The 42,659-nt window shown below is 35.9% G+C and carries 39 protein-coding genes and 1 riboswitch; of the genes, 7 read left to right on the top strand and 32 right to left on the bottom strand.

Annotation, left to right across the window (positions count from 1 at the left end; genetic code table 11):
- Positions 1-115: 115 nt before the first annotated feature.
- The 5 genes from murI to gmk all read right to left on the bottom strand — a co-directional run bounded on the left by murI (position 116) and on the right by gmk (position 6,194).
- On the bottom strand, positions 116-919 hold the full coding sequence (gene murI / locus HMPREF1052_RS02970; RefSeq protein WP_005759459.1) for a glutamate racemase: 804 nt from the start codon (positions 917-919) through the stop codon (positions 116-118).
- A gap of 41 nt (positions 920-960) precedes the next feature.
- Positions 961-3,042: an ATP-dependent DNA helicase RecG gene (gene recG / locus HMPREF1052_RS02965; protein WP_005759472.1), complete on the bottom strand. Its 2,082-nt coding sequence runs from the start codon at positions 3,040-3,042 to the stop codon at positions 961-963.
- Between the two features lie 6 nt (positions 3,043-3,048).
- Positions 3,049-5,172: a bifunctional GTP diphosphokinase/guanosine-3',5'-bis pyrophosphate 3'-pyrophosphohydrolase gene (gene spoT / locus HMPREF1052_RS02960; protein WP_005759440.1), complete on the bottom strand. Its 2,124-nt coding sequence runs from the start codon at positions 5,170-5,172 to the stop codon at positions 3,049-3,051.
- Between the two features lie 59 nt (positions 5,173-5,231).
- Positions 5,232-5,498, bottom strand: coding sequence for a DNA-directed RNA polymerase subunit omega (gene rpoZ, locus HMPREF1052_RS02955; RefSeq protein WP_005759417.1), 267 nt, complete (start codon positions 5,496-5,498; stop codon positions 5,232-5,234).
- A gap of 69 nt (positions 5,499-5,567) precedes the next feature.
- The gene (gmk, locus tag HMPREF1052_RS02950; protein WP_005759420.1) at positions 5,568-6,194 is read right to left on the bottom strand and encodes a guanylate kinase; all 627 of its coding nucleotides are present in this window, start codon (positions 6,192-6,194) and stop codon (positions 5,568-5,570) included.
- Between the two features lie 324 nt (positions 6,195-6,518).
- Here gmk and gap point away from each other — a divergent pair, with 324 nt between their 5' ends.
- Positions 6,519-7,538 carry a type I glyceraldehyde-3-phosphate dehydrogenase gene (gene gap / locus HMPREF1052_RS02945; RefSeq protein WP_005759405.1) on the top strand — a complete coding sequence of 340 codons (1,020 nt, stop codon included), beginning with the start codon at positions 6,519-6,521 and terminating at the stop codon, positions 7,536-7,538.
- A gap of 116 nt (positions 7,539-7,654) precedes the next feature.
- Here gap and HMPREF1052_RS02940 read toward each other — a convergent pair whose 3' ends face one another.
- The 12 genes from HMPREF1052_RS02940 to ccmA all read right to left on the bottom strand — a co-directional run bounded on the left by HMPREF1052_RS02940 (position 7,655) and on the right by ccmA (position 15,888).
- A complete protein-coding gene (locus HMPREF1052_RS02940) occupies positions 7,655-7,966 on the bottom strand; it encodes a YajG family lipoprotein (RefSeq protein ID WP_005759432.1) in 312 nt (103 codons plus the stop codon).
- Positions 7,967-7,985: 19 nt separating this feature from the next.
- A complete protein-coding gene (locus HMPREF1052_RS02935; protein WP_005759397.1) occupies positions 7,986-8,570 on the bottom strand; it encodes a hypothetical protein in 585 nt (194 codons plus the stop codon).
- Positions 8,558-8,986, bottom strand: coding sequence for an SMU1112c/YaeR family gloxylase I-like metalloprotein (gene gloA2, locus HMPREF1052_RS02930; protein ID WP_005759446.1), 429 nt, complete (start codon positions 8,984-8,986; stop codon positions 8,558-8,560). Before gloA2 ends, HMPREF1052_RS02935 begins: the two co-directional genes overlap by 13 nt.
- An 83-nt stretch (positions 8,987-9,069) precedes the next feature.
- Positions 9,070-9,993: a c-type cytochrome biogenesis protein CcmI gene (ccmI, locus tag HMPREF1052_RS02925; protein ID WP_005759430.1), complete on the bottom strand. Its 924-nt coding sequence runs from the start codon at positions 9,991-9,993 to the stop codon at positions 9,070-9,072.
- A gap of 3 nt (positions 9,994-9,996) precedes the next feature.
- On the bottom strand, positions 9,997-10,479 hold the full coding sequence (locus tag HMPREF1052_RS02920; protein WP_005759401.1) for a cytochrome c-type biogenesis protein: 483 nt from the start codon (positions 10,477-10,479) through the stop codon (positions 9,997-9,999).
- On the bottom strand, positions 10,479-11,027 hold the full coding sequence (locus HMPREF1052_RS02915; RefSeq protein ID WP_005759457.1) for a DsbE family thiol:disulfide interchange protein: 549 nt from the start codon (positions 11,025-11,027) through the stop codon (positions 10,479-10,481). Before HMPREF1052_RS02915 ends, HMPREF1052_RS02920 begins: the two co-directional genes overlap by 1 nt.
- A 55-nt stretch (positions 11,028-11,082) precedes the next feature.
- Positions 11,083-13,029 (bottom strand): heme lyase CcmF/NrfE family subunit, encoded by a 1,947-nt coding sequence (locus HMPREF1052_RS02910; protein ID WP_005759407.1) that lies wholly within the window; start codon positions 13,027-13,029, stop codon positions 11,083-11,085.
- Entirely contained in the window at positions 13,026-13,577 is a 552-nt protein-coding gene (ccmE, locus tag HMPREF1052_RS02905) for a cytochrome c maturation protein CcmE (RefSeq protein ID WP_005759451.1), read from the bottom strand. Before ccmE ends, HMPREF1052_RS02910 begins: the two co-directional genes overlap by 4 nt.
- Complete coding sequence (ccmD, locus tag HMPREF1052_RS02900) at positions 13,574-13,777, bottom strand: heme exporter protein CcmD (RefSeq protein WP_005759463.1); 204 nt, start codon at positions 13,775-13,777, stop codon at positions 13,574-13,576. Before ccmD ends, ccmE begins: the two co-directional genes overlap by 4 nt.
- A 63-nt stretch (positions 13,778-13,840) precedes the next feature.
- Entirely contained in the window at positions 13,841-14,572 is a 732-nt protein-coding gene (locus HMPREF1052_RS02895) for a heme ABC transporter permease (RefSeq protein WP_005759444.1), read from the bottom strand.
- Positions 14,573-14,587: 15 nt separating this feature from the next.
- A complete protein-coding gene (ccmB, locus tag HMPREF1052_RS02890) occupies positions 14,588-15,253 on the bottom strand; it encodes a heme exporter protein CcmB (RefSeq protein ID WP_005759475.1) in 666 nt (221 codons plus the stop codon).
- Positions 15,253-15,888, bottom strand: coding sequence for a cytochrome c biogenesis heme-transporting ATPase CcmA (gene ccmA, locus HMPREF1052_RS02885; RefSeq protein WP_005759434.1), 636 nt, complete (start codon positions 15,886-15,888; stop codon positions 15,253-15,255). Before ccmA ends, ccmB begins: the two co-directional genes overlap by 1 nt.
- A gap of 697 nt (positions 15,889-16,585) precedes the next feature.
- Here ccmA and leuA point away from each other — a divergent pair.
- From leuA to leuD, 4 genes are all read left to right on the top strand, one after another.
- A complete protein-coding gene (gene leuA, locus HMPREF1052_RS02880) occupies positions 16,586-18,136 on the top strand; it encodes a 2-isopropylmalate synthase (RefSeq protein WP_005759468.1) in 1,551 nt (516 codons plus the stop codon).
- 160 nt (positions 18,137-18,296) lie between these two features.
- Entirely contained in the window at positions 18,297-19,373 is a 1,077-nt protein-coding gene (gene leuB, locus HMPREF1052_RS02875; protein WP_005759409.1) for a 3-isopropylmalate dehydrogenase, read from the top strand.
- Positions 19,374-19,458: 85 nt separating this feature from the next.
- A complete protein-coding gene (leuC, locus tag HMPREF1052_RS02870; protein ID WP_005759442.1) occupies positions 19,459-20,868 on the top strand; it encodes a 3-isopropylmalate dehydratase large subunit in 1,410 nt (469 codons plus the stop codon).
- An 11-nt stretch (positions 20,869-20,879) separates the two neighbouring features.
- On the top strand, positions 20,880-21,482 hold the full coding sequence (gene leuD / locus HMPREF1052_RS02865; RefSeq protein ID WP_005759414.1) for a 3-isopropylmalate dehydratase small subunit: 603 nt from the start codon (positions 20,880-20,882) through the stop codon (positions 21,480-21,482).
- A 51-nt stretch (positions 21,483-21,533) separates the two neighbouring features.
- Here the strand turns inward: leuD and mreD are convergent, their stop codons facing one another.
- From mreD to uvrA, 6 genes are all read right to left on the bottom strand, one after another.
- Positions 21,534-22,022: a rod shape-determining protein MreD gene (mreD, locus tag HMPREF1052_RS02860; RefSeq protein WP_005759422.1), complete on the bottom strand. Its 489-nt coding sequence runs from the start codon at positions 22,020-22,022 to the stop codon at positions 21,534-21,536.
- Positions 22,022-23,077: a rod shape-determining protein MreC gene (mreC, locus tag HMPREF1052_RS02855; protein WP_005759460.1), complete on the bottom strand. Its 1,056-nt coding sequence runs from the start codon at positions 23,075-23,077 to the stop codon at positions 22,022-22,024. The genes mreD and mreC overlap by 1 nt, the downstream gene beginning before the upstream one ends.
- An 80-nt stretch (positions 23,078-23,157) precedes the next feature.
- Complete coding sequence (locus tag HMPREF1052_RS02850) at positions 23,158-24,210, bottom strand: rod shape-determining protein (protein WP_005759473.1); 1,053 nt, start codon at positions 24,208-24,210, stop codon at positions 23,158-23,160.
- Between the two features lie 208 nt (positions 24,211-24,418).
- On the bottom strand, positions 24,419-26,899 hold the full coding sequence (gene torA, locus HMPREF1052_RS02845; protein WP_005759391.1) for a trimethylamine-N-oxide reductase TorA: 2,481 nt from the start codon (positions 26,897-26,899) through the stop codon (positions 24,419-24,421).
- A 44-nt stretch (positions 26,900-26,943) separates the two neighbouring features.
- Positions 26,944-27,086: riboswitch (molybdenum cofactor riboswitch) on the bottom strand.
- A gap of 12 nt (positions 27,087-27,098) precedes the next feature.
- The gene (locus tag HMPREF1052_RS02840) at positions 27,099-28,214 is read right to left on the bottom strand and encodes a NapC/NirT family cytochrome c (protein ID WP_005759412.1); all 1,116 of its coding nucleotides are present in this window, start codon (positions 28,212-28,214) and stop codon (positions 27,099-27,101) included.
- 217 nt (positions 28,215-28,431) lie between these two features.
- On the bottom strand, positions 28,432-31,263 hold the full coding sequence (gene uvrA, locus HMPREF1052_RS02835; RefSeq protein ID WP_005759470.1) for an excinuclease ABC subunit UvrA: 2,832 nt from the start codon (positions 31,261-31,263) through the stop codon (positions 28,432-28,434).
- 170 nt (positions 31,264-31,433) lie between these two features.
- Here uvrA and HMPREF1052_RS02830 point away from each other — a divergent pair, with 170 nt between their 5' ends.
- A complete protein-coding gene (locus HMPREF1052_RS02830) occupies positions 31,434-31,922 on the top strand; it encodes a single-stranded DNA-binding protein (RefSeq protein ID WP_005759399.1) in 489 nt (162 codons plus the stop codon).
- Between the two features lie 251 nt (positions 31,923-32,173).
- Here HMPREF1052_RS02830 and qatD read toward each other — a convergent pair whose 3' ends face one another.
- The 9 genes from qatD to bioA form a co-directional block, all read right to left on the bottom strand.
- Entirely contained in the window at positions 32,174-32,905 is a 732-nt protein-coding gene (gene qatD, locus HMPREF1052_RS02825; protein WP_005759427.1) for a Qat anti-phage system TatD family nuclease QatD, read from the bottom strand.
- Positions 32,902-34,218, bottom strand: a complete 1,317-nt coding sequence (qatC, locus tag HMPREF1052_RS02820; RefSeq protein WP_005759466.1) for a Qat anti-phage system QueC-like protein QatC — start codon at positions 34,216-34,218, stop codon at positions 32,902-32,904. The genes qatD and qatC overlap by 4 nt, the downstream gene beginning before the upstream one ends.
- Positions 34,218-34,958 carry a hypothetical protein gene (locus HMPREF1052_RS02815; RefSeq protein WP_005759403.1) on the bottom strand — a complete coding sequence of 247 codons (741 nt, stop codon included), beginning with the start codon at positions 34,956-34,958 and terminating at the stop codon, positions 34,218-34,220. The genes qatC and HMPREF1052_RS02815 overlap by 1 nt, the downstream gene beginning before the upstream one ends.
- Positions 34,959-34,961: 3 nt before the next feature.
- The gene (locus HMPREF1052_RS02810) at positions 34,962-36,728 is read right to left on the bottom strand and encodes a KAP family P-loop NTPase fold protein (protein WP_005759395.1); all 1,767 of its coding nucleotides are present in this window, start codon (positions 36,726-36,728) and stop codon (positions 34,962-34,964) included.
- Positions 36,729-37,455: 727 nt separating this feature from the next.
- A complete protein-coding gene (gene bioD / locus HMPREF1052_RS02805) occupies positions 37,456-38,103 on the bottom strand; it encodes a dethiobiotin synthase (RefSeq protein ID WP_005759438.1) in 648 nt (215 codons plus the stop codon).
- Positions 38,100-38,840: a malonyl-ACP O-methyltransferase BioC gene (gene bioC / locus HMPREF1052_RS02800; protein ID WP_005759455.1), complete on the bottom strand. Its 741-nt coding sequence runs from the start codon at positions 38,838-38,840 to the stop codon at positions 38,100-38,102. Before bioC ends, bioD begins: the two co-directional genes overlap by 4 nt.
- Positions 38,834-39,472, bottom strand: coding sequence for a DUF452 family protein (locus HMPREF1052_RS02795; protein ID WP_005759423.1), 639 nt, complete (start codon positions 39,470-39,472; stop codon positions 38,834-38,836). The genes bioC and HMPREF1052_RS02795 overlap by 7 nt, the downstream gene beginning before the upstream one ends.
- Positions 39,469-40,641, bottom strand: a complete 1,173-nt coding sequence (gene bioF / locus HMPREF1052_RS02790; protein WP_005759449.1) for an 8-amino-7-oxononanoate synthase — start codon at positions 40,639-40,641, stop codon at positions 39,469-39,471. The genes HMPREF1052_RS02795 and bioF overlap by 4 nt, the downstream gene beginning before the upstream one ends.
- A complete protein-coding gene (bioA, locus tag HMPREF1052_RS02785; protein ID WP_005759419.1) occupies positions 40,641-41,933 on the bottom strand; it encodes an adenosylmethionine--8-amino-7-oxononanoate transaminase in 1,293 nt (430 codons plus the stop codon). The genes bioF and bioA overlap by 1 nt, the downstream gene beginning before the upstream one ends.
- Positions 41,934-42,150: 217 nt before the next feature.
- Between bioA and HMPREF1052_RS02780 the strand changes: the two genes are divergently transcribed.
- Positions 42,151-42,648 (top strand): hypothetical protein, encoded by a 498-nt coding sequence (locus HMPREF1052_RS02780; protein ID WP_005759393.1) that lies wholly within the window; start codon positions 42,151-42,153, stop codon positions 42,646-42,648.
- The last annotated feature ends 11 nt before the right edge of the window (positions 42,649-42,659 follow it).

Genomic DNA, 42,659 nt, shown 5'->3' with positions numbered 1-42,659 from the left:
GGGAACAAAAATTTCTTTGCAACCTTTTTTTTAGAAAAATTTCAAAATTGTTTTTAAATGCTGTTTTTTTACTCGACTTACTTAGACTATCTATTAATTTAACTTCATTTTCAACTTAAACGTTTAACACAATTAACTCTTTAAATCCCCATAAATTAATCATATATTCAAATGTTTTATCTAACTCAAAAAGCTTAGTACAAAATATAAGATTTTGGGTATTGGTAGGTTTTGCTTGAATATCAATTGTTGATAAAAGATATTTAACCCGTTTTGCGATAGCATAACCAGGATCTAAAAAATACTTTACTTGAGGCAAACATAATTGGATTTCTTCTTTAATTAGAGGAAAATGAGTACATCCTAAAATAACTGAATCTAATTTATCCAATGCTATCCATGGTTCAAGTTCTTTTTTCAATGTAATCAAATCCACAGAATGTCCATGCAATTTTTGTTCAGCAATTTCTGCTAACTTAGTTGAACCAATTTTCTCTACTTTACAATTAGTCGCATATTTTTTAATAAGCTCATCAACATAAGATCTTTGGATGGTGCCTTTTGTTGCTAATAATCCAATTTGTTTGGTTTGTGAAATTTCTGTTGCAGGTTTTATCGCAGGGACAGTTCCGACGATAGGGATTGAGAAAGTTTCTCTCAAAGCGGGTAAGACCACAGTACTTGCTGTATTACAAGCAATTACGATGAGATCTAGAGGATAGGTTCCGTTAATTTTCCCACAAACAGTTAATGTTCTTTGGATAATTAATTCTTCACTTTTCTCTGAAAATGGAAAAAATGCATTATCAAAACAATACAGATAGTGGCAATTGGGCAAAAGCTCTTTTACTTCTCTGTATACACTAAATCCGCCCACACCAGAATCAAAGAAGAGAATAGTTGGTTGATTTTCTACCATTATGGTTTACCTATAAAATTTTCCAAAATATCACCGCACTTTTATGCATTGCTATAAATCTCACGGTTATTTAACCATCGTTTAATTAACAATTCAGAAAGTTCAGGATATTGGATAATAAGCTGTTTAGCATAATATTGTACGCTAGGTATCATTTTGCGATCTCGCATGAGATTGGCTATTTTAAATTCTGCTATACCTGTTTGCTTTGTACCTAAAACTTCACCAGGACCTCGAATTTCTAAATCTTTTTCAGATATTACAAACCCATCTTGGCTATCACGCAAGACTTGTAAACGTTTTTGTGAAATTTTTCCTAATGGCGGTTTATACATTAGTACACAGAAAGATGCAGTGCTCCCTCGTCCAACTCGCCCTCTGAGCTGATGAAGTTGTGATAACCCCAAGCGTTCTGCATTTTCAATAATCATTAAACTAGCATTGGGCACATCGACACCGACTTCAATCACTGTAGTTGCAACTAATAAATCTAATTCAGCAGCTTTAAAACTTGCCATAATGTTTTGTTTTTCAGCTGGCTTCATCCGGCCATGTACTAATCCAATACGTAAGTGCGGTAATGCTTTTTGTAAATCTTCTGCTGTTGCCTCTGCCGCCTGCGCTTCCAGTACTTCACTTTCATCTATTAAAGTGCAAACCCAGTACACTTGTCGATTTTCATTAGTACAAGCATTATGCACTCGAGCCACAATTTCTGCACGCCGTTCCTCTGATACAACCACTGTTTTAATTGGGGTCCGCCCTGGTGGTAATTCATCAATTATTGAGGTATCTAGATCAGCATAAACAGTCATTGCTAGCGTTCGAGGAATAGGTGTGGCAGTCATAATTAATTGATGTGGATAATAACCCGCACTTTCACCTTTTTCACGTAACATTAAACGTTGATGGACACCAAAACGATGCTGTTCATCAATGATGACGAGAGCTAAATCTGGAAATTCCACTTCTTCTTGAAATAATGCATGTGTTCCAACTACCATTTGTACATCTGCATTTTTAATCCGTTCAAGTTCAGTTTGACGTGCTTTACCTTTTACTTTACCCGCTAACCATCCTACTTGAATACCTAAAGGCTCAAACCAGCGACGAAAATTCTCTGCATGTTGTTCTGCTAAGATCTCAGTGGGTGCCATTAAAGCAACTTGTTTACCATTATCAATTGCCATTAATGCGGCAAGGGCTGCAACTAAAGTTTTTCCAGAGCCAACATCCCCCTGGACTAAACGCATCATCGGATAATTTTTCGATAAATCCTTTTCAATATCTTGTGTCACTCTTGCCTGAGCATTCGTTGGATGAAAAGGTAAATTATCAAGAAAACGTTGCTTCAAATCTGTTTGATAATGTAGAGGTAAGGCTGTAAATTGCTGTGTACCCAACCGCACTTTTTGCATCGCCAAGTTATGTGCTAATAATTCTTCAAAAATCAACCGCACTTGTGCTGGATGTTGCCCTTTTTCTAAGGTCTCCAAGGAAACATCTGGTGGAGGGCGATGTAAAAACCGAATCGCTTCTTTTAGACTAAATGGATAGGGATTAAATTCATTAGGTAAAATTTCTGCTACTTGAATTTTATCAAGTAAAGCTAATGCTTGATCCGTCAATTTACGTAATGAAGTTTGTTTCAATCCTTCTGTTGTAGAATAGATAGGTGTTAAGTTTTCTTCTAATTTAATAGGCTGATTATCTAGAATAATTTGATATTCAGGATGATGAATTTCAGCCATAAAACGCCCACGTTTAATTTCCCCAAAGGCTTTAACTCTAGTACCAATTTGGAAACTATTACGCATTCCTGCATTAAAATTAAAAAAACGTAACATAATTTTTGATGAACCATCTGACAAGCTCACCGTTAATATCGGACGACGTCCAAATTGTACTTCACAAGTTTGCACTAAACCTTCAATTGTAGCATATTCATCGGGACGTAAATCTAAAATAGGAGTAATACGAGTTCTATCTTCATAGCGTATAGGAAGATGAAATAATAAGTCTTGAAGATTATTAATGCCAATACGACTTAATTTCGCTGAAACAGCTGTCCCTACACCTGAAAGTGCAGTGAGAGGAACTACATCAAGAAGTTGGTTGTTCATACTAATCTATTCATTAATGTTACGTTGAACAGACTGAACACCAGAAAGGCTTTGAATCTTACGGATAATATATGCTAAATGTTTAGTATCTTTAGCCGTTAACGTCAAGGTAACTAGATACTCGTGCTCCTCTCCATTTTCTGTCCAAATACTATAAATATTACTTTTAGCTGAGGAAATTGCCGCCATTAAATTTGCTAATGCTTTAGGTTCATTCATGATCCTAATATTTAATTCTGTTTCAAATTCCGTGTAATCATCACAAGGTTCCCATTCAACTTTAATTTGCGGATCTTTTTGTAAGTTACGACGTTTTAAATTTGAACACAACTCATGGTGAATTACTAATCCCTTACCAGGTATTGAATAACCAATGATAGGATCACCAGGAATAGGATGACAGCATTTAGCAAAATCAATTAATAATCCTTCAATACCTTTAATAGGCAAACAAGCTTGATTATGAAGTTCTTCAACATTTTTCTCAATTTCAATAGGTTGACCACATAGATGGCGAGCAATTGTAGAACTTAATTGATTACCTAAACCAATCTCTGCTAATAAATCATCAAAATTATTGAGATTAAGTTGATCTAATAATTGATCGACTAATTTTTGATCCAAATCTTCGAATTGTTTGCCCGCCAAAACATGCAATAATTGGCGTTTACCTAGATTGACTGCTTCTTCATAACGTAAAGTTTTTAACGTTTGGCGAATTTTATTTCTCGCTCGCCCCGTCACTACAAAATTTAACCAGCTCTCATTTGGTGTCGCTGTTGGTGAGGTTATTATTTCTACTGTTTGCCCTGAACGTAGTGGTTGTGATAATGAATAAACTTCACGATCGACTTTTGCCCCAATACAAGTACTGCCAATTGAAGTATGTACGGCATAAGCGAAATCTATTGGTGTTGCTCCAGCAGGCAACTCAATAATACGCCCTTTAGGTGTAAACACATAAATTTCATCAGAAAATAAATCGGATTTAACACTTTCAATAAATTCAAAAGAATTACCCGCACTTTGCTGTAGCTCAATAATACTTTGTAACCAATGCTGTGCTTTAATTTGTGCTGTAGTACTATCATTTTTACCATCAGGTTTATAAATCCAGTGTGCAGTCACACCCAATTCGGCAATTAAATTCATTTCTTCAGTCCGAATTTGGATCTCAACAACGACACCTCTAGGTCCAATTGTGGAAGTATGCAACGCTTGATAACCATTAGCTTTAGGTACTGCAATATAATCTTTAATCATACCTGAACGAGGTTTGAACAAATTATGCATCTGCCCTAAGACTCGATAACAATTATCAACTGAATCTACGATAATACGAAAATTAGAAATATCCATAATCGAACGAAATTGTTGATTTTTTGACCGCATATTTTGATAAATATAAAATAGTGGTTTTTCTTCGATAAATACACGTGCTGGAATACCAACTTCGGATAATCTATTCTGAATAGATTCAAGTAAAGGATGAACTAATTCCTGACGAGTATTGCGTGCGATTTCAATCACTTTATTTAATACAGCATAACGTTGAGGATGCATGGCTTGGAAACATAAATCCTCTAATTCATTCTTTACACGCTCAATACCAAGACGATGAGCCAAAGGGCTGTAAATTTCTAAGGTTTCTTTCGCTATTCGACGACGTTTCTCTGGACGTAAAGCCCCTAAAGTACGCATATTATGGGTGCGGTCGGCTAATTTGATTAATACCACACGAATATCTTTCGTCATGGCTAAAATCATTTTACGGAAACTTTCTGCTTGAGCTTCTTGACGTGTTCTAAATTTTAATTTATCGAGTTTAGAAACACCATTGACAATTTCGGCAACACTTTTGCCAAATTCTTTCGTTAGCTGTTCTTCAGTATAAGGCGTATCTTCAATAACATCATGTAATAATGCTGCCATGATAGCTTCATGGTCTAAACGCATATCAGCAATAATTGATGCTACCGCTACAGGATGGGTAATATATGGCTCGCCACTTGAACGAAACTGACCTTCATGGGCATCTCGTGCAACCACAAAGGCTCGTTTAATTAGCTCAATGTGCTCTGGAAGTAAATAGTCTTGGATAATTTTGTCTAATGGTTCAAAAAGATACACGAGATACCTACCTTATTACAAAATGTCAGACAACGAGCCAACGAATAATAAAAATTTAACTATTCAGATAATAGAGAAACAGCGTTTAATTCTACTTTCTCTTGTTCTAATGCTTCCTGACGTTCTTGAGCATTCATAATGTCATTATCAATTAAACCTTTTTCAATTTCACGTAATGCGATAACTGTCGGTTTATCATTATCTTCTGGCACTAAAGGTTCACGAGCATGTAATTGTAATTGTCTTGCACGACGAGCCGCAGTTAAGATTAAATCAAAACGGTTGCCAATTTTTTCAACAGCATCTTGTACTGTTACACGAGCCATATTCTACTCCGTTGGGTTTATTACTAAGGATGATAAATAATTGAATTGTTTATATTACTAAAATATAACCTATTTTGCTAGTAATTGATTAATTAAGCCTTTATTTTGCTCACTTTGATAACTAATCGTCAATTTTTCTGCTCTCAAAATATGCTGTAGGTCTGTCAGTGCTTGGTTAAATTCATCATTGATAATCACATAATCATATTCATGATAATGTGAAATTTCATCTATGGCTTTTGACATACGTTCGGCAATCACTTCTGAACTATCCTGCCCACGTCCAATTAAACGCTTTTCTAATTCTGCTAAAGAAGGCGGAAGAATAAAAATACTTTTTACACTAGGTAATTTTTTACGAATTTGTTGTGCACCTTGCCAATCAATATCGAGAAATACATCAATTCCTTGTGCTAAATTTTCCTTAATTGCAGGAAGAGATGTGCCATAATAATTTCCCCCAAATACTTTAGCATATTCAAGAAAAACGCCATCTTTAATTAGTGCTTCAAATTCTTCTACAGTAACAAAATGATAATGTACGCTATTCTGTTCACCAGGGCGAGGTTTTCTTGTGGTATGAGAGACAGAAACCATCATTTTATGTGTAGTATCTTGTGCTAATAATGCTGATATGAGCGATGACTTCCCGGCTCCACTTGGCGCTGAAATGATATATAAATTTCCTTGAAACATAAAATTGACCTCTATAAAAATAGAGATCATTATGCCTATAATTCATAAAAAATACAGCGATTAGTGCGGTTATTTTTATAAAATTTTTATTTTATCTTACATTTATAAAAAACTATTTTTGTCAATACTCATTTCGTAACAAATATTAATGAAGAATATTGACATAGATCACAAAAAAACTATCTGCTCTCGTTTAACTCATAGTCTCGTTTCGAATATAAAAAAAACCATGTTATACTTCAAGAATGACGGGAAATTAGGCTAGTTTCTATGTTTGATGAACCGTGATAATTTTGTTTAACTTACATTATAGGTGAAAATCTTATGGCAATTAAAATTGGTATCAATGGTTTCGGCCGTATTGGTCGTATCGTATTTCGTGCAGCACAACAACGTGATGACATTGAAGTTGTAGGTATTAACGACTTAATTGACGTTGAATATATGGCATATATGTTAAAATACGATTCAACTCATGGTCGTTTTGACGGTTCAGTAGAAGTTAAAGATGGCAACTTAGTTGTTAATGGTAAAACAATCCGCGTAACAGCTGAACGTGATCCTGCAAACCTAAATTGGGGAGCAATCGGTGTTGATATCGCCGTTGAAGCAACTGGTTTATTCTTAACTGATGAAACAGCTCGTAAACACATCACTGCGGGTGCTAAAAAAGTTGTTATGACTGGTCCTTCAAAAGATGCAACTCCAATGTTCGTACGTGGTGTTAACTTCTCTGCATATGCAGGTCAAGACATCGTTTCAAACGCTTCATGTACAACTAACTGCTTAGCACCTTTAGCACGTGTTATTCATGAAACTTTCGGTATTAAAGATGGTTTAATGACAACAGTTCATGCAACTACAGCTACGCAAAAAACCGTAGATGGTCCATCAGCTAAAGACTGGCGTGGTGGTCGTGGTGCATCACAAAACATTATCCCTTCATCAACTGGTGCTGCTAAAGCCGTAGGTAAAGTATTACCGGCATTAAACGGTAAATTAACTGGTATGGCATTCCGTGTTCCTACGCCAAATGTCTCTGTTGTTGACTTAACAGTTAACTTAGAAAAACCAGCAGCATATGACGTAATCAAAAAAGCGATCAAGGATGCAGCTGAAGGTAAAACATTCAATGGCGAATTAAAAGGTGTTTTAGGCTATACTGAAGATGCTGTAGTTTCTACAGACTTTAACGGTTGTGCATTAACATCTATCTTTGATGCTGATGCAGGTATCGCATTAACAGATACATTTGTAAAATTAGTATCTTGGTACGATAACGAAACAGGTTATTCAAACAAAGTATTAGACTTAGTTGCTCACATTCATAACTACAAAGGTTAATCCTTTACTCGTCAATAAAACCGCTCATAATGAGCGGTTTTTTATTTACAGAATTTTTAGAATTTAATCCATAAAAAAACCGCACAAAAGTGCGGTTTAATTTCAATTAATTTTTCTTACCAGTGACTATGATGATGGTAACCATAACCAATACTAGGCACTAATACCACATTGCCAGGGTGATAACTACGACGAGTATTAAAACGCTCATCAGCAGCCTGCTTATCACTCACATTCATTGGCGTCTCTACTTCAGGTTGTTCTTTTACTTTTTTACTCACAGGCACAGTATTACCACTATAAACTTTGTTTTGATAAGCTTGTACTGATTGCATATCTAAAGGTGCTTGAGGTTGATATTCTGGCTGTGAAGAACAAGCTGACATGCCTAAAACAGCACTCCCTAATAAGATTATTTTTGCTTTCATTGAGTTATTCCAATATTCATTATTGACATATGACTGAAGATAAAATCTTTGTTTTATCTTTAACATTTCTCGTTGCAAGCCCACGTCCATATTTAGCTTCATCATCTTGTACTTGCTTAGATAAATTTGGATCATTAATATTAAACACAGGAGCATATTGCATATTTTTAGCTCCATTTTTATCTGATACATTAGCTCCAATTATACTTGCATAATACTCATTAGATGAATTTCCCATATAATAGGTTGTGGAATCTGTTAGATCCACACCATGTTGAGATTTAAATCCTCTGCAAATACCCGCACCTGATTCATAAATGGTATGAGAATTATGATTCTCGCTTATTTCATAAAGCTCAAATTCAATACTATTTGCTAATAAATGGGCATCATTTGAATTATCAGGATTTAAAGACTCTGAATTTTCTCTACTGACATAAGTTTTTTCTACTTTTTCATGCCCTGAACCAAAAATATTTGCTGAAATATCTTTTGCTTTAATAGTAGTTGCATCTTCTGAAATATGCACAGAAACATCTTTAGCAACACTATAGGTAGATAAAATCAATAATATCAATGAGATAGAAAATGTTAAGTTTCGCATTTTGACTCTACTATTGGTAAACAATCAAATTCATATAATTCTAGTGGTAAATTATCTGGATCCCTAAAAAAAGTAAATTTTTTACCAGTTAATTCATCAATGCGAATATCTTCGCATTCCACCTGCTTACTTCTTAGATATCGTACTGCTTCATCAATATCATCTACTTTAAATGCCAAATGACGTAATCCACAAGCCTCTGGATGGCTAAGCCGTTTGGGTGGATTGGGAAAAGAAAACAGTTCAAGTTGACTGCTATCTGGAAAACAAAGATCTAATTTATAACTATCACGAGAAGAACGATATGTTTCTTCTATTATTCTAGCACCTAAGATCTCAGTATAAAATGCCTTTGACTTTTGATAATCAGATACAATAATGGCGATATGATGGAATCCATTAAGCAACAATGCCATATTTTATATCCTTAATATAGCTAAAATTTAGCCTTTTCCTCATAATAGCATAAATATACTTCGAAAATAAATAACAAAAAATATTATTTATTTTCAATTGTAGGCACTAAAGTTTTATGCTTTTCTATCTCTTGTTCCGCTAATGCATCACGGGCAGAACGAATGCTTTTTTCAATTAAATCGCGTTTGGGATCATCTTGAGGTAATAATTTTAACATCATCGCCCAAGTTACCGCTGCCATTTTATAATCTTCATTTTCAAAATAATTAAAAGCTAATAAGCTTAATACTTGAAGGTTGCTATGATCTTTACGAATGACTTCTTTTAATAACTCACTACCTTTAGCCTTATCTGATGCATCTACAGAAAACATTAATGTTCTTGCATAAGACAACTTATATTCTGTATTTTCAGGCTGCAATTCTGATGCTTTAGCATAACTTGTATGAGCCAACTCGCCATTATTTAATGCCGTACCAAGTTGACCTAACATCCACCAATCATCAGCATTATTAGGAGATTTCATTAATTTAATGCGTAATGCAGTGGCAAATTGTTGTAATTCTTTATCATCTAGAGGTTTAGTTTGTTCCTCTTTAAGACGCTCATAGAAATAAGGCAATTTTTCATAACTTCTTGCCATCATTTCTTCTGATTGCCAGCCACCCACTTTAAAATAAGTTATTCCAGCAATAATTCCAAGGAATAAGAAACCAGAAACGAACCACAATTTACTATAAGATTTTTTATCTTGTTTATCTTCCATGTTTTCTGGAATATCTTCTAATAAAGATTGTTGCAATTCTGTTTTTAATTGCTCTACATGATCTAATAAACCTTGTTTTTCATCGTTTTCAATTTCTTTTAAACGATCAAAATATAATGCTTTATTTAAAGTATCTCGCTTTGTGTCTTGGTCATTCTTAGATGTATTGCGTAATAATGGGTAAAAACAAATTAATGCAATAATTAATGTAAAAATGACCGCAGTTATTCCAAAAGTCATTATTTATTCCTTATCTTTTAATAAAGTGTCTAAACGTTTTTGTTCTTCTATTGATAATGTTTGTGAAGCTAAATTTGTTGATTCAGACGCTTTAATAGAAACTGATTTTGATTTTTTACGGAATACAAAGCCTAATCCTAGTAAAACCAATAAAACAGGCAATACCCATAACAAAATAGTCGCCGCAGTAATGGGAGGATTATAAGTCACAAAATTACCATAACGCTCTACCATATATTGCACAACGTCTTGTTTAGACTTACCTTCTTGCAATAATTCAAATACTTTTTCACGCATATCAATGGCAATTACTGCATTAGAATCTGCAATATTATTATTTTGGCATTGTGGGCAACGTAATTCTTGCGTTAATGTATGATAGTCATTTTCTTGTTTTTCTGAGCTAAAATTAAAAGCATCAATAGCGGCAAAACTAGGCAAGCTCACAGCACCAATCATCACTAAAAGTGCGGTTAATTTTTTCATTATTTTGTCCCTTCTAATAATTTATTATAGATAGGTGCTAATGTTTCTTTCCAGATTTTATCAGTCACATCACCTGTATGGCGATAATGAATAATACCTTGTCCATCAACAATAAACGTTTCAGGTGCACCATAAACACCTAAATCAAGCGCTAATGAGCCTTTTTCATCTTTAATCACAAGCTTATAAGGATTATTCAAATCTTTAAGCCATTTAATCGCTTTATCCGTTTGATCTTTATAATCCACACCTATCATATTAATGCCTTGTTTAGCTAATTCATTTAAGTATTGATGTTCAGCGTAACAAGTAGGACACCACGTTGCCCAAACATTAATTAAAACAGGTTTACCTTGACGGAAAATTTCAGAAGTATATTGTTTATCCTCTAATAACCCTTGCATTGTTTTTTCAGGCACAGGTTTGCCAATTAAAGCAGATTCTAAATTCTTAGGGTCATCCCCAGCTGCATTACGTTGTAGTTGCACTACAAAAGCAATAACTAATGCAAGAAAAATAATTAAAGGAAGATAAAGTTTTTTATTCATTCTTATACCTAATTGAAGAACATCAATACGTAATGCATACGTACCTAATAAATAGCTATTTTTTCAGTAAGTTAGAAAATCTGTAACGACGGTCAAACATACAGAGTAAACCACCTAATGCCATAAATAAGCCGCCAAACCAAATCCAGCGAACAAAAGGCTTATAATATAAACGTAATGCCCAAGAGTTATCATCTAACTTTTCACCAAGTGCCACATAAAGATCTCGTGTAAATCCCCAATCAATTGCAGCTTCGGTCATAGACATACGGCTTACTGTATAGAAGCGTTTTTCAGCGTATAAAGTATTTTCGAGTTTTCCATCTTTGCTAATGTCTACTTTAGCTTTACCACCTATATAGTTTGGACCATTTGATGTTTCAACACCTTGGAATTTATATTGATAACCTGCAATTTCTACGGCATCACCAGTTTTCATGCGAACATCACGTTCAATATTAAAGTTTTGGCTAAAAGCTATGCCCCATACGGTCATTGCTACACCGAGGTGAGCCAACAACATTCCCCAATGTGATCGAGAAAGTTTAGTCATGCCTTCAATCAAACCAGTACGGTGAGTCGCTCGTTGTTTTAATTCATAAAAACTAAGTAAAACAATGATCACAACCATCATGCTGCCCAATACAACGCTGACAGTCAATTTGTTACCAATAAAATAAGGTAATGCAAAGCCCAAAATCACCATTAAAACTAAACTAATAATGACCGGTGTGTGAATTGCTGAAAATTCATCTCGACGCCATTTAACCAATGGACCAATACCTAATAATACAGCAAAAGGTGTCATAATAATTAGGAACATTTTATCAAAGAATGGTGCACCAATAGAAATGGAACCCAAACCAATTTGTTTATGTACTAATGGTAATAGCGTACCTAATAACACCACTGCAAGTGCGGTCATTAATAAAATATTATTAAGTAACAGCATAGATTCTCGAGAATAACGTTCAGCATTATCTCTTGAACGAATTTGACTCCCCTTATAAGCATAAAGTGTTAAAGAGCCCCCAATCACCACAATTAAATAGGCCAAAATATATAAGCCACGAGTAGGATCTGAAGCAAAGGTATGTACGGATACCAAGACGCCTGAACGGACTAAGAAGGTTCCCAATAAACATAATGAGAATGCTAAAATAGCAAGTAATACTGTCCAAGCCTTAAATGAACTACGTTTTTCAGTTACCGCTAATGAATGTAATAAGGCTGTTCCAGCTAGCCATGGCATTAATGAAGAGTTTTCTACAGGATCCCAAAACCAGAAGCCACCCCAGCCTAATTCATAGTAAGCCCAAAATGACCCTAAAGTGATACCTAGGGTTAGAAATATCCAAGCCGCCATTGTCCAAGGGCGAGACCAATGAGCCCAAGCGCTATCTAAACGTCCAGTGATTAAAGATGCGATAGCAAAAGCAAAAGCGACTGAGAAACCCACATACCCCATATAAAGCAATGGCGGATGAAAAATTAACCCCACATCCTGCAACATTGGATTTAACTCTCTACCATCTACAGGTAAATCAGGAAAAGTACGAATAAATGGATTTGAAGTAAAAATGATAAATATTAAAAATCCAACACTCACTAACCCCATAATACCCAGTACACGAGCGACGGCTTCTTGTGGTAGCTGTTTACTGAAAATAGCTACCGCTACACTCCATAAACTTAATAGCCAGATCCATAATAATAATGAGCCTTCATGCGATCCCCAAACTGCGGAAAGACGATATTCAACAGGTAATCGACTATTGGAGTTATTAACTACATATTGGATTGAAAAATCATTCACAGCAAAGGCATAAAATAATGCACCAAATGCTAAACTCAAACAGATAAATAATGCATAAGTCATTGGACGAGCCAATGACATAAGTTGTTTATTTCCTTTTTCAGCACCCCATAAAGGAAAATAGGCTAATAAAATAGATATTGCTAAGCCAAGTGCTAAAGAAAAATTACCTAACTCAGGAATCATTTACTACCTTCTTTTTGAGTATTTGCTTCAGTATTTAACATTTTTGCTGCACGATCTCGCTCACTTTCTCCATGCATATCCTTTTGAGTCACCCCAGCGCCTTTATGCACACTTTCTAATTTTTCACTAAGATCAGGTGGAACATAATTTTCATCATGCTTGGCTAATACTTCACTTGCCACTAATAAGGTTGGTTCTTTTAATACCCCTTGAACTACGATACCTTGCCCTTCACGAAATAAATCAGGCAAGATGCCTTCATATTCAACAGTAATTTCAGGTCCGATATCATCCACATTAAAGGTGACTTTTAAACTTTTTGGATCACGATGAACAGACCCTTCTACCACCATGCCGCCAACACGAATACGTTGTCCAACTTGAGGTATTGCATTAGGATCATTATTCTTTCCATTCACCACTTCTGAAGGCGTATAAAATAAATCAATATTTTGACGTAATGCATATAACACTAAAGAAGAAGCGATAGTTACACCGATTAAAACAAATAGAATTATTGTTAATCTTGATTTACGTCTTGGATTCATAGCTTGCCTCGGGATTGTGTTGCTTGTAAGCGTTGTTCACGTAGCTCTTCACGTTTAATTTCACGGAATACAGCAGCTTTACCATGATAACTTTGTACTGCAAAAATCAAAATTGAGATTAGAGAAATGCCATAAGAAAGCCATACATAAAAGCCATAGCCCCCCATATTAAGAAAATCACTCCAAGATTCAAAAAACATATATCACTCCTAAAATAATCATAAAATTTTTTTATTTCTGACCGCACTTTTGAGTGCATTCCACTACTTTACTAAAGCTTTTACCCAAGGGCGTTTGCTATCTTCTTTTAATAGTTCTACTCGATAACGCACTAAGGTAAGCCAAATAGTTAATGCCATAAACCCAAAAATACTTAAAATCAATGGAATTAACATTGGTGTAGCAATTGAAGGTTTCTCAAACTTAGTGATGCTTGCACCCTGATGCAGGGTATTCCACCACTCTACTGAGAAATGAATAATAGGCAAATTAATCACCCCAACAATACATAAAATAGCTGCGGCTTTCATACCTGTTGCACGATCTTGGAAAGCCGAATATAACGCCATCACACCTAAATAGAGAAAAAATAAAATAAGTTCAGCCGTTAAGCGGGCATCCCATACCCACCATGTACCCCACATTGGTTTTCCCCAAATTGCGCCAGTGACTAATGCAAGAAAAGTAAATAATGCCCCAATAGGCGCCATTGCAATCACTGATAAATGAGCATTTTTAACTTGCCATACTAAACCAATAATGGCAGCCACCGCCATTGAACCATATACACACATTGACCAAATTGCGCTCGGTACATGCACATACATAATACGGAAACTATTACCTTGTTGATAATCTGCTGGTGCAAATGCTAAGCCCCAAACAAAAGCAATCGCTAATAAAGCAATAGCAATGAAGGCAAAAAATGGAATAAATTTTCCACATAAATAATATTGCGTTTCAGATTTTGCGTAAGGATGTAACCACTTCCACATGTTCTATTCCTTTCATTATTGGTCTAAACTAATTCTTAATGCAGAGGCAATAGCAAAAGGTGATAAAGTCATCGCTGCGGCGAGAATCGCACCTAAAATAGCTAAAGGGCCACTATAAGATAAATTTAAAGTTGCAGCATCTAATACAGAAGCTGAGAAAATTAATACTGGAATAAATAAAGGAATCACAAGCAAACTTAATAATACTCCACCTTTACGTAATCCAACGGTTAATGCGACCCCAATTGCTCCAATGCAACTAAGAATAGGGGTACCAACTAATAAGGTTAATACTAACGCCCACCAAATATTTATCTCTAAAGAAAGCAATAATGCTGCGATAGGTGATAATAAAATTAATGGTAATCCTGTTAACAACCAATGAGCTAACACTTTTGCTAATGCAGTTAAAGCCAAAGGCTGGGCTGTAAGCATTAATTGTTCTAATGAACCATCCATAAAATCATCACGAAATAATCTTTCAAAAGATAATAAGGCTGAAAGTAATGCTGCCACCCATGCGATTCCTGGGGCAATTTTCGCAAGTAAAATAGGATCAGGCCCAATTACTAATGGAAATAATGTAATTACAATTAAAAAGAACCATAGCGGATTAAGTATTTCCGCTTGTTTGCGCATGGCAATACGTAGTTCACGTTTAATTATTTCAAAAAAAATCATTAGTTCTCTAAATATTTATATTCAGCTAAGTTTAGGTTTTTTAATTTCGTACTTGGCACTTCTTGATGACTAGTTAAAACTACTATTCCGCCATCAGCCGCATGCTTTTCAAATAACTCAGTAAGCACTTTCACACCATTTTTATCAATTGCATTAAAGGGTTCATCTAGAATCCATAATGGTGCTTGAGAAGGCCATAAACGGGCTAAAGCAATACGCTTTTGTTGGCCTGCTGAAAGTTGACTTGCAACAATATCTTCACGCCCTAACAAACCAACCAGTGCTAAAATATCCCACAAAATCGTATCACCTTGAACGCAAGGTGTTATTTGTTGATAAAACTTTAAGTTTTCCCAAGCGGTCAATTCAGGTTTAATACCCGCATTATGACCTAAATAAAGTAAGTTATAATGATAGTCTTCCCGACACTTATAAATTTCTTGAGAATTCCACCGCACTTTTCCCGCATTTGGCTTAGCTAATCCTGCTAAAATGCGTAGTAAACTCGTTTTACCGATTCCGTTATGCCCTTCAATTTGAATAAAATCTCCTGATTGTAAGATTAGAGATAAATCAGTAAAAAGTAATTTATCACCGCGCTGACAAGATAACTGTTCAATTTCTAATTTATTCATAGATTAAACTACGTGGACTAAACGAAAAAATAGTTAAAGAATAATACCATAACCTTTTCTTTTGTCGTAACAATTAATCTAATAAGTAACTACCTATTTAGAGTTGAATTAAGGCATTTTTGATTTAGCTCAAAGCTTAGTTATGAATGATTATCATCTGTCTGAAGAATTGATCATATTTAGGGTTATTTTTAGTAATTTGAATAAAGAAAATTGCAATTTTTCAAAAATTCATAGAAAAAAATTATAAATAGCAATTAGAAAAAATACTGGCATAAAAAAACAAGCTTACAAAAACAACCAGTTTAAAACTCTAAAAAATTATCAATAAATAGTTTTTAACACTATTTAAGTTCTAAAAAAACGCCACAAAAACAAACAATTATCTAAAAAATAGTTTGACATCTAGTTTTAATAAAGTAAGATGAAATCGTTTTCAAATTAAGGCTGTATCGTTTTAGATGCAATAATTAGAATGAATCAAGGATTTTTTCTTTATGTTTAATAACTCTTCTTTATTACTCAGCTTATTACTCCTCTCACATTTTGTGTGCGGCTAATAAGTTGTGGAAAAAAGAAAGTAAATATAAAGATTCCATAAATATAAACCCGCACTCAACGTAGCGGGTTTTTTCATAAAAAAATCTTGAAAATCTACCGCACTTTAGAGCGTGAATTAATCAAGAGGATGATTATCATGGCGAATAATAATGGCATTATTTTTGACACCACATTGCGTGATGGTGAACAAGCATTAAAAGCAAGCTTGACCGTCAAGGAAAAACTACAAATTGCATTAGCTTTAGAACGCTTAGGTGTAGATGTGATGGAAGTGGGTTTTCCGGTATCCTCACAAGGTGATTTTGAATCTGTACAAACTATCGCAGCTAATATTAAAAACTCCGTAGTATGTGGCTTATCTCGTGCGATTTCAAAAGATATTGATGCAGCTTATGAGGCATTAAAAAATGCCGAAAGATATCGTATTCATACTTTCATTGCTAGTTCTGCATTACATGTTGAAGCTAAATTAAAGCGTTCATTTGATGATGTGGTTGAAATGGCTGTAAGTGCAGTAAAACGTGCTCGTGGTTATACCAATGATGTTGAGTTCTCATGCGAAGATGCTGGACGTACTGGGATTGATAATATCTGTCGTATTGTTGAAGCCGCTATTAATGCGGGTGCAACAACGGTAAATATTCCTGATACAGTGGGTTACTGCTTACCCACTGAATACGGAAATATTATAAACCAAGTAAGAAACCGTGTTCCTAATATTGATAAAGCAATTATTTCTGTGCACTGCCACAATGACTTAGGTATGGCAACGGCAAACTCATTAACTGCCATACAAAATGGTGCTCGTCAAATTGAATGTACCATTAATGGTATCGGTGAACGTGCAGGCAATACTGCATTAGAAGAAGTGGTGATGGCAATTAAAACTCGCCAAGAATTGTTTGGTGTTGATACAAAAATCAATACTCAAGAAATTCACCGAGTGAGCCAAATGGTAAGTCAATTATGCAACATGCCTATTCAACCCAATAAAGCGATTGTAGGTTCGAATGCCTTTGCTCATTCGTCTGGAATTCACCAAGATGGCATGTTGAAAAATAAAAATACTTACGAAATCATGTCACCTGAAACGATTGGCTTAAGAAAAGAGAAGTTAAACTTAACTGCTCGTTCTGGTCGTGCTGCGGTGAAAGGTCATATGGCAGACATGGGCTACTCAGAAAAAGATTATGATTTAGATAAATTGTACGAAGCTTTCTTAAAATTAGCAGATAAGAAAGGACAAGTATTTGATTATGACTTGGAAGCATTAGCATTTATTGATATGCAACAAGGCGATGAAGATCGTTTGACTTTAGATGTAATTACTTCACAAACCTTAAGTGGTTTGCCTGCATCAGCATTTGTGCAAGTTGAGTTAGATGGTAAACGAATAAATCAAGCATCAAATGGCGGAAATGGGCCTGTAGATGCGGTTTATAACGCCATTATGCAAATTGTTGGAATGAACTTACAAATGACCCATTATAACTTAACCGCTAAAGGTGATGGTGCTGAAGCACTTGGACAAGTGGATATTGTGGTGGAATATCAAGGTCGAAAATTTCACGGTGTAGGGTTAGCCACTGATATCGTTGAATCTTCTGCAAGAGCATTAATTCATGCTATCAATACAATTTATCGTTCGCAAAAAGTGGCTGATTTGACAAAGGATTTGAAACATTAATTTAAAATCTTTCTCAATCTCTCTTTATCAAAGAAGTGGAAGAAGGTGGGAAGATAAATTTATTTACGGAAATGTTCTTTCTTTTGTAACAGTAGTTAAATGAAATTTAAAAACTGCGGTCGAAATTTCAAGAATTTTAAATAAATAGGAAAAAAATAATATGCAAACATACAACATAGCAGTACTTCCAGGTGATGGAATCGGTCCTGAAGTAATGGCTGAAGCAATTAAAGTTTTAGAAAAAGTACAAAATAAATTTAACTTCAAATTAAGCTTCAGCCATTACCTTGTGGGCGGTGCGGCAATCGATGTAAAGGGCGAGCCATTACCCACGGAAACATTAAAAGGCTGTGATAATGCGGATGCCATTTTATTCGGCTCTGTAGGTGGCCCCAAATGGACACATTTACCACCAGCTCAACAGCCAGAACGTGGCGCATTATTACCCTTGCGTAAACATTTTAAATTGTTTTGCAATCTTCGCCCTGCCACACTTTACAAAGGCTTAGAAAAATTCTGCCCATTACGCTCAGACATTGCAGAGAAAGGCTTTGATATGGTTGTCGTGCGAGAATTAACGGGGGGGATCTACTTTGGTCAACCTAAAGGTCGTGAGGGTGAAGGTTCACAAACTAGAGCATTCGACACTGAAATATATTACAAATATGAAATTGAACGTATTGCCCGTGTCGCATTTGAAACTGCAATGAAACGCAAAAAACATGTCACTTCGGTAGATAAGGCAAACGTACTACAAAGCTCAATTTTATGGCGTGAAACTGTGGCTAATGTTGCTAAAGAATACCCTGAAGTGCTTGTTGAAAATATGTATATCGACAACGCCACGATGCAATTAATTAAAGCACCAGAAAGTTTCGATGTGTTACTTTGCTCAAATATCTTCGGCGATATTATATCTGATGAGGCAGCAATGATTACAGGTTCAATGGGGATGTTACCTTCAGCCAGTTTAAATGAAAAAGGCTTTGGCTTATATGAACCCGCAGGTGGTAGTGCACCCGATATTGCGGGTAAGGGAATTGCTAATCCCATCGCACAAATTCTTTCAGCTGCAATGATGTTACGTTACAGCTTTAACTTAAATGAAGCGGCTGATGCTATCGAAAATGCCGTACAAAAAGTATTAAATGCAGGTCATCGTACTGGAGATTTAGCCGATCACTCTGCTCCAATTTCAACTGCTGAAATGGGCACATTAATTGCAAATGCGATCTAAAGGAAAATTTTTTCAAATCCGACCGCACTTTTAGCATGATATTAAAGGCTAGCAAGCTCATTATACAATCTAACGAGATAAAAATATGGCAAAAACACTCTACCAAAAACTATTCGACTCACATGTCGTTTATGAAACAGAAGGTGAAACACCTATTATTTATATTAATCGGCATTTGATTCACGAAGTCACCTCACCACAAGCCTTTGATGGCTTACGTGTGGCAGGTCGTCAGGTACGCCAAGTGAGTAAAACGTTTGGTACCATGGACCATAGCATTTCTACTCAAGTGCGTGACGTGAATTTATTGGAAGGTCAAGCTAAAATTCAAGTTTTAGAGCTAGATAAAAATTGTAAAACCACAGGTATTTCATTGTTTGATATGAATACTAAACAACAAGGTATTGTACATGTAATGGGACCTGAACAAGGATTAACTTTACCAGGTATGACTATTGTTTGTGGTGACTCACATACAGCAACGCATGGCGCATTTGGTGCACTTGCATTTGGTATTGGTACTTCTGAAGTTGAACATGTTTTAGCGACTCAAACCTTAAAACAAGCTCGTGCAAAAAGTATGAAAATCGAAGTCCATGGTAAAGTCAAACCTGGTATTACAGCAAAAGATATTGTATTGGCGATCATTGGTAAAACCACTATGGCTGGGGGTACTGGGCATGTCGTGGAATTCTGCGGTGAAGCAATTCGAGATCTTTCCATGGAAGGTCGAATGACAGTATGCAATATGGCCATTGAATTTGGTGCCAAAGCAGGTTTAATTGCTCCCGATGAAACAACATTTGCCTATTTAAAAGATCGTCCATATGCTCCGAAAGGTAAAGATTGGAATGATGCAATTGAATATTGGAAAACCTTAAAGTCAGATGATGATGCGGTATTTGATTCTGTGGTAATTTTAGAAGCAAAAGATATTGCGCCTCAAGTCACCTGGGGAACCAATCCAGGTCAAGTAATAGGTATCGATCAATTAGTTCCCGATCCTGAAAATATGTCAGATTCAGTAACCAAAGCATCTGCCGAGAAAGCATTAGCTTATATTGGATTGGAACCCAATACAGATTTAAAAAATGTGCTAGTAGATCAAGTATTTATCGGTTCATGTACAAACTCTCGTATTGAAGACTTACGTGCAGCAGCGGCAGTGATGAAAGGACGTAAAAAAGCAGATAATGTTAAACGTGTTCTTGTTGTTCCTGGTTCGGGGTTAGTAAAAGAACAAGCAGAACAAGAAGGCTTAGATAAAATTTTTATTGAGGCAGGTGCAGAATGGCGTAATCCTGGTTGCTCAATGTGTTTAGGTATGAACGATGACCGTTTAGGTGAATGGGAACGTTGTGCATCTACCTCAAATCGTAACTTTGAAGGTCGCCAAGGTCGTAACGGTCGCACTCACTTAGTGAGCCCTGCGATGGCAGCCGCCGCTGCAATGTATGGTAAATTTGTTGACATTCGTAATATTGAATTAAATTAAGGAGCAAATAAATGGCAGCTATTCAACATCATTCCGGCATAGTGCTTCCTTTAGATATCGCCAATGTGGACACGGATGCAATCATTCCAAAACAATTTTTACAAGCAATTACAAGAGTGGGATTTGGCAAGCATTTATTTCACGAATGGCGTTATCTTGATGCAGAAGAAACGCAACCAAATCCAGAATTTGTATTAAATTTTCCACAATATCAAGGTGCAACCATTTTACTTGCTCGTAAAAACTTAGGCTGTGGTTCATCTCGAGAACACGCTCCATGGGCATTAGCAGACTATGGTTTCAAAGTGATGATCGCACCAAGCTTTGCGGATATTTTCTATAATAATAGCTTAAATAACCATATGCTTCCGATCAAATTAACAGAGGAAGAAGTGGAAGAAATCTTCCAATGGGTATGGGCAAACGAAGGCAAACAAATTCATGTGGATTTAGAAGCAATGACAGTAACCGTTGGTGAAAAAGTCTATCACTTTGAACTAGATGAATTCCGTCGTCATTGTTTATTAAATGGTTTGGATAACATCGGATTAACACTTCAACACGAAGATGCTATCACCCATTATGAGAAAAATATTCCAACATTTTTACGTTAACTAAATAGAAAACGGCTTGCATTTTGAATGTAAGCCGTTTTGTTATTAAGTTTAATCTAATCTGATCTGATGTTGAATTTTTCTTAATAAGAAAAATACCCAAGGCCATAATGCTGCACTAATTAATGCTCCAAATATTTCTTTCCAACTAAATACCGCACTATGAATAGATAATTCCAATAAGAAAATGCCAATTCTGACTAACAAGATAAAAATAATAATTAATAGACTTTGTTGCCACAAAGATAAATTACGTAAAATTTGATTGTAACGTGCCACTAAATAAGCCGCCAAAGATAAAACTAAAGCATGTACACCTAAAATAGTGCCAAGAACGACATCCCAAATAACTCCAGATAAAAATGCAGTACCAATATTAATACGTGTAGGTAAAGCTAAAATCCAATAGGTTAGAACCAAGACTAACCATGAAGGTTTAAAACTATGGAAACCTGATGGCCAAGGTGTAATTTCTAACACTAATGCCACCACAAAAGTGGCAAGGACAACAATTAATTGCACTAGAAAGTGACCTTTCATTAATCTTCCTCTCTATGTTCTTTTAATTCAGGTTCAACTGAGGTGTCATTATTATTCATCTCTGGAAGATTTTCAGGAGAAGGCATATTATCTTCAGCTGGAGGTTGAACAGCTTTATTACTATCATCTTCAGTTACTGGCATTTTCTTTGAATCAGTCGCACTGTTAGCAATCCGTTGTTGTACAACTTTGCGGACATCTTCAGGTGACGAAGCTTGTGCTTTATGAAACTCTTCTCCTGCTGGCCATAATAATAAGACATAGCGTAGACGTTCTAATGAGGCTAATGGTTTAACATTCACGGTTGCAAAATAATTAGATCCATCACGAGAAACACTTTCAACAATAGCCACAGGATAACCTTCAGGGAAACGTCCGCCTAACCCAGAAGTTACTAACAAATCGCCTTTGACAATATCTACGGAACGAGGCACATTGTCTAATGTTAATTCATCAGTACGTCCTACGCCACTCGCAATAACACGCACATCATTACGCAATACTTGTACAGGAATAGAATGGGTTACATCAGTTAAGAGTAATACTCGGCTAGCCATTTCTCCCACAGAAATAACTTGCCCAACCACACCTTTTTCATCAATAACAGGCTGTCCGACATAAGCACCATCTTTATTACCTTGATTAATCACTACTTGTTGACGGTAAACATCGGTTTCAGAAGTAAGTACTTCAGCAATTTTTTTATATTCATCTGTGCGTAATGGAGAATTGAGCAATAAACGTAATCGCTGATTTTCGACTTTTAATTGATCCAACAAGAGTAGATCAGCATTTTTTTCTCTTAGCTGTTCTTTTATAACTTTATTTTCAATTTGTAATTTATTAGTATCAACTAAATTATCTGAAACATTATCAAGCACAGTACGAGGAGTATTAGCAAGATAATACAAACCACCAACCGCAGTATCCATCGCACTACGAACTTTAATCATTGTATTTGTTTGACCATCAGAGAAAATCAAACCAATAGAACAAATAACCGCCAATATTATACGTAAGTTTAGAGAAGGGGCTTTACTAAAGATGGCTTTCATAAAATTCTTTATTATCCAGTTATTAAACTAAAAGTGCGGTCAATTTTACCGCACTTTTAAACTATTCTACATCTAGCAGATTAGTCTTCGCTAAATACATCACCACCATGTTTATCAATCATTTCAAGTGCTTCACCGCCACCACGAGCGACACAAGTTAATGGATCTTCAGCAACCACAACAGGAACACCCGATTGTTTAGAAAGCAACACATCAATATTGCGTAATAATGCTCCGCCCCCAGTTAATACCATGCCACGCTCATAAATATCAGCAGCATGTTCTGGTTTACATTCTTCAAGAGCTGTACGCATAGCAGTAATAATGCCATCTAATGGTTGTTGAATTGCTTCTAATACATCTCGTGAAGTTAAACGGAATGCACGAGGAGCACCTTCTGCTAAGTTGCTACCGTAAACTTCTAATTCTTTAATTTCATCATCTTCTTGAATATATGCTGTACCAATTTCTTGTTTAATATGCTCTGCAGTAGCTTCACCAATAATGGAACCAAATGTACGGCGAACATAAGCAATAATCGCTTCATCAAAGCGATCCCCACCAATACGAACAGAAGATGAATAAGCGACACCATTTAATGCAATCACGGCAATTTCAGTGGTACCACCACCAATATCAATTACCATTGATCCCGTTGGCGTTGATACAGGTAATTTTGCACCAATGGCGGCAGCCATAGGTTCTTCAATTAAATAAACTTCACGAGCCCCCGCACCAATCGCAGACTCTTTAATTGCTCGACGTTCAACTTGTGTTGCACCCGCTGGTACACAAATTAATACACGTGGGCTTGGACGTAAGAAATTACCATTATGCACTTGTTTAATAAAATGTTGTAACATTTTCTCAGTAATAGAGAAATCAGCAATCACCCCATCTTTCATCGGACGAATTGCATCAATGTTGTTTGAAGTACGACCAAGCATCATTTTGGCATCTTTACCAACTGCAATAATACTTTTTAATGAGCCAATACGATCTTTGCGAATTGCCACAACAGAAGGCTCATCAAGCACAATACCTTGACCTTTTACATAAATTAATGTGTTGGCAGTACCTAAATCAATTGATAAATCGTTGGAAAATAAACCACGAATTTTTTTAAATAACATAAGAATTCCGTTAATAAATAAGAAATAATGAAAATGCTAATCTGAGTTTGCAGAAAATTGTGCTAAATGTACCAAAAATTCAACTTTTTTTACAGTGAATTTTAAAGAAATTTATAATAAATGGCCTAAAAATAAAAAATCCCAACCTAGCTAGAAAGATAGATTGGGATATATATTTATAATATTAGCTATAAAAGACTAGTAAATACTAAGCCTTTGCAGTTTTAGGTTGTTTAAATACCGTAACTTCAGGAGCTTCACCTGTGAATTTTTCAACTTGAACATTACAAGTATTTGGTGAATTACCTTGAGCAAGTTTTGATGTACCTTCATCACGAGTTAATACGTTTGGACAACCATTTTTACATAATGGTTTTTCAGCCGTACCGAGATCTAAAGGATCATACCAAGCCCCTTCATGTACAGCTACTGTACCTTTAATTATGCCATCAGTGACCACTGCACCCGCAAGGATTTGTCCTCGTTTATTAAATACACAAACAATATCTCCATTAACAATACCACGAGCTTGTGCATCATCTTTATGGATTAATACAGGTTCACGATCTTTTACTGCATATTTTTGACGTAATGAAGTATGTGCCAATTGGCTATGTAAACGATAGTATGGATGTGGTGTCACTAATGCCAAAGGTTCAGCTTCTGTAGCTTTACCCGCATACTCTTCAGGTTCCATCCAAGTTGGGTGACCTTTACAATCATCATAATTCATTTTTGCAACAACATCTGAGAAAATTTCAATTTTGCCTGATGGTGTGCCTAAAGGGTTGAGTAATGGATCATTTCGGAACTCTTCATAACGCACCCATTTTTTTGCTTTCTCATTTGCTTCGAAAGTAAGAGGTTTGTTATCTTCCCAGAATTTTTCAAATTTAGGCATGATGACACGATTTTTACGTGCTGCATCAAATGCAGTTTGATAAAAACCTTTTAACCAATCCATTTCAGATTTACCTTCAGTAAATTCTTTTTCAACACCTGCACGTTTCGCTAATTCAGCAAAAATATCATAGTCACTTTTAGCTTCAAATTGAGGTTCAACAACTTTCTTCATAGGGAAAATATTCATCATAGAATAATCACCAGACATAGTTAAGTCATTACGTTCATAACTTGTTGTTGCAGGGAGAACAATATCCGCCATACGAGCTGTAGGTGTCCAGTTAACTTCATTGACAATGATAGTTTCTGGTTTTTGCCATGCTTTAACCATAGTGTTGGTATCTTGATGGTGAACAAATGGATTACCACCCGCCCAATAGATTAATTTGATATCAGGATAAGTAACTTCTGTGCCATTGTATTGAATTTTTTTACCTGGATTTAATAATGCTTCAGATAAACGTGCCAATGGGAATGATAATTTAGAAGTTTCATCTAACCATGTTTTTGCACCTGCTTCACCACCTGCTGGTGTAGCAGAAATTGAGCCGAGAATACCACCTGTTGTCGTTGGCACACCACCATTTGAATAATGGTAACTTAAACCAAAACCACCGCCAGGCAAGCCAATTTGACCAAGCATTGCAGCTAATGTCACTAACATCCAGTGAGATTGTTCTCCGTGACGTTGACGTTGCATACCCCAACCACCCATTAACATAGTGCGTTTGCTCGAAAAGTCTAGGGCTAATTTTTTAATAGTTTCAGCAGGAACACCTGTAATTTTAGCTGCCCAATCAGCATCTTTTGGTTGTTTATCTGTTTTACCTAATAGGTATTCTTCAAATTTCTCATAACCTTTCGTATATTTCTTCAAGAATTCAACATCATGTTTTTTCTCAGTAACTAAAGTATGAGCTATACCTAACATTAATGGGACGTCAGTAGCTGTATTAACAGGGACCCATTCGGCGCCTAAGTATTCACAAGTTTCACTACGAACAGGGTCAATACAAATAATGCGTTTACCTGTTTCTTTAAATTTCTTGAAGTATTCAATACCTTTTTGGTCTGTAGATGTCCAAGCAATACGCATTGTAGTTAATGGGTTAGCACTCCATAACACAATAGTATCTGTTGTTTCTAGAATAGTTTCCCAAGAAGTTTGTTGTTCATAAACTTCAATAGTACCCAATACGTGAGGCATAATAACTTGAGCAGCACCTGTTGAATAGTCACCTTTAGTGCCAACAAAGCCACCTGTTACATTCATATAACGATGAAGAAGAGTACGGCAAGCATGTAATGCACCTGAACTATACCAACCATAAGAGCCTGCGAAAATACCACTTGGTCCATTAGCTTCACGCACACGTTTCATTTCGCCCGCAACTAATTCAAATGCTTTATCCCAAGACACTTGAACCCATTCATCATGACCACGTAAAGTAGTATCTTTATTCCCCTCTAAATAGCCTTTACGCACCATTGGATATTTAACACGAGTTTCACTATAAAGTTGCTCTGCAACTACAGATTGTAATTCGTTTTCGATAGGTGCAGGAATAGCAGGACCAGACTTAACGACTTTACCATTTTCGACAACCACACCTAGTGGTCCCCAATGTGCAGCGGTCACTACTGTGCTACTTTCAGCCGCTTGGGCTGGCATAGATACTAAAGATCCAACTACACCAGTACTAGCTAAAGATGCACCAGCAATCCCTAGAGAAGAATTTTTAAGAAAGTCACGTCGTTTGACATTGATTTTGTCTTGAGTTTTCATGTTTACCTCACTATTGAGCAAGTTGAATTAAGGCTTATAACTGCTTATAAGCCCCAAGGACACCTTTCTAAATACGAGGGGATAGCAAATTTCTCTACTATCCTGTGAACAAGAAAACTTATTCAGGCTTTGCTTCCATATTTAAAAAACTAAACTTAGGAATACAAGCTCGGAGTCCAGATATTATTAAATCTGAATATTAATGGCTATTTTTTACCATATCTTTGCCATTACGTTGTAAATAAATAGTCACAGCACGTACATCATCAGCACTCATTGAAGTACGATCTTTCATTGAATTTACAACACCAATCCATTGATTGGCAGTATAGTGGTCTGCACTAATTGCTGCATGACAACCACTACAATGTGTTTGATTTAAATTATTACCAAAGCTATTTAAAGAATTTATATCAGAAGTTACCGCACTTTTCGCAATCGTTACTTCAAAATCCACTTGTTTCCAATCTGAATTGGTCACATCATCATGAACAGTTTTAGCCACATTTAATTTATCTTTAACTTCATCACCTAATAAAGCAACGTTAATACGTTTTCCTAAATCCATATAAACAATGCCTTCTGCACCTACTTGTTGCCATCCATTGATAGTTGCAGTGATTTTATCTCCATCTTCTTTCCAATTAGTTAATTCAGCATAAGGCATTAAACGCAAATCTCCACCTTGAGCTAACTGCGCTGGACTCATTGCTAAACTATATAAAACTTTATCACTTACTGAAAATTGTCCAGCGTGTTTAGTTAATTCCCCTGCAGCTGCATTATCTACTGGAATATCAGGCATAAAATGTGCAATACCTTTATGGCAATCAATACAAGTTTGATTTGTTTCTTGTGCTAACTTATGCATTTTTTGTGCAGCTTCTTTCTGATCTGAAAGCACCATAGCATCAAAACTATGACAAGATTTACAAGTGGCTGAATCATTAGCTTTCATATCTTCCCAAACTTTTTGAGCCATTTCTAAACGATGTTTTTCGAAAGCATCTTGATCAGAGAGCTTGCCAGTCATGGTGTACCACACATCTTTGAGAGCTACAATTTTTGCTTTTACGTATGCGATTCCATCATGGGGAACATGGCAATCTGAACATTCAGCACGAATACCTTTTGCATTAGTAAAATGCACTGTTCCTTCATATTCCGCATGGGGTTGTTCCATTGAGTGACAACTTAAACAAAACTCTTGCGAACTTGTTGCTTTCATAATGTATTGTGTGGTGAACAGCAATACTGCACCAATCACTAATAACAATAATCCCCACAACCAAGAAATCTTTTTACGTTCTGACATACAACACTCCATCGCTATATAAAAAAATATATAAAAATTAACTAATTATAGTTAGTCAAATATTTTTTAGTATAGTGAATTAATCAAATGAAGCAATCAATAAAAGCAACTGAAGGGTTTTAGCTTTGATTAAAAAAAGCTTTATTTGTTTTAAATCAAATAAAGCTTAAAAAACAACCGCACTCCAAATTTACCTAGAAGTGCGGTCAGATTTTAGTTAATTTTTTTCAAGTATTGGTTTAAGGAATCTTGCAGTATGCGAACTCGTCGATTTAGCAAGTTGTTCTGGGGTACCTGTAGCAATAATTTGGCCACCACCATTACCGCCTTCTGGACCTAAATCAACGATCCAGTCTGCCGTTTTAATAACATCTAAATTGTGTTCAATCACCACAATGGTATTACCTTGATCACGTAGTCGATGCAATACTTCGAGTAATTGTTTAATATCCGCAAAATGTAAACCTGTGGTTGGTTCATCTAAGATATAAAGGGTTTTGCCAGTATCTCGTTTAGATAATTCCGTAGCAAGTTTCACACGTTGAGCTTCACCACCAGAAAGGGTTGTGGATGATTGACCTAAACGGATATAAGACAGACCAACATCTATTAAGGTTTGTAATTTACGAGCAATCATTGGAATCGCATCAAAGAATTCTCTTGCCTCTTCCACTGTCATATCTAACACTTGATGAATAGTTTTACCTTTATAACGGATCTCCAAAGTTTCACGGTTATAACGTTTTCCTTTGCATTGATCACAAGGTACATATACATCAGGTAAAAAATGCATTTCCACTTTAATTACACCATCACCTTGACAGGCTTCACAGCGGCCTCCGCGCACATTAAAGCTAAAACGACCAGGATTATAACCTCGTGCACGTGCTTCAGGCACGCCAGAGAATAACTCACGAATAGGTGTAAATAAGCCTGTATAAGTGGCAGGATTTGAACGTGGCGTACGACCAATAGGGCTTTGGTCAATATTGATGACTTTATCAAAGAACCCTAACCCCTCAATAGATTTATAAGGGGCATGTTCAATGTTATCGGCACGATTCAACACATTTTGTGCAATGGGAAATAAAGTATCATTAATTAATGTAGATTTACCTGAACCAGAAACACCTGTAATACAAGTAAATAATCCCACGGGTAGTTCTAAATTAACATTTTTCAGATTATTTCCTGTTGCACCATATAAGCGTAAGAATTTATCTTTATCAACTGCGGTACGTTTTTTAGGAATTTCGATCTTTTCAGCTCCAGAGAGAAACTTACCGGTAATAGAATTTGGATTTTTCATTATCTGCTCGGCAGTGCCTTCTGCAATCACAGAACCACCATGCACTCCTGCACCTGGTCCAATATCAATGATATGATCTGCAAGGCGGATAGCGTCCTCATCATGCTCTACAACAATCACCGTATTTCCAAGATTACGTAAGTGAATTAACGTATTTAGTAAGCGTTCATTATCACGCTGATGCAAACCAATTGATGGTTCATCAAGCACATACATTACCCCGACTAAACCTGCACCAATTTGGCTTGCAAGACGAATACGTTGTGCTTCACCACCAGATAACGTTTCTGCCGAACGAGATAACGATAAATAATTCAAACCAACATTCACTAAAAAAGATAAACGTTCTTTGATCTCTTTAAGAATTTTTTCTGCAATTTGAGCTTTTTGCCCTGCTAGCGCCATTTTCTCAAAAAAACTATAAGCTTCACCAATGCTCATTTCTGATAAATCAGGCAAATTCGTTTGACCAATATAAACATGACGTGCTTCGAGGCGTAAGCGTGAACCGCCACAATCCACACAAGGACGATTACTAATATTTTTAGCTAATTCTTCACGTACAGACATCGACTCAGTTTCTTTATAACGGCGAGCCATATTATTCAAAATGCCTTCAAATGGATGACGACGCACAACTACATCTCCACGGTCATTCATATATTTGAATTCAATTTCTTCTTTGGCCGAACCATTCATAATGATATTTTGAATATTCTTTGCTAAAGACTCATAAGGTGCTTCAATATCAAAATGATAATGTTCAGCTAAAGAAGTTAACATTTGATAATAATAGAAATTACGTCTATCCCAACCTTTTACTGCACCACTAGCCAGGGAAACACTTGGGTTTTGCACTACTCGTTTTTCATCAAAATATTGCTGAACCCCTAAACCATCACAAGTTGGGCAAGCACCTGCTGGATTATTAAAAGAAAATAAATGAGGTTCTAATTCGGGAACAGAATAACCACAATGCGGACAGGCAAAATTTGCAGAGAAGACCAACTCTTCTTTTTTTGGATCATCCATATCTGCGACAATAGCAGTACCACCAGACAATTCAAGGGCAGTTTCAAATGATTCGGCTAAACGAGTTGCCAGATCTGAACGCACTTTAAAACGATCTACCACCACTTCAATGCTATGTTTTTTCTGTAATTCTAATTTAGGCGGATCGGATAAATCACAAATTTCACCATCAATACGAGCTCGAATATAACCTTGAACCGCAATATTTTCTAATACTTTGACATGTTCACCTTTACGTGCTTTTACCACTGGGGCGAGTAACATCATTTTACTGCCTTCTGGCATTGATAAAACTTTATCCACCATTTGCGAAATAGTTTGTGCAGTTAGAGGCACATTATGCTCTGGACAACGAGGTTCACCAACGCGAGCAAATAATAAACGAAGATAATCGTGAATTTCAGTAATTGTGCCCACTGTTGAGCGAGGGTTGTGAGAAGTAGATTTTTGCTCAATAGAAATAGCTGGAGACAACCCTTCAATATGATCTACATCGGGTTTCTCCATTAAAGACAAAAATTGACGAGCATATGCAGACAATGATTCCACATAACGGCGTTGCCCCTCTGCATAAAGCGTATCAAATGCAAGTGAAGACTTTCCTGAACCAGAAAGCCCTGTAATAACAATAAGTTTATCGCGAGGAATAATTAAATTGATATTTTTAAGATTGTGAGTACGAGCCCCACGTATATCGATAACGTCCATAAATTCCTAATTACTGCTTAAAAATTTTTCAAATTGCGAGCATTATCGCATATTTTATAAACTGTTAAAATATCCAGTGAAATTTTATAGATCTTTTTCCTAATTTCAGGCAAAATAACCGCACTTTTAAATTTTGAAACAATATAAACAATGATAAATTAGAGGAAATTATGGCTGGAATTAATAAAGTAATTATCGTGGGTCACTTAGGTAATGATCCCGAAATGCGTACCATGCCGAATGGTGATGCAGTAGCAAATATTAGCGTTGCAACAAGTGAAAGCTGGAACGATAGAAACACTGGCGAACGTCGTGAAGTTACTGAATGGCACCGTATCGTTTTCTTTCGCCGTCAAGCTGAAGTTGCTGGCGAATACTTACGTAAAGGCTCGCTTGTTTATGTTGAAGGAAAATTAAAAACACGTAAATGGCAAGATCAAAACGGTCAAGATCGTTACACCACTGAAATCCAAGGCGATGTATTACAAATGTTAGGAGCTCGTGGTCAACAAGGTGGTGATTTTGCACCTGCTGCAAATAACTTTAATGCTGGTAATTCTGGCTATCAAGCACAACCTCGTGCAGCCCAACCAGCAAGTAAGCCGGCTGCTACGCCAGAGCCTGTTGTAGATGCATTCGATGATGACATTCCATTCTGAATTACATATAACTTGAATTTGTCAAAATAAGCAAGCAAATAATAGGAAAGAGTCTTTTAAAACAAGGCTCTTTCTTTTTTTACATTTATTTTGACAACAAACGCCATACTTGATAGTATTTATATATAATTTTTATGTAAATTTAGACGCCATGTATAAATTAGAAACCGTTATTTTCACAAATGGAGAACGCTTTCCTTTATTGATTAATAAAGAAACAGGACTGCCTGATTTTTATTCCACTTTATAGGTTATATATGTTTTGAAACTAAGCTAAAGAGATTTTGTCTCAATATATTTTCAGTTTCTAAAATATTCATCCTCCACATATCTGCCAATATTGCAATGGCAATATTAGCATTCCAAGGGAATAAAGCTTGTGTTTTAAAATTCCCAAAAGGTCCATCAGTTTCAATTAATATTTTTTCTATTGGCATAAGTTGAGCTAAATCATACCCCTTTTTACTACTTAACATTGCAGGTCCAACTGAAAAATAGCAACCCATTTCAACCGCTCGTTTTAATTGTTGCTTTGTACCTGAAAACCAATGAAGAATTGGCAAATTGCCATTTACTTGACTTAATTCATCTAATACAGCATTTGCACTCATTATAGAATGTATACTTAATATTTTTCCACCAGCTTTTGCCGAGCTTCTTAAAATATGACGAAAAACTTTTAATTGAGTTTCCCAATGTACTTTAAACTCTTTTCCCCCATCCAATCCAATCTCACCCACATAACGAGTTTGATTTAATAATGCATCAAACAATTCCAATTCCTGCCAACGCTCGTGAGCCAGTTGGGGATGCAATCCCAAGGCAGTACGAATACGAGAGCAATCTTTTGCCAATAAATTTGTGCCATACCACGCTTTTGGTGTAGTTGTTACTGATAAGACATAAAGATTTTCATCTTGACATCGTTTTATAACATATTGTGGATTAGGATATAAATCCAAATGACAATGCATATCCATCATAATATTTGATTCACTATTAAAAGTTGTTCCACTTCATTTAAGCCATTCCTAAAAACATCTGCAAACTGATTTAATTGTTGAGCAGGTAATGAGCCACTTTGTAAAACCCATTGATTTATATTACGATGTTTTTTTTGACCAATAGCGCTCATTAAAGCAAATAAATCATCTTTTCTATCCTGATGTGTCAAGATTTGCCGAATGTCATTGAACTCATATTCAGCATCATTAGTGATGCCAGCATAATGCAATGACGCTCTACGAATCAGGCAAGGAACACAAACTCCGCATTGTTGGTTTTTGCGTTTCCAATGACTACACGAAACAGTATCGGGGATAATTTGTTGTAATAATGGTAAATTTGCACATTCTGCTATCATTTGTCCTTTGGTTTTAAATTGATAAGGATTTTTTAAAGTAAAAGGAATATTGACTGCAGTGAACAATTTTTGTAATTCTTGAATAAAATAAGGGTGCGTAGTACGAGTACTCAAAGTACCTACTCTGCGTGGCGTTAAAGGTGCATTGATTGAAATCACTCCATTTTCAGGCACGAAAATATCAATCTCTTCTTGCACAACTTCCTGTAATGCATAAGCTGATACAACTGCAAATGCCAAGAAATTTAAACTTCTGGTTCGCATTGTGATTTCAGTCGTCCTACCATTGTTTAAATGTGGCTGTGCAATTGCATTAAATTGGGAAAATTGATTGGCATAACGACTTTGGTTAAATTTTTCAATAATCATTTGCTGGCGTGATTTATCGCCTTTATAAGAATGACTAACCAGTACAGGTGAATAACCCTGTTCTAGTAAATCAACCGCCCCAATCGCTGAATCCAAACCACCAGAAAATAAGCAAATGCAGTCTTTATTTCTCAGATCCACCAATTTAGCTCTGCTATTTAATTTATGGGGCTGCGGTGGTAATTTCCCTCCTGCCTGAAAATTAAATTGCCAAATATCACCACTTAGAAAATGTAAAATTTGCTCTAAATGAGTTTTGTTTGCTTGCCAAATATCAGGCTGGCACAAAGGTAAAGTAATGGATAAAGAACGACACCAACCATTTGCAGCATCTTTTCGCAAAACAAAAGTATCTGCTGCCGTAACTGCCAAAGCAATCGTCAAAAAATCCATTACGACATCACTGGGCTCAATACCCAATCTTTTTACTTCATCCAAAACCTTATTACCAATGTTAGCAATTTGTAGTTTTTTGTTGCCTACTCCATACAAATGAACAGGTATTACACCGTTTGGTAGATTTTTTAATTGTTCAATATCGTGATGAAAAACTAATTGAGTCATCAATAATTCTCCCATTCTTCCCAAATTTCCAAAATGGCTTGATTTTGAATTTCTTGCATTTGTTCGGTTGTTAGCTGGCAAATATCATCTGTAACCTTGGGAGCAAGCGTAATATCAACCACTTCACGAATGAGTTGTCGTAAAGCATTTTCCGCTTCGGCAATTTGCACAGGACTATCACCTTTTTTCCAAGCCTTGCCCGCATCGTGTACAATTTGCAGAAAAATGCTTTCAGTTAAATAACAAACCATCATTTTACCAATGACTTCAACAGTAATACTATTTTCATCAAAAGTCGTCATTCCTTCTAATGCTTCTGATAACGCCACATTTATCGCAGAACGAATTTTGTCTGAATCTCCGTGATGTCCAGCCAAAAGTTCGGTAATTTGATTGATAACTGCATCGCAAGGCTGACCATTTAAACTATTTAAATTAACCGAATATTCTTGCTGCTGGCTGCCTGAAAAAATACCAAATAAGCCCGAACCTGCTTGGGTAATTTTTCCCAGCTTTTGTACGGCTGTATGTTTACCACCACTGGCTTTTTGAGCGTAATGACCGAGCGCTTTACGCACATCCTCACGCCCACCGCCTTGTACAGCCCTACCTATTGCTTGGCGGAAGCCTTTTAATCGTTGCGGTTCTGATGTTTGTGGCAATGCTTGGCTGTCATCAACCCAAGCAGGTAATAGAGGGGAACGACCATTTGGTCCTACGCTAGATTGTGAAGTACCCATTGATTACTCCTGATACAAAGTTTTGCTTTTTAATCTTTTGTTTAACCACGGATAGTTAATACCTTTATTTTTCAATCCAACAATAAAACGGTTTAAAATTTTTGCACCATCTTTTGAATTTTCCGCCAACAAACAAGCCCCTGTAAAACCATTTGGACTTTTATCCCAATTATCCACTTTTCTTAATTGTTCAATTAAGGATTCCATAACAGAGATTTGTTCATCTGTCGTTAATTGTTGAATGGCATTTTGGGTATATTGAGAACCTGTTATTGTTGTGGTTGTAAGTAAAATGCTTAAAGCATCTTGGGCTTTTTGAGAAAGTTGAGCAGTATAAGTATTTAGCGGTATGGTTTCTCTGGATAAATAAATTGCCGCTCGCAAATCAAGATCAGATAATTTGGGCTCTAATTTTACCCATTCTTTGATAAATGTTTGAATGGGTTTATTTTCAGAGAGTATTGATAAATTTTGCTCATTGTTATTTTCCAGCTCTTTTAATAATTCAGGTTTGCCCTCTTTTTCATTGATAAGCTGATAAAATTTTATTACTGTATCAGAATCCACACATCGCTCAAAAATTACCAATTTGGTAATAATCGCTTCATCTAATGGCATTTGACGCTTATCTGAAATTTTGGCTCGCATTTTAATAGTATTTAAAATTCGTTTTACAATTCTAGGATTACCGTGAATGTTTGGCGAATTTGCCAATAAAGGGGCTATTCTGTTCGCTCGCTCAAAATCTGCCAATAGAGCTTGATTATTTTGCTCTCCAATAGTTTCAGCTACTTGTTCTGGCTTTAAGGATTGATTTTGCCAAGATTGTTGCAAATGGTTTTCTAAAAATTGGCGTAAGTTTTCTAATGTTTCGGTAGATAATTTTTGATGAATGGCGTGTAGCATATACAAATATGCACGAATTTCAAGCACACCTGCTTTGGGTACACGAATGGGAATTTGAATTAATTTATCCAAGTAATCAATTTGATGACGATATGACAAATCTTTATAATGCTCTGCAACAGAATGGCGAATCATCTCCTCATCAGCCGCAATAATAAAAGCAGTACGATTTAAGAATAAAAATAAACGAATCGCCTCCAATGTTTGAATAGCATTAGCAGGCAGGCAACGGTCAAGATTATCAATCACAATAACTAGCTTTTTGCCTAAATCCTGTAATATTTCGCCATATTCTTTTCTAAATGCATCAATTTGCTGTGGTGGTGTTTGTTTTTCTTTGGATTTAATCAGATTTTTGCCTGAATCAACAATTTCTTTTCCTACCTCCACAACTTGTTTGCTTTCTGCTTCATCCTGAATACCATCCAATGAATTCTTTACTGTTTCAACTGTTTTGGGAATTAAGCCAAAAGTTGGCATTCCTGCCGCAAAAGCAACACCTTCAGCCATTAAACCAAACAGACGCAAACCATCAATTCTTGCAAATAAATTTTTAGATTTTTTCCAAATGGTTTCTTCATCTTTGGCAGCCTGAACTAAATGGCTTGCAATGACTTCTAAAAGTGCTGCCCTAGCATCATCAAATCCTTGATAAAGCCAAGCATCAAATTTAATCACAATCCATTCATCTTGGTTGATTTCTTGCTCAATCAAATTCAATAAAGATGATTTTCCAGCCCCCCAGTTCCCAAAAATACCAATAGAAACTGGAAGCATCGCGTCTGTTTCCAATATTTCAGTAACAATTTGGGATACCTCACCAAAATTAAGATAGTCTTCTTTAGACTCAGTATCTGACCACATTAAATCACCCTCATTTATAAAAATATAGACCTTTATAATACTAACACATTTTTCAACAAGAATTTTTAATGTTTTTATAATGATAAGTATATAGAAAGTATCAAGATTGGTGGATGAGTTATCGAAATTAAAAGATATTAGGAAAAGGGATGAAAGTGGAATAAAACAGATAAACAGATAAACAGATTAAACTACTATAATCAATAAGCGTAAAAAAACAGCATACTCAAATTTAGCAATGCCTCTTATAGAGTTGAACATGATAATTTCTACTATAAACCTACTAGTTTTTCCTTCTTTCAATGATTTTATCGATAAACATTGCCAACTTGGTATCTCATAGCAAGCATATTGTGTAAAAATAAAATCCGAAATCTAATCTTTTTATACTTTATTTTTACACAATCCAGATTGAAAAGTGAAGAATAAGCACTTAATTATTTGATTTTAAATACCTTTATAGTTTACATTTTACTATAAAATAGAAACAACCATTCTAATTCATCATATTAATTTCCAAGATTCCCCTGCTTATTATTCGGGGATTTTATCTAATGATGTAAGTGCGGTAAAATTTTTAAAAATCTTACCGCACTTTACTCAGTATCTAACAGCAATCAACAACTCAATAGACTGATAGTTTAGTGTGCGGCAAAAATAATCTCTGCTAAAAACATTCACCAATGTTAAAACACATATGAAATTCCGTGGGAATTTTATAATAGATTTAACAAACTTCGATCTCGCCAACTTCTAACCACTCTGTTACTGGGAAATGTGTCTGTAAATAGCGCTGTAAGTAATCTTTAGTATTGTCTGTAATCAGTTCATCTAGGTTAGGATAATTATTGAATACCACCATTGCGACTTCAATTTTTAATTGTCGGCAAGCAAGCAAACTTAATATTGTGTGATTAATACTGCCTAATCTGCCTGATGTCACCAAAATCACTGGGTAGCGTTGTTGAGTTAAATAATCCAAGGTAATTTCAGTATCATTATAAGGGACAGCTAACCCCCCCGCCCCTTCTAGTAAGACAATATCGTAGTGTTCGGCTAAAAGTGCGGTGGATTTTTGAATAAAATTTGGATCAATTGGTTTTTGTTCAAGCTGTGCAGCAAGATGGGGCGAACAAGGATAGGCAAATAAATAAGGACAAGTGGTGCCATCCTTATCAAATGATGTCATCTCTATACCTTGAATTTGTCGATGTGTTTGAATATCAGTAGAATAATCAACACAGCCTGTTTGTATCATTTTTTGAGTGATCACTTTTTTGCCTTGTTGTGCAAATCTTTTTGCAAGCCAACCTGTAACCACTGTCTTACCAATATCGGTATCAATACCTGATACAAAATAAATTTGAGCTGTCATTTTGTTCTCCTTACCAAAGCATAAAAAGGCGAATAAGTCAGTGTGACGCCTTGTGGTTCTTGAAATTGATGGGAATATTGTTGGCAAAATCGCTGTAATTTTCCCTTTGTCCATCCCTTTTGACTGGTCGCAGTAACACCAGTATTTTTTAAGTGCTGCAATACGTTAATTGGATGGGGGAAATGCAGCTTAATTGAGCCTTGCTGCCATTTTAAACAATCAAAATATGGTGCTAACCATTGTTGCCATTGAGAAGCCGTTGGATAGTTTAAATGTACACCTGTAATTTTTTGAATTTCTGGTAAATTATCCGATAAAAAACTACTAAATAATAACAATCCTTTTGGCTTCAACCATTGTTGACAACGTTGCAAAAAACCTTCTTTATCCTTCAACCATTGCACCACAGATGCACTAATAATTAAGTCAAAAGACTGTTCAAAATCTTGTTGTTCAATATCGCCTTGACAAAATTCCCATTGGTTTGACGGTAGAAAATCAAAATATGAACGACTATCGCAAAGATCATTTAATGTCCAATGGGAAATATGGTGTTGTTGTGCCATTCGTCTTGTTAAATCGCCTGTACCACAGCCCACTTCTAATACCTTTGAAAATGAAGATGTGGCTAGCAATTGCACAAGATGAGCATTAATCTGTTGTTGAGCCTGAGCATTTTGGTCATAATTTGCCATTGCTTGACTAAAACATTGCTTAATTTTAGCTTTGTCTAGCATAATTCATTCCAACTTTGATATTGGGCAAATAAGTAATGAGGTGCTTCTAGTAAATGTATAGACACATTTTTCTGTTGCCAAAAATCTAACTGATTATCAACGGGGAAAATACGATCTTGTTCACCAATAATGGCTTTTGTCCAGCTAAACTGCGAAGGTTTAGATGATGGCAAAAATTTGGCTAAACATTCTAATTCTTGTTTAATTTCCACAAAATCCCGTTGAGGATGTGCTAAATAATGTTGTAAATTAGTTCTATTGCCACAAATACGTCGCACAAATTTTTGATAATTATCAGCATCCAAACTTGCTAACGTACCATCAAAAATAACTTCAGGAATGCCCCATTGATTATGTCTAGGATGGCTTGTGCCATTAATAGCTGTAGCCGATTTAAGTTTAAAATCAATTACTTGCTCCGCCACCCAGACGCCCATTGACCAAGCCACTAAATACATATTTTGATAATGCGTTAAATCAACATTAAAGTCTAAATTTCGGTAATCAGAACAAATTAGCAAATCATGATTTTCAGGTAAAATTAAATGAGACACCAACTCAATGGGTGCTCCCCAGCCCGCAAAATACAGGATTAAATGTTCACCTTGTTGATTGATAAATGTGGTTTTCATTTTTGATTTTTTACCATAGATTTTAAATTTAAAATAAGTTCATCAATTTCTTGCAACGTCATATCTGCTGTGACTGAAAGACGAATACGTGCAGTTCCTTTAGGCACTGTTGGTGGACGAATAGGCAAACAATAAAAGCCATTTTTTTGTAAGTTTAATGCCATATCAACAGTGCGTTGATTATCTCCAATAATAAAAGGCACAATGCCACTTTGTGATGGAATAGGCAAAATAGAAAATTGGTTGAGTTGATCACGTAAATGCTGAGCGAGTTTAGCTAAATGCTGACGTTTCGGTTTTAATTCCTCCAATTTGCCAAACAAGAAATGCGTCCAAGCGATATTTATTGGCGGTAACGCCGTAGAAAAAATTAAAGGGCGCATAAAGTTGATAAGATAATCTTTAATCAACTGGTCGCAAACTACATAAGCCCCCATTGATGCCATGGCTTTGCCAAGAGTTCCAACAAGAAAATCAATATGAGGAATACATTGAAAAATCTCTGCCATACCAAGCCCTTTTTCGCCATAAGCACCGATAGCATGTGCCTCATCGACGTAGAGCATTAAATGAGAATATTGTTGTTTGAAACGCACTAATTGAGGCAAATCAGCGATATCTCCGTCCATACTAAATAGGCTTTCTGTCACCACAATTAAACGCTCAAAGTGCGGTGCATTTTTCGCTAATAATTGAGCTAAATGCTCCATATCATTATGACGATAGCGAATAAATTTTGCTTCGCATAAGCGAATACCATCAATCAAGCTGGCGTGGACTAATTTATCTGCTAAAATCAGCGTATTTTTATCTGCCACAGCGGGCAAAATACCAATATTAGCATGATAACCACTATTAAATAATAATGCACTTTCTCGTCCGAATTGCTGTGCAATACGTTCTTCCAAAGCTTGGTAGATAGGGAAATTACCTGTTAATAAACGTGATGAAGAAGAGGTGAGAGGTTGTGGTGATTCAGCTTGTTGCTGCATAAATTCTGTATAAAGTGAATAGTCGCTTGCCAAACCTAAATAATCATTTGATGAAAAATTTAGCATTTTTTGACCGCACTTTTCCACCCATTTCCCTGAGTGTTGCAAACTCGTTAAACAACGAAACTGTCCTTGTTGTTGTAATTGGCTTAAACGCTGTGTAAAAAATGAATACATTATTGTTCCCCAAATTCAGCTTTAATAACCTTAATCATGCCCGTTGTCAGTTGATGTAATTGGTCAGGTTGAATGATAAATGGAGGCATCACATAAACCAAACGATTAAATGGACGTAGCCAAATGCCTTGTTCAACAAATTTTGGTTGTAAAGTGCTTAAATTTACTGGACGATCAAGCTCAATCACCCCAATTGCCCCTAAAACACGTACATCTTTTACATATGAAAGTTGGGATGCTGGCTGTAATTCTCGGCGTAATTGCTGTTCAATGCGTTGAATATTCGTTTGCCAATCACTTTCCAATAATAAGCGTATGGATTCTGTAGCAATTGCACAAGCAAGCGGATTCGCCATAAACGTTGGTCCATGCATAAAGCATTTTGCCTCGCTTTGACAAATCATATCTGCAATAGCTTTGCTTGTAATAGTAGCTGAAAGTGTGAGATAACCGCCTGTCAATGCTTTACCAATACACATAATATCGGGAGTGATTTGTGCAAATTCTGCTGCAAATAATTTACCTGTTCGCCCAAAACCTGTAGCAATTTCGTCAAAAATTAACAATACATCATATTGCTGACAAAGTATCTGCGCTTGGCGTAAATATTCTGGTGAATAAAAATACATACCACCAGCACCTTGTACGACAGGCTCTAAAATTAATGCTGCGATATCTTGATGATGTTGTTCCAATAACTCAGCCAAAGGTTGAATCGCCTTTGCATTCCAAGGTTGATCAAAAGTAACACTAGGTTGAGGTAGGAAAAATTGAATCGGTAAACTTTGCTGAAACAGGCTATGCATTCCAGTGATAGGATCACATACGGACATCGCATGCCAGGTATCGCCATGATAACCTGAACGAATTGTAGCAAATTTATATTTATTTGGATGACCTTTAGCATGCTGATATTGCACTGCCATTTTCATCGCAACTTCTACAGCAACAGAACCACTATCCGCATAAAAAATCTGATCTAACCCTTGTGGTAAAATACCCAATAATAATTGCGTTAATTCACCAGCCGCATCATGCGTAAAGCCACCAAACATAATATGGCTCATTTTTTCAAGTTGCTTATGTGCTGCCGCATTCAAACGAGGGTGATTATAGCCGTGTAATGCCGCCCACCAAGAGGACATTCCATCAATTAGCTGCCTCCCATCTTTTAAGGTAATCATCACACCATCGGCACGTTCCACAGGATAAACTGGACTTGGCATTATCGTTGAAGAATAAGGATGCCAAATATGTTGTTGATCTAATTTTAACAATTCCTCACTAAACATAATTCATTCTCAAAGTTAAAAATCAGCTTATTGATCATATCATTAACTACATTCTGATTCATTATCGTTGTTTTTTATTGGTATTTTAATATTACAAATTCTGCATATAAAAAGTGCGGATAAAATTTTCGGTATTATGTAGCAGTTGCACAAAGACCTAACCGCTTGAAAATACTAAAATCTCCATTGAAAGTTTAACTCAATGGAGATTTTTATTATGGCAGAATCCCACCTTATTTCTCAACTTACCAAATTAATCGAAAGTAGCTATAAAGAAAAAGCGATTCTTGAACATCAACTTGATCAGTTAAAACAACAGAAATCAGATTTAGAGGATAAAATACTTTGTTTTGAGAATACCTTGATATACATTGAACCCAATTTCGATTTAAGGCAAATCAAAACACAATTTAATGTTTCAAGGCTAATAAAACCTCGATTGTTTAAGCAAAATCTTCAATTGTTGGTTGCAAGAGTATTCAAACAAAGTGATAGTTGGAAAACATTATACTTTATTACAGATGCGGCGTTGGAATTAGACACTGGCAAAAATTATCCTCTACCCCAAAGAGAACATGAATTAGCTGTTGCTCGCGTATTGAAAGAACTGTATAAGAAAGGAATTATTGAGCGGAAAGAAGTTGAATTACATAAGCGGATAATAAAGCGAGGATTTTTCAGACGTTCTGAATGGCGATTGAAACCTCTTGAGTAAGAATAGATAAG

Origin of the sequence: Pasteurella bettyae CCUG 2042 (assembly GCF_000262245.1) — a bacterium.
GTDB classification, from domain to species: Bacteria; Pseudomonadota; Gammaproteobacteria; order Enterobacterales; family Pasteurellaceae; genus Basfia; species Basfia bettyae.
Note: the sequence above shows the minus strand (reverse complement) of the source record. Positions and strands in the feature narration are given on the sequence as shown.

Bases quoted from the DNA above. Each gene is read 5' to 3' on its own strand.
- murI (WP_005759459.1), bottom strand. From the start codon at position 919: ATGGTAGAAAATCAACCAACTATTCTCTTCTTTGATTCTGGTGTGGGC.
- recG (WP_005759472.1), bottom strand. From the start codon at position 3,042: ATGAACAACCAACTTCTTGATGTAGTTCCTCTCACTGCACTTTCAGGT.
- rpoZ (WP_005759417.1), bottom strand. From the start codon at position 5,498: ATGGCTCGTGTAACAGTACAAGATGCTGTTGAAAAAATTGGCAACCGT.
- gmk (WP_005759420.1), bottom strand. From the start codon at position 6,194: ATGTTTCAAGGAAATTTATATATCATTTCAGCGCCAAGTGGAGCCGGG.
- gap (WP_005759405.1), top strand. From the start codon at position 6,519: ATGGCAATTAAAATTGGTATCAATGGTTTCGGCCGTATTGGTCGTATC.
- HMPREF1052_RS02940 (WP_005759432.1), bottom strand. From the start codon at position 7,966: ATGAAAGCAAAAATAATCTTATTAGGGAGTGCTGTTTTAGGCATGTCA.
- HMPREF1052_RS02935 (WP_005759397.1), bottom strand. From the start codon at position 8,570: ATGCGAAACTTAACATTTTCTATCTCATTGATATTATTGATTTTATCT.
- gloA2 (WP_005759446.1), bottom strand. From the start codon at position 8,986: ATGGCATTGTTGCTTAATGGATTCCATCATATCGCCATTATTGTATCT.
- ccmI (WP_005759430.1), bottom strand. From the start codon at position 9,993: ATGACTTTTGGAATAACTGCGGTCATTTTTACATTAATTATTGCATTA.
- HMPREF1052_RS02920 (WP_005759401.1), bottom strand. From the start codon at position 10,479: ATGAAAAAATTAACCGCACTTTTAGTGATGATTGGTGCTGTGAGCTTG.
- HMPREF1052_RS02915 (WP_005759457.1), bottom strand. From the start codon at position 11,027: ATGAATAAAAAACTTTATCTTCCTTTAATTATTTTTCTTGCATTAGTT.
- HMPREF1052_RS02910 (WP_005759407.1), bottom strand. From the start codon at position 13,029: ATGATTCCTGAGTTAGGTAATTTTTCTTTAGCACTTGGCTTAGCAATA.
- ccmE (WP_005759451.1), bottom strand. From the start codon at position 13,577: ATGAATCCAAGACGTAAATCAAGATTAACAATAATTCTATTTGTTTTA.
- ccmD (WP_005759463.1), bottom strand. From the start codon at position 13,777: ATGTTTTTTGAATCTTGGAGTGATTTTCTTAATATGGGGGGCTATGGC.
- HMPREF1052_RS02895 (WP_005759444.1), bottom strand. From the start codon at position 14,572: ATGTGGAAGTGGTTACATCCTTACGCAAAATCTGAAACGCAATATTAT.
- ccmB (WP_005759475.1), bottom strand. From the start codon at position 15,253: ATGATTTTTTTTGAAATAATTAAACGTGAACTACGTATTGCCATGCGC.
- ccmA (WP_005759434.1), bottom strand. From the start codon at position 15,888: ATGAATAAATTAGAAATTGAACAGTTATCTTGTCAGCGCGGTGATAAA.
- leuA (WP_005759468.1), top strand. From the start codon at position 16,586: ATGGCGAATAATAATGGCATTATTTTTGACACCACATTGCGTGATGGT.
- leuB (WP_005759409.1), top strand. From the start codon at position 18,297: ATGCAAACATACAACATAGCAGTACTTCCAGGTGATGGAATCGGTCCT.
- leuC (WP_005759442.1), top strand. From the start codon at position 19,459: ATGGCAAAAACACTCTACCAAAAACTATTCGACTCACATGTCGTTTAT.
- leuD (WP_005759414.1), top strand. From the start codon at position 20,880: ATGGCAGCTATTCAACATCATTCCGGCATAGTGCTTCCTTTAGATATC.
- mreD (WP_005759422.1), bottom strand. From the start codon at position 22,022: ATGAAAGGTCACTTTCTAGTGCAATTAATTGTTGTCCTTGCCACTTTT.
- mreC (WP_005759460.1), bottom strand. From the start codon at position 23,077: ATGAAAGCCATCTTTAGTAAAGCCCCTTCTCTAAACTTACGTATAATA.
- HMPREF1052_RS02850 (WP_005759473.1), bottom strand. From the start codon at position 24,210: ATGTTATTTAAAAAAATTCGTGGTTTATTTTCCAACGATTTATCAATT.
- torA (WP_005759391.1), bottom strand. From the start codon at position 26,899: ATGAAAACTCAAGACAAAATCAATGTCAAACGACGTGACTTTCTTAAA.
- HMPREF1052_RS02840 (WP_005759412.1), bottom strand. From the start codon at position 28,214: ATGTCAGAACGTAAAAAGATTTCTTGGTTGTGGGGATTATTGTTATTA.
- uvrA (WP_005759470.1), bottom strand. From the start codon at position 31,263: ATGGACGTTATCGATATACGTGGGGCTCGTACTCACAATCTTAAAAAT.
- HMPREF1052_RS02830 (WP_005759399.1), top strand. From the start codon at position 31,434: ATGGCTGGAATTAATAAAGTAATTATCGTGGGTCACTTAGGTAATGAT.
- qatD (WP_005759427.1), bottom strand. From the start codon at position 32,905: ATGATGGATATGCATTGTCATTTGGATTTATATCCTAATCCACAATAT.
- qatC (WP_005759466.1), bottom strand. From the start codon at position 34,218: ATGACTCAATTAGTTTTTCATCACGATATTGAACAATTAAAAAATCTA.
- HMPREF1052_RS02815 (WP_005759403.1), bottom strand. From the start codon at position 34,958: ATGGGTACTTCACAATCTAGCGTAGGACCAAATGGTCGTTCCCCTCTA.
- HMPREF1052_RS02810 (WP_005759395.1), bottom strand. From the start codon at position 36,728: ATGTGGTCAGATACTGAGTCTAAAGAAGACTATCTTAATTTTGGTGAG.
- bioD (WP_005759438.1), bottom strand. From the start codon at position 38,103: ATGACAGCTCAAATTTATTTTGTATCAGGTATTGATACCGATATTGGT.
- bioC (WP_005759455.1), bottom strand. From the start codon at position 38,840: ATGCTAGACAAAGCTAAAATTAAGCAATGTTTTAGTCAAGCAATGGCA.
- HMPREF1052_RS02795 (WP_005759423.1), bottom strand. From the start codon at position 39,472: ATGAAAACCACATTTATCAATCAACAAGGTGAACATTTAATCCTGTAT.
- bioF (WP_005759449.1), bottom strand. From the start codon at position 40,641: ATGTATTCATTTTTTACACAGCGTTTAAGCCAATTACAACAACAAGGA.
- bioA (WP_005759419.1), bottom strand. From the start codon at position 41,933: ATGTTTAGTGAGGAATTGTTAAAATTAGATCAACAACATATTTGGCAT.
- HMPREF1052_RS02780 (WP_005759393.1), top strand. From the start codon at position 42,151: ATGGCAGAATCCCACCTTATTTCTCAACTTACCAAATTAATCGAAAGT.